Annotated in this window: 54 protein-coding genes and 5 tRNA genes (1 of these 59 cut by a window edge); 46 read left to right on the top strand and 13 right to left on the bottom strand. The window is 61.3% G+C overall.

Annotated features, from left to right (window positions below):
* The 3 genes in view from astB to astE are tightly spaced (at most 14 nt apart) and all read left to right on the top strand, a layout consistent with a single transcriptional unit that may run on beyond the window.
* Positions 1-27: the 3' portion of an N-succinylarginine dihydrolase gene (gene astB, locus LVS58_RS13375; RefSeq protein WP_233691496.1), read on the top strand. 1,323 nt of this gene lie to the left of the window's left edge; 27 of the gene's 1,350 nt are visible here — the last part of the coding sequence; its start codon lies off the left edge, out of view; it ends in the stop codon at positions 25-27.
* A gap of 14 nt (positions 28-41) precedes the next feature.
* Entirely contained in the window at positions 42-332 is a 291-nt protein-coding gene (locus LVS58_RS13370) for a topoisomerase II (RefSeq protein ID WP_233691495.1), read from the top strand.
* A 10-nt stretch (positions 333-342) separates the two neighbouring features.
* Positions 343-1,350, top strand: coding sequence for a succinylglutamate desuccinylase (gene astE / locus LVS58_RS13365; protein ID WP_233691494.1), 1,008 nt, complete (start codon positions 343-345; stop codon positions 1,348-1,350).
* Between the two features lie 41 nt (positions 1,351-1,391).
* Here the strand turns inward: astE and LVS58_RS13360 are convergent, their stop codons facing one another.
* Positions 1,392-2,585 carry a M91 family zinc metallopeptidase gene (locus tag LVS58_RS13360; RefSeq protein WP_233691493.1) on the bottom strand — a complete coding sequence of 398 codons (1,194 nt, stop codon included), beginning with the start codon at positions 2,583-2,585 and terminating at the stop codon, positions 1,392-1,394.
* Between the two features lie 307 nt (positions 2,586-2,892).
* Here LVS58_RS13360 and alaS point away from each other — a divergent pair, with 307 nt between their 5' ends.
* The 8 genes from alaS to mgtE all read left to right on the top strand — a co-directional run bounded on the left by alaS (position 2,893) and on the right by mgtE (position 9,691).
* A complete protein-coding gene (gene alaS / locus LVS58_RS13355; RefSeq protein WP_233691492.1) occupies positions 2,893-5,517 on the top strand; it encodes an alanine--tRNA ligase in 2,625 nt (874 codons plus the stop codon).
* A 102-nt stretch (positions 5,518-5,619) separates the two neighbouring features.
* Positions 5,620-6,855, top strand: a complete 1,236-nt coding sequence (locus LVS58_RS13350; RefSeq protein WP_233691491.1) for an aspartate kinase — start codon at positions 5,620-5,622, stop codon at positions 6,853-6,855.
* A 165-nt stretch (positions 6,856-7,020) separates the two neighbouring features.
* Positions 7,021-7,209, top strand: coding sequence for a carbon storage regulator CsrA (gene csrA / locus LVS58_RS13345; RefSeq protein WP_003254503.1), 189 nt, complete (start codon positions 7,021-7,023; stop codon positions 7,207-7,209).
* A 72-nt stretch (positions 7,210-7,281) separates the two neighbouring features.
* Positions 7,282-7,372 (top strand) — tRNA-Ser (locus LVS58_RS13340).
* A gap of 106 nt (positions 7,373-7,478) precedes the next feature.
* Positions 7,479-7,555, top strand: a tRNA-Arg gene (locus tag LVS58_RS13335).
* Between the two features lie 71 nt (positions 7,556-7,626).
* Positions 7,627-7,703, top strand: a tRNA-Arg gene (locus LVS58_RS13330).
* 72 nt (positions 7,704-7,775) lie between these two features.
* Positions 7,776-7,852: transfer RNA gene (locus tag LVS58_RS13325), tRNA-Arg, on the top strand.
* Between the two features lie 396 nt (positions 7,853-8,248).
* The gene (gene mgtE / locus LVS58_RS13320) at positions 8,249-9,691 is read left to right on the top strand and encodes a magnesium transporter (RefSeq protein ID WP_003254500.1); all 1,443 of its coding nucleotides are present in this window, start codon (positions 8,249-8,251) and stop codon (positions 9,689-9,691) included.
* Positions 9,692-9,798: 107 nt separating this feature from the next.
* Here mgtE and LVS58_RS13315 read toward each other — a convergent pair whose 3' ends face one another.
* On the bottom strand, positions 9,799-10,125 hold the full coding sequence (locus tag LVS58_RS13315; RefSeq protein WP_003254499.1) for an Arc family DNA-binding protein: 327 nt from the start codon (positions 10,123-10,125) through the stop codon (positions 9,799-9,801).
* Between the two features lie 344 nt (positions 10,126-10,469).
* Between LVS58_RS13315 and phnN the strand changes: the two genes are divergently transcribed.
* Both phnN and LVS58_RS13305 read left to right on the top strand, forming a co-directional pair.
* The gene (phnN, locus tag LVS58_RS13310) at positions 10,470-11,063 is read left to right on the top strand and encodes a phosphonate metabolism protein/1,5-bisphosphokinase (PRPP-forming) PhnN (protein WP_233691490.1); all 594 of its coding nucleotides are present in this window, start codon (positions 10,470-10,472) and stop codon (positions 11,061-11,063) included.
* Positions 11,064-11,174: 111 nt separating this feature from the next.
* Positions 11,175-11,251, top strand: a tRNA-Arg gene (locus LVS58_RS13305).
* Between the two features lie 83 nt (positions 11,252-11,334).
* Here the strand turns inward: LVS58_RS13305 and LVS58_RS13300 are convergent.
* Both LVS58_RS13300 and LVS58_RS13295 read right to left on the bottom strand, forming a co-directional pair.
* A complete protein-coding gene (locus tag LVS58_RS13300; RefSeq protein WP_233691489.1) occupies positions 11,335-12,717 on the bottom strand; it encodes an amino acid permease in 1,383 nt (460 codons plus the stop codon).
* Positions 12,718-12,960: 243 nt separating this feature from the next.
* Positions 12,961-13,488: a hypothetical protein gene (locus LVS58_RS13295; RefSeq protein ID WP_233691488.1), complete on the bottom strand. Its 528-nt coding sequence runs from the start codon at positions 13,486-13,488 to the stop codon at positions 12,961-12,963.
* A gap of 215 nt (positions 13,489-13,703) precedes the next feature.
* Here LVS58_RS13295 and LVS58_RS13290 point away from each other — a divergent pair, with 215 nt between their 5' ends.
* Entirely contained in the window at positions 13,704-14,702 is a 999-nt protein-coding gene (locus LVS58_RS13290) for a sensor domain-containing diguanylate cyclase (RefSeq protein ID WP_233691487.1), read from the top strand.
* Positions 14,703-14,813: 111 nt separating this feature from the next.
* On the opposite strand, the gene lpdA is transcribed toward LVS58_RS13290, so the two are convergent.
* From lpdA to LVS58_RS13270, 4 genes are read right to left on the bottom strand one after another with little or no spacing between them, the layout of a single operon-like run.
* Complete coding sequence (gene lpdA, locus LVS58_RS13285; protein WP_233691486.1) at positions 14,814-16,193, bottom strand: dihydrolipoyl dehydrogenase; 1,380 nt, start codon at positions 16,191-16,193, stop codon at positions 14,814-14,816.
* Between the two features lie 2 nt (positions 16,194-16,195).
* Positions 16,196-17,467, bottom strand: a complete 1,272-nt coding sequence (locus LVS58_RS13280; RefSeq protein WP_233691485.1) for a dihydrolipoamide acetyltransferase family protein — start codon at positions 17,465-17,467, stop codon at positions 16,196-16,198.
* Complete coding sequence (locus tag LVS58_RS13275) at positions 17,468-18,526, bottom strand: alpha-ketoacid dehydrogenase subunit beta (RefSeq protein ID WP_233691484.1); 1,059 nt, start codon at positions 18,524-18,526, stop codon at positions 17,468-17,470.
* 1 nt (position 18,527) lies between these two features.
* The gene (locus LVS58_RS13270; RefSeq protein ID WP_233691483.1) at positions 18,528-19,760 is read right to left on the bottom strand and encodes a 3-methyl-2-oxobutanoate dehydrogenase (2-methylpropanoyl-transferring) subunit alpha; all 1,233 of its coding nucleotides are present in this window, start codon (positions 19,758-19,760) and stop codon (positions 18,528-18,530) included.
* 198 nt (positions 19,761-19,958) lie between these two features.
* Here LVS58_RS13270 and bkdR point away from each other — a divergent pair, with 198 nt between their 5' ends.
* From bkdR to LVS58_RS13255, 3 genes are all read left to right on the top strand, one after another.
* Positions 19,959-20,444, top strand: coding sequence for a Bkd operon transcriptional regulator BkdR (bkdR, locus tag LVS58_RS13265; protein ID WP_012273540.1), 486 nt, complete (start codon positions 19,959-19,961; stop codon positions 20,442-20,444).
* Between the two features lie 168 nt (positions 20,445-20,612).
* The gene (locus LVS58_RS13260) at positions 20,613-21,854 is read left to right on the top strand and encodes a glutamine synthetase family protein (protein ID WP_233691664.1); all 1,242 of its coding nucleotides are present in this window, start codon (positions 20,613-20,615) and stop codon (positions 21,852-21,854) included.
* Between the two features lie 131 nt (positions 21,855-21,985).
* Positions 21,986-23,326, top strand: a complete 1,341-nt coding sequence (locus LVS58_RS13255) for an MFS transporter (RefSeq protein ID WP_233691482.1) — start codon at positions 21,986-21,988, stop codon at positions 23,324-23,326.
* Positions 23,327-23,363: 37 nt separating this feature from the next.
* Here the strand turns inward: LVS58_RS13255 and LVS58_RS13250 are convergent, their stop codons facing one another.
* The 5 genes from LVS58_RS13250 to flgA form a co-directional block, all read right to left on the bottom strand.
* Positions 23,364-23,933, bottom strand: coding sequence for a hypothetical protein (locus LVS58_RS13250; RefSeq protein WP_233691481.1), 570 nt, complete (start codon positions 23,931-23,933; stop codon positions 23,364-23,366).
* Positions 23,934-24,104: 171 nt separating this feature from the next.
* Positions 24,105-24,848, bottom strand: a complete 744-nt coding sequence (locus tag LVS58_RS13245) for a flagellar brake protein (RefSeq protein WP_233691480.1) — start codon at positions 24,846-24,848, stop codon at positions 24,105-24,107.
* Positions 24,849-24,927: 79 nt separating this feature from the next.
* Complete coding sequence (locus tag LVS58_RS13240; protein ID WP_010955106.1) at positions 24,928-25,395, bottom strand: flagella synthesis protein FlgN; 468 nt, start codon at positions 25,393-25,395, stop codon at positions 24,928-24,930.
* Positions 25,396-25,444: 49 nt separating this feature from the next.
* Positions 25,445-25,759, bottom strand: a complete 315-nt coding sequence (gene flgM / locus LVS58_RS13235) for a flagellar biosynthesis anti-sigma factor FlgM (protein ID WP_003254479.1) — start codon at positions 25,757-25,759, stop codon at positions 25,445-25,447.
* A gap of 164 nt (positions 25,760-25,923) precedes the next feature.
* Complete coding sequence (flgA, locus tag LVS58_RS13230; protein ID WP_012051593.1) at positions 25,924-26,676, bottom strand: flagellar basal body P-ring formation chaperone FlgA; 753 nt, start codon at positions 26,674-26,676, stop codon at positions 25,924-25,926.
* A 77-nt stretch (positions 26,677-26,753) separates the two neighbouring features.
* On the opposite strand from flgA, the gene LVS58_RS13225 reads away from it, so the two are divergent.
* The 29 genes from LVS58_RS13225 to fliJ all read left to right on the top strand — a co-directional run bounded on the left by LVS58_RS13225 (position 26,754) and on the right by fliJ (position 56,741).
* A complete protein-coding gene (locus LVS58_RS13225; RefSeq protein WP_233691479.1) occupies positions 26,754-27,683 on the top strand; it encodes a chemotaxis protein CheV in 930 nt (309 codons plus the stop codon).
* 52 nt (positions 27,684-27,735) lie between these two features.
* Positions 27,736-28,563 carry a protein-glutamate O-methyltransferase CheR gene (gene cheR / locus LVS58_RS13220; RefSeq protein ID WP_004575768.1) on the top strand — a complete coding sequence of 276 codons (828 nt, stop codon included), beginning with the start codon at positions 27,736-27,738 and terminating at the stop codon, positions 28,561-28,563.
* Positions 28,564-28,851: 288 nt separating this feature from the next.
* Positions 28,852-29,262, top strand: coding sequence for a flagellar basal body rod protein FlgB (gene flgB / locus LVS58_RS13215; protein WP_233691478.1), 411 nt, complete (start codon positions 28,852-28,854; stop codon positions 29,260-29,262).
* A gap of 2 nt (positions 29,263-29,264) precedes the next feature.
* A complete protein-coding gene (flgC, locus tag LVS58_RS13210) occupies positions 29,265-29,708 on the top strand; it encodes a flagellar basal body rod protein FlgC (RefSeq protein ID WP_179052797.1) in 444 nt (147 codons plus the stop codon).
* 12 nt (positions 29,709-29,720) lie between these two features.
* Positions 29,721-30,422, top strand: coding sequence for a flagellar hook assembly protein FlgD (gene flgD / locus LVS58_RS13205; RefSeq protein ID WP_233691477.1), 702 nt, complete (start codon positions 29,721-29,723; stop codon positions 30,420-30,422).
* A gap of 28 nt (positions 30,423-30,450) precedes the next feature.
* Entirely contained in the window at positions 30,451-31,773 is a 1,323-nt protein-coding gene (gene flgE, locus LVS58_RS13200; RefSeq protein ID WP_233691476.1) for a flagellar hook protein FlgE, read from the top strand.
* Positions 31,774-31,843: 70 nt separating this feature from the next.
* Positions 31,844-32,035, top strand: a complete 192-nt coding sequence (locus tag LVS58_RS13195; RefSeq protein WP_233691475.1) for a hypothetical protein — start codon at positions 31,844-31,846, stop codon at positions 32,033-32,035.
* A 160-nt stretch (positions 32,036-32,195) separates the two neighbouring features.
* A complete protein-coding gene (gene flgF / locus LVS58_RS13190) occupies positions 32,196-32,936 on the top strand; it encodes a flagellar basal-body rod protein FlgF (RefSeq protein ID WP_233691474.1) in 741 nt (246 codons plus the stop codon).
* Positions 32,937-32,983: 47 nt separating this feature from the next.
* Positions 32,984-33,769 (top strand): flagellar basal-body rod protein FlgG, encoded by a 786-nt coding sequence (gene flgG / locus LVS58_RS13185; protein WP_233691473.1) that lies wholly within the window; start codon positions 32,984-32,986, stop codon positions 33,767-33,769.
* A 36-nt stretch (positions 33,770-33,805) separates the two neighbouring features.
* Positions 33,806-34,501 (top strand): flagellar basal body L-ring protein FlgH, encoded by a 696-nt coding sequence (gene flgH / locus LVS58_RS13180; protein ID WP_233691472.1) that lies wholly within the window; start codon positions 33,806-33,808, stop codon positions 34,499-34,501.
* A gap of 12 nt (positions 34,502-34,513) precedes the next feature.
* Positions 34,514-35,623 (top strand): flagellar basal body P-ring protein FlgI, encoded by a 1,110-nt coding sequence (locus tag LVS58_RS13175; RefSeq protein ID WP_004575771.1) that lies wholly within the window; start codon positions 34,514-34,516, stop codon positions 35,621-35,623.
* Between the two features lie 11 nt (positions 35,624-35,634).
* Positions 35,635-36,789 (top strand): flagellar assembly peptidoglycan hydrolase FlgJ, encoded by a 1,155-nt coding sequence (gene flgJ / locus LVS58_RS13170; RefSeq protein ID WP_233691471.1) that lies wholly within the window; start codon positions 35,635-35,637, stop codon positions 36,787-36,789.
* A 12-nt stretch (positions 36,790-36,801) separates the two neighbouring features.
* On the top strand, positions 36,802-38,844 hold the full coding sequence (flgK, locus tag LVS58_RS13165; protein WP_233691470.1) for a flagellar hook-associated protein FlgK: 2,043 nt from the start codon (positions 36,802-36,804) through the stop codon (positions 38,842-38,844).
* 13 nt (positions 38,845-38,857) lie between these two features.
* The gene (locus tag LVS58_RS13160; protein ID WP_233691469.1) at positions 38,858-40,420 is read left to right on the top strand and encodes a flagellar hook-associated protein 3; all 1,563 of its coding nucleotides are present in this window, start codon (positions 38,858-38,860) and stop codon (positions 40,418-40,420) included.
* Positions 40,421-40,740: 320 nt separating this feature from the next.
* Positions 40,741-41,670 (top strand): ketoacyl-ACP synthase III, encoded by a 930-nt coding sequence (locus LVS58_RS13155; protein ID WP_233691468.1) that lies wholly within the window; start codon positions 40,741-40,743, stop codon positions 41,668-41,670.
* Positions 41,671-42,071: 401 nt separating this feature from the next.
* Complete coding sequence (locus LVS58_RS13150) at positions 42,072-43,517, top strand: flagellin N-terminal helical domain-containing protein (protein ID WP_233691467.1); 1,446 nt, start codon at positions 42,072-42,074, stop codon at positions 43,515-43,517.
* 76 nt (positions 43,518-43,593) lie between these two features.
* A complete protein-coding gene (locus LVS58_RS13145) occupies positions 43,594-43,950 on the top strand; it encodes a flagellar protein FlaG (RefSeq protein ID WP_233691466.1) in 357 nt (118 codons plus the stop codon).
* Positions 43,951-44,033: 83 nt separating this feature from the next.
* Positions 44,034-45,422 carry a flagellar filament capping protein FliD gene (gene fliD / locus LVS58_RS13140; RefSeq protein WP_233691465.1) on the top strand — a complete coding sequence of 463 codons (1,389 nt, stop codon included), beginning with the start codon at positions 44,034-44,036 and terminating at the stop codon, positions 45,420-45,422.
* 127 nt (positions 45,423-45,549) lie between these two features.
* Positions 45,550-45,951: a flagellar export chaperone FliS gene (fliS, locus tag LVS58_RS13135; RefSeq protein WP_233691464.1), complete on the top strand. Its 402-nt coding sequence runs from the start codon at positions 45,550-45,552 to the stop codon at positions 45,949-45,951.
* A 16-nt stretch (positions 45,952-45,967) separates the two neighbouring features.
* A complete protein-coding gene (locus LVS58_RS13130; RefSeq protein WP_233691463.1) occupies positions 45,968-46,261 on the top strand; it encodes a flagellar protein FliT in 294 nt (97 codons plus the stop codon).
* A 168-nt stretch (positions 46,262-46,429) separates the two neighbouring features.
* On the top strand, positions 46,430-47,905 hold the full coding sequence (gene fleQ, locus LVS58_RS13125) for a transcriptional regulator FleQ (protein ID WP_233691462.1): 1,476 nt from the start codon (positions 46,430-46,432) through the stop codon (positions 47,903-47,905).
* Positions 47,906-48,125: 220 nt separating this feature from the next.
* The gene (locus LVS58_RS13120; protein ID WP_233691461.1) at positions 48,126-49,343 is read left to right on the top strand and encodes a sensor histidine kinase; all 1,218 of its coding nucleotides are present in this window, start codon (positions 48,126-48,128) and stop codon (positions 49,341-49,343) included.
* On the top strand, positions 49,343-50,698 hold the full coding sequence (locus LVS58_RS13115) for a sigma-54-dependent transcriptional regulator (RefSeq protein WP_233691460.1): 1,356 nt from the start codon (positions 49,343-49,345) through the stop codon (positions 50,696-50,698). The genes LVS58_RS13120 and LVS58_RS13115 overlap by 1 nt, the downstream gene beginning before the upstream one ends.
* 146 nt (positions 50,699-50,844) lie before the next feature.
* A complete protein-coding gene (gene fliE / locus LVS58_RS13110) occupies positions 50,845-51,177 on the top strand; it encodes a flagellar hook-basal body complex protein FliE (RefSeq protein WP_003254438.1) in 333 nt (110 codons plus the stop codon).
* Between the two features lie 15 nt (positions 51,178-51,192).
* Positions 51,193-52,971 (top strand): flagellar basal-body MS-ring/collar protein FliF, encoded by a 1,779-nt coding sequence (gene fliF / locus LVS58_RS13105; protein ID WP_233691459.1) that lies wholly within the window; start codon positions 51,193-51,195, stop codon positions 52,969-52,971.
* Positions 52,964-53,983, top strand: coding sequence for a flagellar motor switch protein FliG (fliG, locus tag LVS58_RS13100; RefSeq protein WP_003254434.1), 1,020 nt, complete (start codon positions 52,964-52,966; stop codon positions 53,981-53,983). The genes fliF and fliG overlap by 8 nt, the downstream gene beginning before the upstream one ends.
* A 162-nt stretch (positions 53,984-54,145) precedes the next feature.
* Complete coding sequence (fliH, locus tag LVS58_RS13095; RefSeq protein WP_233691458.1) at positions 54,146-54,937, top strand: flagellar assembly protein FliH; 792 nt, start codon at positions 54,146-54,148, stop codon at positions 54,935-54,937.
* A complete protein-coding gene (gene fliI, locus LVS58_RS13090) occupies positions 54,927-56,282 on the top strand; it encodes a flagellar protein export ATPase FliI (RefSeq protein ID WP_233691457.1) in 1,356 nt (451 codons plus the stop codon). Before fliH ends, fliI begins: the two co-directional genes overlap by 11 nt.
* A 6-nt stretch (positions 56,283-56,288) precedes the next feature.
* Positions 56,289-56,741 carry a flagellar export protein FliJ gene (gene fliJ, locus LVS58_RS13085; protein WP_143494357.1) on the top strand — a complete coding sequence of 151 codons (453 nt, stop codon included), beginning with the start codon at positions 56,289-56,291 and terminating at the stop codon, positions 56,739-56,741.
* Positions 56,742-56,773 lie beyond the last annotated feature (32 nt).

The raw sequence follows: 56,773 nt of genomic DNA, 5'->3' as shown, positions 1-56,773 counted from the left end.
GTGTATCCGTTCCAACGCCAACCTTGAAGAGAGACTCTGTAATGACCGACGCCTTGCGCCTGATCCTCGAAGATGAAGACGGCACCCAGCTGGAAACTTCCTGCACCCGCTTTGCTGTGGTTTGGCAAGGCAAGGAAGTGTGGATTCAGCAGGATGGCCGTGGCCAGTTGCTGATCGGCGTGGATGTCGAGGAAGACGACACCGAGTATGCCAATTTGCTGCTGCGGCCGATGGCCACCAATCTGGTCAGCCTGCAGCTGGAAATGGAACCGGCAGAACCTGGCGAAGACGACGATCACGTTCATGGCCCTGACTGCGGTCACCACCACTAAGGAAGCACCTATGCTCGCCCTTGGCAAATTGCTTGAGCTGACCCTCACCGATCACGAACCGGCCGAGAAGACCCAAGTGACAACCAATGGCGCGCGTTTGCGATGGCTGGGCGAGGGCGCGCTCGAAGTGCGTCCGGCTGAAAGCGAAGATTGCGGGCTGGACTTGCTGTTGTCCGCCGGCATTCACGGCAACGAAACAGCGCCGATCGAACTGCTCGAGCGGCTGCTGCATGGCGTGGCCAACGGCGAGATCATACCCAGGGCACGGGTGCTGTTCCTGTTCGGCAACCCGGCGGCGATCCGCAAGGGCGAGCGCTTTATCGAACAGGACATCAACCGCTTGTTCAATGGCCGCCATGAGCTGTCCAGCGGTTTCGAAGCATTGCGTGCTGCCGAGCTGGAACAGTTCGCCCGGGTGTTTTTCAGCAAGCCGGGGCGCAACCGCCTGCATTACGACCTGCATACTGCCATCCGTGGTTCGAAGATCGAGCAATTCGCCTTGTACCCTTATAAAGAGGGGCGCAAGCATTCCCGTCGCGAACTGGCGCGCCTGGCGGCGGCAGGTATGGAAGCGGTGCTGCTGCAAAGCAAGTCATCCATCACCTTCAGCGCGTTCACCTACGAACAGCTTGAGGCTGAAGCCTTCACCCTGGAGTTGGGCAAGGCCCGTCCGTTCGGGCAGAACGAGCAGGTGAACCTCGACAAGCTCGAAGAGCGGCTGATCCGCATCATCAAGGCCACCGAGCCAGAGGACGAAAGTTCGCTGGATGGCCTGCAGCTGTTCAGTGTGTCCCGCGAAATCATCAAGCACAGCGACAGCTTCCACCTGCACCTGCCGGCGGACATCGAAAACTTCTCCGAGCTGAGCAAGGGTTACCTGCTGGCTGAAGACCTGGCCGAGATGCGCTGGGTGGTTGAAGAGGAGGGCGCACGCATCATCTTCCCCAACCCCAAGGTGAAGAACGGCTTGCGCGCGGGGATTCTCATTGTGCCGGATTCGGGGCAGCGACTGGGCTGATGGGGAGGTGGCGCGCGTTCCGGCGCGCCACATGGGCTCGCTCAGTAGTAAGTGCGCACTGGCAGGCCCAGCTCCATTCGCAGCGCGTTTTCGTTGAAGGGTGATGGGTTGGTGTCGGTTGGCGCCGTGTCGGGGTTATTGTCGAAATCGTACAGAAGGCCGCTCGGCAGGCCAATGGCTTGCAGGTGTGCATTGTCGACCTGGATCTGCCTGCGATCGAGGGTACTGATTGAAGTATGGCCAGGTACCGTCGTACCGTTGAAGGCGCTATACGCCTCGCACAGGCAACGGTAGAAGTCGAGCAGCGGCAAATTGTCGCTGTCCGAGCGAGTCAGGTTGAGTGCCAGCTCCCCACCCTCGGCAGGCAAACCGGCCACCCACTCCAGTTTACTGTCTCGTCGCAGGTAATGGTCGTTGTCGGTCGGGTCTGAGGTGTACACGTCGAAACGGGTGGCTAGAGGTGTTTCGGTAACGCTTATCCACGACCGTTTTGCCAGCTGTGTCAGAAGTTGCTGGCCGCAATGTGTGTGGCAAAGAAAAACCAGGTGGTTGTGGACGGCCTGTTTGAAGGTATCGCTGCCTCGTATGTCGAGTGTATTGCTGGCGAGTGCGGTGAGCGGGGTGGAGAGTGGCTGCTCGAAGCGGGCGTCACCCGCCTGGTTGCGGGCATAGATGACTGATTCATGTGGGTCGTCGACCAGGATAAAACCGTCGATTCCCAGGATATGACCGCCGGTACCGCCGCTCGCCGAGCCGCGCTTGATGAATGTCAGCCCCTGGCCCACGTTGATCTGTGCATCGCCACTACCGGTGAAGACCTCGGTGATGCCGCCGCCGGTGGTGATGTGCGCACGGCCTTCTGCGGCCTGGATGATCACAGGTGTCTTCACTTCCTCCGCCACGCGGATGTTGGCTTCACCCTTTGCCGTTCTGATGATGAGGGTCTGTCTTGGCGTAGGTGCGAGGACGAACCTCTTGTTGCCGACTGTGGCTTTCAGGTGGCAATCGTAGAGGGAAATGTCGATATCGACAGCCGCGGCATGGCTCTGAATCACCATGTGGTGCTTGCCCGGGATCTGGCCCTGATCGAACCATACCTGTTCCAGAAGGACGTCTATTTTGTCGTCCCGGTAGTCGTAGAAACGATGAACGGCTTGGCCAGCGATAGACGTGTCTGCCCGCTGTTGAAAACCGCTGGTCCTGCCAGAAATGAAATAGACGGGGTTGGGGTGCATGAGAAGGCTCGCTTGCTGTGAATGGGAGGCGACAGGTGATGCCGCGGCCAAAGCTAAAGGGTTGTGCAGGCGAGGCGTGGTACTTATCTAGGGGCAAGGTGGATGAGAAGGGGGCGTTGTGACGAGGCGCTGAACCGTATAGCCTCCACTTTGATGCCCGAGATGACGATTTCATGCCGATTGATCGTTTTCGGGCGTATAAACACACTGCATCCGCCGTTCAGGCTGGATATAATGGCGCCCTTTGCCGTCGTTTCGTCGATTCGACGTATCAGCCCAAACGGCCGCCGTTTCCGTGGAAGAACCTATGAAAAGCGCAGAAATCCGTGAAGCCTTCCTTCGCTTCTTCGAAGAGCAGGGACATACCCGAGTCGCCTCCAGTTCGCTGATCCCGAACAACGACCCGACCCTGCTGTTCACCAACGCAGGCATGAACCAGTTCAAGGACTGCTTCCTCGGTGCGGAGAAGCGCGCCTACACGCGTGCTGTCAGCAGCCAGAAGTGCGTGCGTGCCGGTGGCAAGCACAACGACCTGGAAAACGTCGGTTACACCGCGCGCCACCATACCTTCTTCGAAATGCTGGGCAACTTCAGCTTCGGCGACTACTTCAAGCGCGACGCCATTACCTTCGCCTGGACCTTCCTGACGTCTGAAAAGTGGCTGAACCTGCCCAAGGAAAAACTCTGGGTCACCGTATACGCCACCGACGACGAAGCCTACGACATCTGGACCAAGGAAGTCGGCGTGCCGGCCGAGCGCATGGTGCGCATCGGTGATAACAAGGGCGCCCCCTACGCCTCCGACAACTTCTGGACCATGGGCGATACCGGCCCGTGCGGCCCGTGCACCGAGATTTTCTACGATCACGGCCCGGATATCTGGGGCGGCCCACCCGGCTCGCCAGAAGAAGACGGTGACCGCTACATCGAGATCTGGAACAACGTCTTCATGCAGTTCAACCGCACCGCCGACGGCGTGTTGCACCCCCTGCCAGCGCCGTCGGTGGATACCGGCATGGGCCTGGAGCGTGTCAGCGCCGTGCTGCAGCACGTGCATTCGAACTACGAGATCGACCTGTTCCAGAACCTGCTGGCTGCCGCAGCCAAGGCCATCGGTTGCAGCAATGACGGCCAGGCCTCGCTGAAAGTGGTCGCCGACCACATCCGTTCGTGCGGTTTCCTGATTGCCGACGGCGTGCTGCCGTCCAACGAAGGCCGTGGCTACGTGCTGCGCCGCATCATTCGCCGCGCTTGCCGTCATGGCAACAAGCTGGGCGCCAAGGGCAGCTTCTTCTACCAGATCGTGGCCGCACTGGCCGCTGAAATGGGCGAAGCCTTCCCGGAGCTGAAGAGCCAGCAAGCGCACATCGAGCGCGTGCTCAAGGCCGAAGAAGAGCAGTTCGCCAAGACCCTGGAGCAGGGCCTGCGCATCCTCGAGCAAGACCTGGCCCAGCTGAAAGGCGACGTGGTACCGGGCGACGTGGTGTTCAAACTGTACGACACCTATGGTTTCCCGATGGACCTGACTGCCGACATCGCGCGTGAGCGTGAGCTGACTATCGACGAAGCCGGCTTCGAGCGTGAAATGGACGCCCAGCGTGAGCGTGCCCGTTCCGCCAGCGCCTTCGGCATGGACTACAACAGCCTGGTCAAGGTCGACAGCGCTACCGAGTTCCTCGGTTACGACGCCACCGAGGGTCAGGGCAAGATCATCGCCCTGTACAAGGACGGCCAATCCGTTGACCAGTTGGGTGAAGGCGAGCAGGGCGTTGTGGTGCTCGACCGCACGCCGTTCTACGCCGAGTCCGGTGGTCAGGTGGGTGATTCCGGCTTCCTGCAGGCTGGCACTGCACGCTTTGACGTGCGCGACACCACCAAGACCGGTGGTGCCTTCCTGCACCACGGCGTGGTTGCCAGCGGCGCGCTGGTGATCGGTTCGCCAGTCGAGGCCAAGGTCGATGCAGAGGTGCAGCACGCCACCTCGCTGAACCACTCCGCCACCCACCTGCTGCACGAAGCACTGCGCCAGGTGCTGGGCGAGCATGTACAGCAGAAGGGCTCGCTGGTCGACAGCCAGCGCCTGCGTTTCGACTTCAGTCACTTCGAGGCGGTGAAGCCAGAGCAGATCAAGGCGCTGGAAGACATCGTCAACCGCGAAGTGCGCAAGAACACTGCTGTTGAAACCGAACTGACCGACATCGAAACTGCCAAGGCCAAAGGCGCAATGGCGCTGTTTGGCGAGAAATACGGCGACACCGTGCGCGTGCTGAGCATGGGCGGTGATTTTTCGGTGGAATTGTGCGGCGGTATCCACGCCAAGCGCACCGGTGACATCAGCCTGTTCAAGATCATCAGCGAAAGCGGCGTGGCCTCTGGCGTGCGCCGTATCGAAGCCGTAACCGGTGCCGCTGCGCTGGCTTACCTGAACGCTGCCGAAGAGCAGGTCAAGGAAGCTGCTCAACTGGTGAAAGGTAACCGCGACAACCTGATCGACAAGCTGTCGGCTGTGCTTGAGCGCAACCGCCAGCTGGAGAAGCAGCTGGAACAGCTGCAGGCCAAGGCCGCCAGCGCCGCCGGGGACGATCTCTCCAATGCGGCTGTTGAGGTCAAGGGTGCCAAGGTCCTCGCCGCCCGCCTGGATGGGCAGGATGGCAAGGCCCTGCTGGCCCTGGTCGATCAGCTGAAGAACAAGCTCGGCCACGCAGTGATCCTGCTGGGCAGCGAGCATGAGGGCAAGGTTGTGCTGGTGGCCGGCGTGACCAAGGACCTCTCCAGCCAACTCAAGGCTGGCGATCTGATGAAACAAGCCGCTGCGGCGGTGGGTGGCAAGGGCGGTGGCCGTCCGGACATGGCCCAGGGCGGTGGCGTCGACGTCGCTGCCCTGGACCAGGCCCTGGCGCTGGCCGTGCCATTCGCAGAGCAGGGACTTTGAGATGACGGGGTGGATGGTTTAGTCGCCATACAGGCCACTCCCGTCCACCCCTTCATGTTGGATTGTTTTTTGAGGCCCTGTATGGGCTGAGGCACCATTGAAATGGCGTTGATCGTACAGAAATTTGGCGGCACCTCTGTCGGTTCCATCGAGCGGATCGAGCAGGTAGCCGAAAAGGTCAAGAAACACCGTGAAGCGGGCGACGACCTGGTGGTTGTGCTGTCGGCCATGAGCGGTGAAACCAATCGCCTGATCGACTTGGCCAAGCAGATCACCGATCAGCCGGTTCCTCGTGAACTGGACGTGATCGTGTCGACGGGTGAGCAGGTCACCATTGCCCTGCTGACCATGGCCTTGATCAAGCGTGGTGTGCCAGCGGTGTCCTACACCGGCAACCAGGTGCGTATTCTCACCGACAGCTCGCACAACAAGGCGCGCATTCTGCAAATCGACGACCAGAAGATTCGTGCCGACCTGAAGGAAGGCCGCGTAGTCGTGGTTGCAGGCTTCCAGGGTGTCGACGAGCACGGCAACATCACTACCCTGGGCCGTGGTGGCTCTGATACCACCGGCGTGGCCCTGGCGGCGGCGCTGAAGGCTGATGAGTGCCAGATCTACACTGATGTTGATGGCGTCTACACCACCGACCCGCGCGTCGTGCCACAGGCTCGTCGCCTGGAGAAGATCACCTTCGAAGAGATGCTGGAAATGGCCAGCCTCGGTTCCAAGGTGCTACAGATCCGTTCGGTGGAGTTCGCCGGCAAGTACAACGTTCCGCTGCGCGTGCTGCACAGCTTCAAGGAGGGTCCGGGTACCCTCATTACCATTGATGAAGAGGAATCCATGGAACAGCCGATCATTTCCGGTATCGCCTTCAACCGTGATGAAGCAAAGCTGACCATTCGCGGCGTGCCTGATACCCCGGGCGTGGCCTTCAAGATCCTCGGCCCGATCAGCGCTTCGAACATCGAAGTCGACATGATCGTGCAGAACGTTGCGCACGATAACACCACCGACTTCACCTTCACCGTGCACCGCAACGAGTACGAGAAGGCGCAGAGCGTGCTGGAAAACACAGCACGCGAAATCGGTGCCCGTGAAGTGATTGGCGACACCAAGATTGCCAAGGTCTCGATCGTTGGCGTCGGCATGCGTTCGCACGCCGGTGTTGCCAGCTGCATGTTCGAAGCCCTGGCCAAGGAGAGCATCAACATCCAGATGATCTCCACGTCCGAGATCAAGGTGTCGGTAGTGCTCGAAGAGAAGTACCTGGAGCTGGCCGTACGCGCGCTGCATACCGCGTTCGATCTGGATGCTCCTGCCCGACAGGGCGAGTAAGGCGCTGCCTGGAGGGGCGCGGCTTGCCGCGCCCTTCGCGTTTCTGCTCGCCGCGCAGGTCCTGTCCTGCCTTGTGCGGCGAGTACCCGGGGCCATGGTCGTCGTCCGCGACCCGGCCCGATATCCAAGACTGTTACCCCTGAATGTTTGCGTAAGGAGAAAGCTATGTTGATTCTGACTCGTCGGTGCGCCGAGAGCCTGATCATTGGGGACGGCGAGATCACCGTGACGGTGCTTGGCGTCAAAGGCAACCAGGTGCGTATTGGCGTGAGTGCCCCGAAAGAAGTGGCAGTTCACCGCGAGGAAATCTACCTGCGGATCAAGAAGGAGAAGGATGAAGAGCCAAGCCTTTAATTTTTTTGAAGTTTTTTTCAAAAAAAGGGTTGCAAAGGTGAAAGAGGTTCTTTAATATTCGCCTCGTGTTGCGGTGAGGTGGCCGAGTGGCCGAAGGCGCTCCCCTGCTAAGGGAGTATACCTCATAAGGGTATCGGGGGTTCGAATCCCCCCTTCACCGCCATTATTCGCTTAGGGCGCTGCAAACAGTAAGAACGCTAAGTAGTTGATTTTAAACGAAAAAGTTCTTGCAAAAATGTTTCAGCGACCTATAATGCGCGGCAAGACACGGACTCATAGCTCAGCTGGATAGAGTACTCGGCTACGAACCGAGCGGTCGGAGGTTCGAATCCTCCTGAGTCCGCCACTTTTGAAGTGGCTTTGCTTAAAAGCTGCTTCAAACAACCAGTGGTAACCTGGTCTAAAAATACCAATTGCGGACTCATAGCTCAGCTGGATAGAGTACTCGGCTACGAACCGAGCGGTCGCAGGTTCGAATCCTGCTGAGTCCGCCACTTTTTGAAGTGGTTCTGCTTGCAAAGCTACTTCAGTCAACCAGTGGTAATCTGGTCTAAAACTACCACCACGGACTCATAGCTCAGCTGGATAGAGTACTCGGCTACGAACCGAGCGGTCGCAGGTTCGAATCCTGCTGAGTCCGCCACACCCCATCAGAAAGCCCGCTCAATAGAGCGGGCTTTTTGTTTGTGCGTCAATGAATTCTTGAACATGTCGATCTACGCTTTTCTGTAATGATTGCGGTGTAGTTTGGCGCCGCTGAGCGGCCTCAAAAATCGAATGTGCTTTCCCATCCATAACAACCGTCGCACTGATAGCTTCGAGCGTTGTCCCAGCTTTATCACGCAAACGATTGTTCTGGCCAAAAATTTAAGCGATCTGACAGCTTTAGCAGTGTATGATTGCGCCCGTCAGCCCCGCCGGGGCTTGTGGAAAACCACCATGGACTTACCCAGTAGTTACTCGCTAACACGATTCATACAGAAAGATCTGACCGATTGATTCCCTCGGCGTGCTCCGCTGCTGGGAGTGGAGTTCGCCTATGACCGAAGTAGAAGTTAAAAAAGCGCAAGAAAGCCTGCAGGATCGCCTGGCCCAGGTGGTCGAACTGTTGCAGCGCCAGCGCATGGTCGAAGACCTGACCCATCGCCAGGAAGGCGCGCACAACGACCTGGTAGAAAACCTGGTCCACCGCCAGAACCTCGTCGAGCTGCAGCGCAAGCTCGACGACCTGCACCCCGCCGACATCGCCTACATCCTCGAAGCCTTGCCCCTGGAAGATCGCCTGACGGTCTGGCAGCTGGTGCGCTCGGAGCGCGATGGCGACATCCTGCTGGAAGTTTCCGATTCGGTTCGCCAATCGTTGATCGCCGACATGGACGATCATGAGCTGCTGGCTGCCGCCAAGGAGATGGACGCCGACGAACTGGCCGACCTTGCCCCAGAGCTGCCGCGTGACGTTGTTCACGAGCTGATGGAAACCCTCGATGCCCAGCAACGCGAGCGGGTGCGTTCGGCGCTGAGCTACGACGAGGAGCAGGTCGGTGCGCTGATGGACTTCGAGATGGTCACCATTCGCGAAGATGTCAGCCTGGAGGTGGTGCTGCGCTATCTGCGCCGCCTGAAAGAATTGCCGAACCACACCGACAAATTGTTCGTGGTCGATTACGACGGCATCCTCAAGGGTGTATTGCCGATCAAGCGCCTGCTGGTCAACGACCCGGAGAAGAAGGTGGCAGAGGTCATGGCGACCGATCCTGTCTCCTTCCAGCCCGAGGAAGATGCCTACGATGCAGCGCAGGCTTTCGAGCGTTATGACCTGGTATCCGCCCCGGTGGTGGACAAGAGCGAACGCCTGATCGGCCGTCTGACCATCGACGAAATGGTCGACCTGATCCGTGAGGAAAGCGAGAGCGAAGTCCTCAACATGGCGGGTCTGCGTGAAGAGGAGGATATTTTCGCCTCGGTCTGGCGTTCGTTCCGCAACCGTTGGGCGTGGCTGGCAATCAACCTGATTACCGCCTTTGTTGCTTCGCGCGTGATCGGGTTGTTCGAAGGCTCGATTGAAAAGCTGGTGGCGTTGGCTGCGTTGATGCCGATCGTTGCGGGTATTGGTGGCAACTCGGGTAACCAGACCATCACCATGATCGTCCGCGCCATGGCCCTGGACCAAGTGTCGCCAGGCAATACCAGCCGCTTGATGCGCAAGGAGTTGGCGGTGTCGCTGATCAACGGCCTGGTTTGGGGGGGCGTGATTGGTGCGGTAGCTTTCTGGCTGTATGGCAGCTGGTCGCTGGGGGTGGTGATGACCGCCGCGATGACCTTGAACCTGTTGCTGGCGGCGCTGATGGGCGTGCTGATCCCGATGACATTGGCCCGCTTGGGGCGCGACCCTGCGATGGGGGCGAGCGTGATGATCACCGCTGTGACCGACAGCGGTGGTTTCTTCATCTTCCTTGGACTGGCCACGCTGTTCCTGTTGTAAGCCGATCTTCCCTGTGGGAGCAATCTCGCAGGGAAATGGCCTTGCTGCCATTCAGATGCCCACAAAAAAGCCAGCTTGCGCTGGCTTTTTTGTGTTCGCTGCAGGCCTCAGGAGGCGTCTGCGGCCATTTCCACATCGTGAGCGATGAGGGCGACCAGGGCGTTCTGCTGGCGGTGTGACAGTTGGCGGAAACGCTGCAGCAACTCGCGCTCATGCAGGGACAGCTCAGGGCTGTCCAGGCGCATGCTCAGCTCGTCACCCAACGCACCTTCCTGGATAAGGCTCTGTTCCAGGCGTGCAATGATCTCGGAGTTCATGCTGCGGTGGTGGTTGCGCGCTACCTCGGCAATGCGCTCACGCATTCCGTCTGGCAGGCGGACGACGAACTTGTCAGCGGTGCGGCTCGAATAAATAGCCTGTTTCATTGGGCGCATATAAATTGACCAGAGTTTGGTTCAGGGGAAGCGGTTCTCAAATTGGCCGCACGGGATGGAAGTACGACCGTGGCGACGACAAAATGTTCAACCGCCAGTGAAAAATGGATGCTCATCTTGCCTCATGGTCGCCGTTTGCTTGGCGTCAATTATGTGACAAATAGTGAGCCGGATAAAGGCTTTATGCCAGTACCAATTATCAGAAATGAGCACTGGTTTGAAAAGTTTTACATGCCCTGGCTAGCCTGGCCGTCAGTCTTTTGCCGTCAATAATGGGTAAAACGCAGAAAAATGCCCAGAAAAGCCCTAGAATGCGCCGGTTCTCTCCATAGAGCATAGTGGCTATGCAACATGACGCAAGCGACCGCCGATCAGCTACGGGGCGGTTGATATTTCTGGTCGGGCCGTCCGGTTCCGGGAAAGATTCCCTGATCGACGCTTCGCGTGAGCAACTGGCCGTCGCCGGGGTAGAAGTAGCCCGCCGGGTCATCACCCGTTCGGCCGAAGCCAAAGGTGAAGCTGCCCAGGGTGTCACGCCCGAGCAGTTTGACGCGTTGCGTGCGCAGGGAGCGTTTGCCATGCACTGGCGGGCCAATGGCCTGGACTATGGCATACCCCGGCAGGTGGACCAGTGGTTGGCGTCCGGGAGGTCAGTGCTGGTGAATGGCTCGCGGGCTTATTTGGCAGAAGCCCGTCAGTGCTACCCGGATTTATTGGCCGTGTTGGTCGAGGTCAAGCCTGAGGTGCTGCGCCAGCGCTTGCTCGCCCGAGGCCGGGAAACCGCAGAAGAAGTGGAGCAGCGCCTGGCGCGCAGCGCACGCTTGCAAGCTGCAGCCGACCCGTCGGTGCATGTGCTGGATAATTCTTCCACACTGGAGGCGGCGGTCGCTGCATTCTTTTCGCTGCTTCGCCATCAGGGCGTGCTACCGCGGCGATAGCAGCCGCAGAAAAGGATTACGCGAAAAAGCCCAGTTCAGGCATGACAAACGCCAGCATGCTGGTTAACATGCTGGCCATCCCGCTGTGCAGCGCTCGCTGCCGGTCGTAGCGTCTCAGTAGCTCAATTGGATAGAGCATCCCCCTCCTAAGGGGAAGGTTGCAGGTTCAATTCCTGCCTGGGACGCCATTCTTGTCATTCCCATCATTGTCTCCGTCGCCTTTGTTGCCACCGCGCTGCTGTTTACAGCACTTGCGCTTGGCTAGGCGCTGTCATGCATCACGTTCGCGGCATAACGCCGCGCTTGAGGCCAGCCGCTGGCGCATCAGGAAGTACCCCGCCACTACCAGCAGTACCGTCAGCACCGTGAACCAGAACTGGAAACGCGATGCCGGATCGAACGCCTGGGTGCCGATGACTGCCAGCAAGGCGAACAGCGCAATGATATTGGTATAGGGGAACAGCCAGGCACGGAAGGCGTTTGGGGCGACCGCTTCGTGGCGGGTTTTCCTGCGCATGGCCACGTGGGCGATGATGATGAAGATCCATACGACCATGACCAGGCTGCCGGTACTCTTGGCCAAGGTCATGAACAGGTCGCCGCCACTGACAAAGTGTACGGTCAGGATCACCGTGCAGATCGACAGGCTCAGCAGCAGTGCATTGATCGGTACGCCCTTGGCACTGGTGCGTGAGAAGAGCTTGGGCGCATGACCGCGCTGGCTCAGTGAGAACAGCATGCGCGAGTTGGAGAACATGAACGAGTTCATTACCGACATGAACGAGACGAACAGCACCAGTTTCATGGCCACTGCAGCACCCCCGAACCCGGCCAGGCTGAACAGCGAAACATAGGGCGAGGCCAGGTTGGCCTTGTCGGTCCAGGGTAGGCAAAGGATCAGGATCGAAACAGACCCTACGTAGAACAGCATCACCCGCAGGATCACGCTTTTGATCGCGCGGATCACGTTCTGTCGCGGATTCTCTGACTCACCTGCGGCCACGGCGGCAATTTCACTGCCGCCCAGTGAGAAGATCACCACGATAACGCCGGCCATCACCGGTGATAGGCCGTTGGGCATGAAGCCGTCATGGGCGGTGAGGTTGACCAGACCGGGGGCGGGTATCTCGCTGTGCAGGCCGAGCAGGATCGAGACGCCCAGCAGCATGAAGATCAGGATGGTGGCGACCTTCATCGCGGCCAGCCAGTACTCGACTTCGGCAAATGAACGCACCGAGTAGGCGTTGCTGGCCATCAGTGTCACCAGCATCAGGAAGGCGCCTGCCCAGATCGGCAGCCACGGCAGGAAGTCATGCAGGATGGCGCCCAGCAGTACCGCTTCCAGGGTGATGGTCATCATCGACTTGAACCAGTACAGCCAGCCGACCGCAAACCCTGCCCAGTCGCCGAGGTAGGTGTTGGCGTAGGTCGAAAACGACCCTGCATCCGGGTTGCGGCAGGCCATTTCGCCCAGCATGAACATGACCAGGGTGACCACCAGGCCACCAATGAAATACGACAGTATGGCCGCGGGCCCTGCCGATGCGATCAGTGAGCCCGAGCCCATGAACAGCCCTGCACCGATCACCCCACCCAGCGCGATCATGGTGATATGCCGCTGCTTGAGGCTTTGCTTCAAACCGTGTGATTGCATTTCCTTGTCCTCTCTTATTTTAGGGGGGATCCGACATCGTCCCCCTACGCAGGCATCGTCATGCGCCTGCGTCCACGCGTGGCAAATAGCTACCAGCCTGCCACCCTGGACAATAAGGCCAAGGACCTCAAACGAATTCTCTGCACAACATCCTGCCGATTTTTCCTGAGACCGAAGATGGCGTCGGTAGCGTTGCCGTTGATGAAGCCATGCACCACCTGAACATCGACGCCACCGAACGCTTCAAACCGGGCTTGCCGCTTGTTGCTCTTCATCCAGGCTGCCGCCCACCTTGGCGAGCTGCTCTTGCGCTTTCTCCTCGCTCTTGCGCTCGATGTCTTCTTTCATGCGCTGTGCGATCAACTCGTCGACCTTTGCTTTCATCTCGGGCGGCAGGGCGTCGTACTCTTCTTCGGTCAGGCCTATTTCACGCAGCAGTTTTTCCTTGATCATCTCGCCGGGCGACTTGGACATGAAGTCGTGAAATTCCTGCCGGGCAGTTTTGGGCGGCAGTGGTTCTCCGATGACCGGCTCGGTGGTCGCAGAACCCAGGTTTTGCAACATCACCTTGAATTTGGCAAAGGCTTCTGCACGAGCATCCTCAGCGTTTTGCTGAGCGGTACTGCCCCCGCTCTGTTGCTGGTTCGCCGTGTTGGCGGTGGTTATTGGCGTGCGGACCGGTGCAATCTGGGCCACTGTCTGCTCATCGTTGGTGTACCGGGGCTGATGGAGCGTGGGCTGCCAGCTGACGCCGTTATGGGCGATTATCATGTTTCCTCCTTGGAAATCTCGTTGGCAGGTACGCAACGCAAAAGCCATGCCAGCGCTGTGCCGTTCGAAATCAGGGCTTTGGCACTATTTCGGTTGCACACGGGCGGGCATATGCTTGCCCGTGATAGGCATCATCTTGCCGCTCGCGGCAATCAACACCACTGTCGGCAGCCCCTTGATCGGAGCGCAGTTGCTGGGCATCAGGGAGAGCGTCCATGAATCAAGACACCAGGCCGGTTCCTGCCGGCTTCAGTGAACAGCAGTTGCACACCTTGTTCGATTTGATCAGCGATGGCATCTGGGACTGGAATGCCAATACTGGCTACGTTTATCGCAATCCGGGCTGGTACAGCATGCTGGGTTATGCCAGCCACTCCATGGCCAACTCGGTATTTACCTGGGAAAGCGTGATCCATCCCGAAGACTACCCACGGGTAATGGCCCATTTCGAGGCCTATATCAATCAGCGCAACGAACGCTACCGCATTGAATACCGTTGCCGTTGTGAGGACGGCAGCTACATCTGGATCGAAGACAGCGGCTACGTCATCGCGCATAACGAGGACGGTTCCGTGGCACGCATGCTAGGCGCGCATCGCAATATCGACGCTGGCAAGCGCTTGGTGACTCAACTGGAGCAAAAGAACCAGTCGCTGGAGTGCCAGGTGGCCGAGCGTACCCGCGAGTTGTCCTGGGTGAACCAGCAGCTACAGCGGCAACTGGACGAAAACCGTGAATTGGCCCAACGCGATGCGTTGACCCGTGTCGCCAACCGTTACCGGCTGGAGAGTGTGTTGCAGCTGGAGTGCCAGCGCGCCCAGCGCTTCCGCCAGCCGTTGTCGCTGATCGCCATGGACATGGATGATTTCAAGCCGATCAATGACCGCTACGGTCACGCCCGTGGCGATGCGGCGCTGGTCCGGGTGGCCGAAAGCCTGCGCACCTGCTTGCGCGAACTGGACCTGCTGGCGCGCTGGGGCGGCGACGAGTTCGTCATCGTGCTGCCGCAGACCACGTTGGGGGAGGCGCTTGATGTGGCGGCGCGCCTGCGCCAGGTGCTGGAGCAGGTGGAGCCGGTGGGTGATTGCCGGCTGACCATGAGCTATGGCGTGGTGCAGTGGCTGGAAGGGGAGGACCAGCACGCGCTGCTGGCGCGTGCCGACAAGGCGCTATACCGGGCCAAGGGGACAGGCAAGAACGCAATTGCCGGGTAGCAAGCCCCTCAGCGCGCACGCTGTTTTCTGGAGGCTTAGATGGCCTGAATGAAAAAAGACCCGCAGCGCCTCTCGGCGCAGCGGGCCAAATCGGCCTTGGCCGCTTCAGTGTCAGATATGCAAGGCGTGGCCCAGGGCACGCAGTGCGGCTTCCTGCACGGCTTCACCCAACGTGGGGTGGGCATGAATGGTGCCGGCCACATCTTCCAGGCATGCGCCCATCTCCAGCGATTGGGCAAACGCTGTGGACAGTTCGGAAACCGCCACGCCAACCGCCTGCCAGCCCAGGATCAAGTGGTTGTCGCGCCGCGCCACCACGCGTACGAAGCCGCTTTTCGATTCCAGGCTCATGGCCCGGCCGTTGGCGGCAAACGGGAACTGCGCGACGATGCAGTCCAGGCCCTGCTGGCTGGCTTGTTCCGGGGTCTTGCCGACCACCACCACTTCCGGGTCGGTGAAGCACACGGCGGCAATCGCAGTGGGCTCGAAGCGGCGGGCCTTGCCGGCGATGATTTCGGCGACCATCTCGCCCTGGGCCATGGCCCGGTGCGCCAGCATCGGTTCGCCAGCCACGTCGCCGATCGCCCAGACGTTGTGCATGCTGGTGTGACAGCGTTCGTCGATGGCAATGGCGGCGCCGTTCATCTTCAGGTCCAGGCATTCCAGGTTGAAGCCCTTGGTGCGTGGCCGACGGCCCACGGCCACCAGCACCTGGTCAGCCTCCAGGCGCAGTTGCCCACCCTTGCCGTCGTTGGCCAACAGGCAGCCATTTTCGTAACCTTCGACGCTGTGGCCCAGGTGCAGGGCGATACCCAGCTTCTTCAGCGAATCGGCCACCGGGGCGGTCAATTCGCTGTCGTAGGTCGGCAGAATGCGTTCGCGCGCTTCCACCACACTCACCTGTGCCCCCAGCTTGCGATAGGCAATGCCCAGCTCCAGGCCGATATAGCCACCGCCTACCACCACCAGGTGTTGCGGCAGGGCTTTCGGTGCCAGGGCTTCGGTCGAGGAAATCACCGGGCCACCCAGCGGCAGCATAGGCAGTTCGACACTGCTGGAACCGGTCGCCAGCAACAGATGCTCGCACTGGATACGCTGGCCATCGACCTCGACCTGCTTGCCGTCCAGTACCTTGGCCCAGCCATGCACCACTTTCACGCCGTGCTTTTTCAGCAGGGCGGCAACACCGGTGGTCAGGCGGTCGACAATGCCGTCCTTCCAGGTGACGCTCTGGCCGATGTCAAGGCGCGGCGAAGCCACGCTGATGCCCAGCGGCGAGGGTTGGGTAAAGCGCGAGGCCTGGTGAAACTGCTCGGCCACGTGGATCAGTGCCTTGGACGGGATGCAGCCGATGTTCAGGCAGGTGCCGCCCAGTGCCTGGCCTTCCACCAGTACGGTAGGAATGCCCAGTTGCCCGGCGCGGATGGCGGCTACATAGCCGCCAGGGCCGCCGCCGATGATCAGCAGGGTAGTCTGGATAATCTGTTGCATGCTCACTCCACGAACAGGCAGGCGGGTTGTTCGAGCAGGCCACGCACGGCCTGGATGAACAGGGCGGCGTCCATGCCATCGACCACGCGGTGGTCGAACGAGCTGGACAGGTTCATCATCTTGCGCACGACGATCTGGCCATCGATCACCACCGGCCGTTCGACCATGCGGTTGACCCCGACGATTGCCACTTCCGGGGTGTTGACCACCGGCGTGCTGACAATGCCACCCAAGGCGCCGAGGCTGGTCAGGGTGATGGTCGAGCCGGACAGCTCCTCGCGGCTTGCCTTGTTGTTACGTGCAGCGTTGGCCAGGCGCGAAATCTCGCCGGCATTGGCCCACAGGCTGCCCGCTTCGGCGTGGCGCAGCACGGGGACCATCAGGCCGTTGTCACCTTGGGTGGCAATGCCCACATGCACCGCACCGTGGCGGGTGATGATCTGCGCTTCGTCGTCGTAGGTCGCGTTGATCTGCGGGAAATCACGCAGTGCCACGACCAGGGCGCGCACCAGGAATGGCAGCAAGGTCAGCTTGCCGCGGCTGTCGCCGTGCTTGCTGTTGAGTTGCTGGCGCAGGGCTTCCAGTGCGGTGACGTCGATTTCCTCCACATAACTGAAGTGCGCGACCCGGCGTTTGGCATCCTGCATGCGCTGGGCGATCTTGCGGCGCAGGCCAATCACCGGCACCTGCTCGCTGTCGGTGCGCTTGGCATAGCCATTCGGTGCCTGGCCGGCACTGCTTTGCGGCTTGCTCATGAAGGCGTCGAGGTCTTCGTGCAGGATGCGCCCGGCCGGGCCGCTACCCTGCACATAACGCAGTTCGATACCGGCATCCAGGGCGCGCTTGCGCACAGCCGGCGAGGCCAGCGGCTTGTCGCCCGGCTGGCGCGGCACGATGGGTGCAGCTTCGTGGTTGGCGGGCGCTTGGTAGGCGGCGGGTTTTACGTCGTTCTGCGGTTCCGGCGTGGTTGCAATCGGGGCGGCCGGGGCCTCTATCGGCTTTGGCTGAGGCACATCCACATGGTTGCCGCTGCCTTGCACTTCAATGCGGATCAGTTCGCTACCGACCGCCATCACTTCACCGGGCTGGCCACCCAGGGCCAGCACTGTACCGCTGACCGGCGAAGGGATTTCGACGGTGGCCTTGTCGGTCATGACGTCGGCCACCACCTGGTCCTCGGCGATGATGTCGCCGACCTTGACGAACCATTCCACCAACTCGACCTGCGCGATGCCTTCGCCAATGTCCGGCATCTTGATGACGTGCGTGCCCATTCAGACCTCCATGACCTTTTTCAATGCCGCACCTACCCGCGAAGGACCTGGGAAATAAGCCCATTCCTGTGCGTGAGGGTAGGGGGTGTCCCAGCCAGTGACGCGCTCGATTGGCGCCTCCAGGTGATGGAAGCAGTGCTCCTGGACCAGCGCCACCAGTTCGGCACCGAAGCCGCAGGTGCGGGTTGCCTCGTGCACCACCACGCAACGACCGGTCTTTTTCACCGACTCGACGATGGTGTCCAGGTCCAGCGGCCACAGGCTGCGCAGGTCGATCACTTCGGCATCCACGCCGGTTTCTTCGGCGGCCACCTGGGCCACGTACACCGTGGTGCCGTAAGTCAGTACGGTCACGTCATTGCCAGGGCGGGTAATGGCGGCCTTGTCCAGCGGTACTGTGTAATAGCCGTCGGGCACGGCGCTGTGCGGGTGCTTCGACCACGGTGTTACTGGGCGGTCGTGGTGGCCATCGAACGGGCCGTTGTACAGGCGTTTGGGCTCGAGGAAGATGACCGGGTCGTCGCATTCGATCGAGGCGATCAGCAGGCCTTTGGCGTCATAAGGGTTGGACGGCATCACGGTACGCAGGCCGCAGACCTGGGTGAACATCGCTTCCGGGCTCTGGCTATGAGTCTGGCCGCCATAGATGCCGCCGCCGCAAGGCATGCGCAGGGTCAGCGGGGCAATGAACTCGCCGGCCGACCGGTAACGCAGGCGTGCCAGTTCGGAGACGATCTGGTCGGAGGCCGGGTAGAAATAGTCGGCGAACTGGATCTCCACCACCGGGCGCAGGCCATAGGCACCCATGCCCACGGCGGTACCGACGATGCCGCTCTCGGAGATGGGCGCGTCGAACACGCGCGATTTGCCGAACTTGTTCTGCAGGCCTTCGGTGCAGCGGAACACGCCGCCGAAGTAACCGACGTCCTGGCCGTACACCACCACATTGTCGTCGCGCTCAAGCATGATATCCATGGCCGAGCGCAGGGCCTGGATCATGGTCATGGTAGTGGTGGCCATGGCGGTTTCCGGGTTGATGCTGTTGTTGTGGTCGTTCATCTCAAACCCCCAGTTCCTGGCGTTGACGGCGCAGGTGTTCGGGCATCTCCTTGTACACATCCTCGAACATCGAGGCGGCGCTCGGGATGTGCCCGTTGGCCAGGGTGCCGTACTGCTCGGCCTCTTTCTGTGCGGCAATCACCGCAGCTTCAAGCTCGGCTGTGACGGCCTGGTGTTCTTCCTCGGACCAGTGGCCGATCTTGATCAGGTGCTGCTTCAGGCGGGTGATCGGGTCACCCAGCGGGAAGTGGCTCCAGTCATCGGCAGGGCGGTACTTGGAGGGGTCGTCCGACGTCGAGTGCGGGCCGGCCCGGTAGGTGACCCACTCGATCAGGCTTGGGCCGAGGCCGCGGCGGGCGCGCTCGGCAGCCCAGCGCGAGGCGGCGTACACGGCGACGAAGTCGTTGCCGTCAACCCGCAGCGAAGCGATACCGCAACCTACGCCACGGCCGGCAAAGGTGGTCGACTCGCCACCAGCGATGGCCTGGAAGGTGGAAATGGCCCACTGGTTGTTGACCACGTTGAGGATGACCGGGGCGCGGTATACATGGGCAAAGGTGAGGGCGGTGTGGAAGTCCGATTCGGCAGTAGCGCCGTCACCGATCCACGCCGAGGCGATCTTGGTATCGCCCTTGATCGCCGATGCCATCGCCCAGCCGACCGCCTGCACGAACTGGGTCGCCAGGTTGCCGCTGATGGTGAAGAAGCCGGCTTCGCGCACCGAGTACATGATCGGCAACTGGCGGCCCTTGAGGGGGTCGCGTTCGTTGGACAGCAGTTGGCAGATCATCTCGACCAGCGACACGTCGCGGGCCATCAGGATGCTTTGCTGGCGGTAGGTCGGGAAGCACATGTCGGTGCGGTTCAGCGCCAGCGCCTGGCCGCTGCCGATGGCTTCTTCGCCTAGGCTTTGCATGTAGAAGGACATCTTCTTCTGGCGCTGGGCAACCACCATGCGGCTATCGAAGATCCGCGTCTTGAGCATGGCGCGCATGCCTTGACGAAGGACCTGCGGGTCGATGTCTTCGGCCCAGGGGCCTTGCGCGTCGCCTTGCTCGTCGAGCACGCGGACCAGGCTGTAGGACAGGTCGGCAGTGTCGGCAGCGTCGACATCGATAGCGGGTTTACGGGCTTGACCTGCATCGTTGAGGCGCAGGTAGGAAAAATCGGTCTGGCAGCCTGGCCGGCCGGTGGGCTCGGGCACATGCAAACGCAGGGGGGCGTACTCGTTCATGCTTTTTACGCTCGCTCGGGTATTTGTTTTTGTGAGCTCTGAAGCGGCCGCCGCTGAATACCGGCTTGTGACTGGTAAGTCAGCGTCACCTACATCTTAGTGGCCCGGCAGGAGAATTTTTCTCTCAAGTTGATTGCCTTTGCCGAGCGGGGCAGATAAACATTCCGCATAAACACAAAAAACCGGTGATTTTGTCTTATGCGCAAACTCGATCGAACTGATATCGGCATTCTCAACAGCCTGCAAGAGAACGCCCGCATCACCAATGCCGAGCTGGCACGCTCGGTGAACCTGTCGCCCACGCCTTGTTTCAACCGGGTGCGGGCCATGGAAGAGCTGGGGGTGATCCGCCAGCAGGTGACCTTGCTGTCGCCTGAGGCGCTTGGGCTGGACGTGAATGTGTTCATCCATGTCAGCCTGGAAAAACAGGTGGAGCAGTCGTTGCATCGCTTCGAAGAAGAGATCGCCGAGCGGCCCGAGGTGATGGAGTGCTACCTGATGACCGGGGACCCGGATTACCTGCTGCGGGTGCTGCTGCCGAGCATCCAGGCGCTGGAGCGGTTTCTCGATTACCTGACGCGCTTGCCGGGGGTGGCCAATATCCGTTCGAGTTTTGCCTTGAAGCAGGTGCGCTACAAGACGGCGTTGCCGTTGCCGGCCAATGGCATGACCTTGCGGGAGTAGGGGGCCGTGCCGGCCAACAGGCTGCTTGATATTTTAAACACCCGCAGCCTATGTTGTTGTCAGCCTAAAACAACAAGGACAAGCGTCATGAGCACTGCTCAGCTTCAGGGCATCGATGAAATCGAATGCGTCACCCCCGACCTCAACGGCGTCCCGCGCGGCAAGGTGATGACCGCCGAAGGCTTCCTCGAAGGCCGTCGTCTGCAGATGGCCCGGGGAGTGCTGCTGCAGTGCATCATGGGCGGCTACCCAGCGGCGAAATTCTACGGCAGTGACGACGGCGACCTGGCACTGGTGGCCGAACCCGGTCAGGTCCACCGCCTGCCCTGGAGCAATGACGGCCGTGCCTTGGCCATCTGCGATGCCAACGAGCTGGATGGCCGGCCCTCGGCACTGTCCACACGGGGTCAGCTAAAAGCCGTGATAGCCCGCTATGCGGCACTGGGCCTGGCGCCGGTAGTGGCAACCGAGCTGGAGTTTTTCGTCTTTGCCCCCAACACCGACCCGCAGCAACCGTTCCTGCCGCCTGTAGGCAGCGATGGCCGCCGCGAGCTGGGCCATTCGGCGTTCAGTGTCAGTTCCAACAACGGCCTGCGCCCGTTCTTCAAGGAGGTGTACCACTGCATGGCGGCGCTGGGCCTGCCACGTGACACCTTCATGCACGAAATGGGTGTCAGCCAGTTCGAGATCAACCTGCTGCACGGCGACCCGCTGCTGTTGGCCGACCAGACCTTCCTGTTCAAGCACCTGCTCAAGGAAGTGGCGCTCAAGCACGGGCTGACGGTGGTCTGCATGGCCAAGCCGCTGGCGCGCACGCCTGGCAGCTCCATGCACATTCACCAGAGCCTGGTCGAGGCCGGCAGCGGGCGTAACGTATTCAGTGATGAGCAGGGCCTGCCGACAGACACCTTCCACCACTTCATCGGCGGGTTGCAGGCGTGCATGGCCGACTTCACCGCGCTGTTCGCGCCCAACGTCAATTCCTACCAGCGCCTGTGCCACCCCTATGCCTCGCCGAACAATGCGTGCTGGTCGCAGGACAATCGCGCCGCTGGCCTGCGCATTCCGGCCAGTGCGCCGATAGCGCGACGGGTGGAAAACCGCCTGCCCGGCGCCGATGCCAACCCGTACCTGGCCATTGCCGCCAGCCTGGCCGCTGGGCTGCATGGTATCGAGCAACGCTTGCAGCCATCGCCGGCCATCCAGGGCGAATTCGAAGTGCCTGAACACCTGAAACTGCCGTGCACGCTGCATGCGGCCCTGGAAAGGCTCAAGCGCAGCACGCTGGCGCGGGAACTGTTCGGCAGCGAATTCATCGAAGGCTACATTGCCAGCAAGACCCTTGAGCTGAGCGATTTCTTCGACGAGATCACGCCGTGGGAGCGCCGGGTCCTGGCGGCACAGGCCTGAGCGCGACACAACCTGCACCGGGCACGCCCCCGCAGTGCCAAATAGCTGTCGGGGGCCTGCGCCAGGCAGTTTTTGCCTTTATGCTGCTAGCACCCAAAACTGCCACCTGACCAGGGAGCTCCACGGGACGTATGCGAAATGTATGGAAGCCGTTTCAGTCGTTGTATTTCGCCGCGCTGATGATGTTGATCGGCTCGGGCCTGCTCAGTACCTACCTGGCCCTGCGCCTGGCTGCCGACCACGTCGACAGCCTGTGGGTGGGTGCGTTAATGGCGGCCAACTACTTTGGTCTGGCGGTTGGCGGCAAGGTTGGCCACCGGCTGATCGGACGGGTAGGGCACATACGCGCCTATGCCACCTGTGCCGGTATCGTCGGCGCTGCGGTGCTCGGTCATGGCCTGACCAGCTGGCTGCCGGCCTGGGTCGGGCTGCGCGTGATCGTCGGCCTGGGGATGATGTGCCAATACATGGTCATCGAGAGCTGGCTCAATGAGCAGGCCGATGTGAAACACCGGGGCGCGGTGTTCAGCGGCTACATGATCGCCTCGTACCTGGGGCTGGTGCTTGGCCAGTTGATTCTGGTGGTGCACCCGCAGCTCGGCCCGGAGCTGCTGATGCTGGTGGCGATGTGCTTTGCCCTGTGCCTGGTGCCCGTGGCGATGACCCGGCGTATTCACCCCGCGCCGTTGCGCCCGGCACCGATGGAGCCGAAGTTCTTCATCAAGCGCGTGCCGCAGTCGCTCAGTACGGTTTTAGGCTCGGGGCTGATTGTCGGCTCGTTCTACGGTCTGGCGCCTTTATATGCGTCAAGCCAGGGGATGAGTACCGAGCAGATCGGTCTGTTCATGGGTAGCTGCATTTTTGCCGGCCTGCTGGTGCAGTGGCCGCTGGGCTGGTTGTCTGACCGTTATGACCGCGCAGTGCTGATTCGTAGCGTAGCGGTAGGGTTGGCGCTGGCTGCTGCGCCGTTGGCAATACTGCCCAGTGTGCCGCTGGAGTTGCTGTTCGGTATCGGCTTCCTGATCTCGCTGCTGCAGTTCTGCCTGTACCCGCTGGCGGTTGCCTTTTCCAATGACCACGTGGAAAGCGAGCGCCGGGTATCGCTGACGGCGATGTTATTGGTGACCTACGGTGTAGGTGCCTGCATCGGCCCGTTGGCGGCTGGTGTGCTGATGAAGGTACTGGGCGCGCAGATGCTGTACGCCTTCTTTGTATTCTTCGCCCTGGTGCTGGTCTGGCGCATTCGGCCGAAAGCGGTTACCGGCCTGCATCAGGTGCAGGATGCACCGCTGGGCCACGTGGCGATGCCGGCAGCCGGTTCGCCGCTGTCGGCGGCGCTGGACCCACGGGTAGATGAACAAACGGTGCAAGATGTCATGCAAACGCCGGTGGCTGCCGAGGATACAGAAGAAGACTTGCCGCAGAGGCAGGGGACGAGCAGCCCAGAGACCGAGGCCAACTCGTCGGTTTGAATGTAGCCCGCCGCAAGCGGCGGGCACCCCCGGTCCATCAGGTGAGCTTGATGTTCTTGAGTGTGAACACCAGCAACTCACCGGCTTTGTCGCCCGCGTTCAGGAACCAGTGGTGAAGCTTCACCCTGTCCCTGGTATAGACCTCCTTGGCCAGTGCAACCCGGTGCCCTTCGCTATCGCGAATGTAAAAACGGATCTGCTCGGCGTCTTCGAGGTTGCCGTCCCACTCGTCAAGGATCTGGATTTTCCACTCCTGCCCGCCGAATACTTCTCTGTACAGCAATGGGGTGGAGTATGAGAGGACCCTTCCTACAACGTGACTGGCATAAAGTCCCAGCCACCCATGGGAGTTCTTCCTCAGCTTGGAGCCAAAGTATTGCCAGGTATCCTCACCACTGATGGTGTAGTACAGCCGATCGCCGCTCAGCTTGATGAATCGGAAGTGAAAGGTCACGGGTTTGAAACTCGCCGAATCTCGCTGATCCTCGGTGCACAACCAGCCATCCTGATCGAGTGAGAACAAGGGATGAACGTAAACAGGGGTTTCGACAACCCCGACACGTCCATATTGACAATGCAATTCGGCGGTGAATGAGGAATGGAACATATAGGCTCAGCTCCTGGTGTTGGCTGTAGTAGGTGCTGGAACCCTAAGCGGTCGACAAGCCGAGGATAACCCGGCAAGCATTCCTGGGCTTGCTGAGGCTGACGGGGGCTGAAATGCAAACGGGGCTGCATCAAGCAGCCCCGTTCGTCAGCATGTGCAACTGACGTTGCTTCAGTAATCGTCCTTGTCGAACCGCCGCGCCTCACGCTGCAGCTGATACACAAAACTCTCGATCTTGCGTTGAGCCTGCCCGCTCAGGTTGTGGAAGCGTACGCCGGCAAAGGTGGTGTTGATGCGCTCTTCATAGTGCAGATGACGCAGTTCGACCATGGTGTCCACCAGGCCCAGTGGGTTGCCCGCCTTGAAGCGCTCATACACCTGGCCCAGTTGCAAACGGTCTTCGACATTGCCCTCGAAGCGCAGTTTGCAGCCAGTGGCCGAGATATCAAGCAGCTTGCCTCGCATGGCGCCGTTGCCCTTGAGGTGAGCACCGTCGAGGATGATATCGACCAGCTGCGATAGCTTCAGCGCGGCGCGGAAGGCGTTGCGGCGCTGGTGATAGGTCATCTCTTGCGGCAGGGCGCCGCTGTAGCAGCGGTGGCCGTTGACTTCACTGATTTTCAGCGCGTGATCGCATTCCCAGGCGATGCGTACACCATCGTGGAAGCCTTCGACACGGAAGTGCTCGCCGTTCTCGATGTATTTCTCGCCGTCACGGGGGATCATCTCATCCAGTGCCAGGGTGTTGCTTTCGCGGTCCACGTGCACCACATAGCTCTGGAAACGCTGGCTGCGGTCGTGGAAGGTGATGATCAGCGGGTCGTGGCTTTCCTGCAGCTGCCGCAAGTTGGCCGCAATCTCCAAGGGGGTGCTCAACACCTTGGGTGGTTGCGGGGCATCGGATTCATTGAACACAGCTTATCGTTCTCCAGGCAAAAGCGACACACGCAAGTAACGGCATTTTGCCACTATGTTCCGTGCCTTGACAGAAAAATCACACTTGGCTGAGGGCCCGTGGCTTGGCCAGCGGCGAGGTGCTGCCGCGGCTGTCGTAGAGCGAAGGCGAATCGCCGCCCTGAAGGATGCGGATCTGGTTGTTGGTGACGTGCTGCTGCACCTGGATGATCCGGCCATTGGTCTGGTTGACCTGCTGGCAGTCGTCCATCAGTTGCGACAACATGTCGAGCCGTTGCAGCATCACATCACCATGGGGTGACTGCGCAGCTACAGCCTGCACACCGGTGCGGTCGGCACTCAGGCCCAGGCTGCCGAGCAATTGGCTGCGGCGCTGGCCGTGCTGCTCGAGCAGGATGATCAACGACTGCTTGCGCGCCAGGATTTGCTCCAGCAGCGGCATGTCGCGGCCATGCAGGGCAATTGCTTCCTTGTGCAGAAGGTCGAGCAGTTCCTGCATCGGGGCAATGTCATCTTCGATCAGTTGCAGCAAGGTGGTGTCGTGCATGGCTAACTCTTGGCTTTTTTGGCGTCCGTGAAGTCAGCGCGCCGTACGGTCAGCGCTGGGCTTCGAAATCAAGCAGTTTGCTGGCGACGCGGCCGGCATCGACCTGGTAGCTGCCGTCGGCGATTGCCTGCTTCAACTGGGCCACACGGGCGCTGTTGACCACTGGCTCGTCGCGCAGCTTGTCGCTGATTTTCTGCAACTGCTGTGCCTCCTGGCTGAGGTGAACCGCCTCTCCGCTGGCGCTGGTGTCTTTCACCGCTTCCTGGCTGGCTGCCGGTTTTTCGGCGCTGCCGGACGCGGTGTTGCCGCGCACGCCGCCCGTGACGGACGGAGAATTATTCAAACGACTGAAGTCGATGACCATGATCAGAAACCTCTGGGTATTTGGACGCTTGCCTTGTTTTCGGCCAACCCGATATAAACTTTAGGCACAAATGCATAGCCGCCTGTCGGCAAGCCCGCGAACCCGTGTTCTGACACAGTTTAGGAAAAGCGGTTCCTCACTGCCAGTGCAATCTGGTAGCAGGCCTACATACTGACCTCGACCTGTCCGGGGCCAGTCACCCTGGCCTTGACCACCCGTTTGGAATTGAGGTTGCGTACCCGGATCTGCTCGCTCAGCCCGCCCTTGCTCAGGGCTTCGCCCGGCATGCGCACGCTCAGGCTGCCACTGCGGGCAATGATCACCACCTGATCACCCTTGCGCACCACCTCCGCCTGTTCCAGGTGCTGCGGGGTGAGCACCTGGTCGATCACCGTCGGGCGTAGCATCTTCATGCCCACCGCCTGGTCCAGCTCGGTCAGAAAACCCTGGCCCAGGGTGCCGACATCCCGCTCGCGCAGGGCCACGTCACCTTCGCCGACCGTGTTGTCGCGCTTGAGTGGGCGGGTCACCACCACCACGTCGCGGAAAAGCCGCACGGTGGCCGGCACAAATACCGTCCACGGTGCTGCGCCGTTGCAGCGTATCCGTACCGTCACCCGGCCCAGCGGCTGGGCCGGGCTTTCCAGTGAGGCGTCCAGCTGCTGGCTGCACAACGGCATGCGCAAGCGTGGGTCCAGCGGGTTGACCTGGATCTCGTAGCGGCCGGCAGTCTGGGTCGTGGACAGATAATCTTCAACGGTGAATTCAAGAAACCCTTGGGTGACACCGATAAGCTGTTCAGGCAAGGTGAACGCGTTCGCCACCGTGCGAACGCCGGGCATCAGCAGGCACAGCGTGGCCAGCGGGCCAGTCAGCAAGCGTGTCAATCGTCGGGAAAATGTCGTTTTCGTGTGCATGACACTCAAAAAAGCAAAGCCCGTGCCGACTCGCTACCTGAGTTGCAACGAAAGGCTGAAACGTTAAGGAGTCTGGCATGGCGGGTGTTATGGATTCGGTCAACCAGCGCACGCAGCTGGTGGGGCAGAATCGCCTGGAATTGCTGCTGTTCCGCCTAAATGGCGAACAGCTTTACGGCATCAATGTGTTCAAGGTCAGGGAAGTACTGCAATGCCCTGCGCTGACCCTGCTGCCCAAGGCGCACCCTGTGGTGCGTGGCGTTGCCAATATTCGTGGGGCGACCATCCCGATCCTCGACTTGTCGATGGCCACCGGGTTGCGACCGCTGCAGGAAGACACACGCAACAGTTTCGTGATCATCACCGAGTACAACACCAAGACCCAAGGCTTCCTGGTGCATTCGGTGGAGCGCATCGTCAACATGAACTGGGAAGAGATCCATCCGCCACCCAAGGGGACCGGCCGTGATCACTACCTGACTGCGGTCACCCGAGTGGACAACCGCATGGTCGAGATCATCGACGTGGAGAAGGTGCTGGCCGAAGTGTCGCCGTCGTCCGAGTCGGTGTCGGCCGGTGTGATCGATGCCGACGTGCAGGACAAGGCGGTGTTGATGCGGGTACTGACCGTCGACGACTCGTCGGTGGCGCGCAAGCAGGTCAGCCGTTGCCTGCAGACCGTTGGGGTCGAGGTGGTGGCGCTCAATGATGGCCGTCAGGCGCTCAACTACCTGCGTCAGCTGGTGGATGAGGGCAAAAAGCCGGAAGAAGAGTTCCTGATGATGATCTCGGACATTGAAATGCCGGAAATGGACGGTTATACGCTGACCGCAGAGATTCGCAGCGATCCGCGCATGCAAAAATTGCACATCTGCCTGCATACTTCGCTTTCCGGGGTGTTCAACCAGGCAATGGTCAAGAAGGTCGGCGCCGATGACTTCCTGGCCAAGTTCAAGCCGGACGACCTGGCCCAACGGGTGGTCGACCGGATCAAGGCAGCGCATTGAAGCAGCCGGGGGGCATGCCCCCGGCATCAGTGATTGAAAAGAGGCGGCAGTAGTGTCTACGGGTAATTTGGATTTCGAACAGTTCCGGGTCTTCCTGGAGAAAGCCTGTGGCATCCTGCTGGGCGAGAATAAGCAGTACCTGGTTTCCAGCCGTCTCAACAAGCTGATGGAGCAACAGGGCATCAAGAGTCTGGGTGAGCTGGTGCAGCGCATTCAGGCCCAGCCGCGCGGCGGTTTGCGCGAGCAGGTGGTCGATGCCATGACCACCAACGAGACCCTGTGGTTTCGCGATACCTACCCCTTCGAGGTGCTGAAGAACAAGGTGATCCCCGAGTTCATCCGCAACAACCCCGGCCAGCGCCTGCGCATGTGGTCGGCGGCCTGTTCGTCGGGGCAGGAGCCGTATTCCATTTCGATGGCGATTGACGAGTTCGAGCGCAGCAACCTCGGCCAGTTGAAGATGGGGGCGCAGATCGTCGCCACCGACCTTTCCGGCACCATGCTGACCAACTGCAAGACCGGCGAATACGACAGCCTGGCGATTGCCCGCGGCCTGTCCCAGGAGCGCCTGCAGCGCTACTTCGACCCCAAGGGGCCGGGGCGCTGGGCGGTCAAGCCAGCGATTCGCAGCCGTGTCGAGTTCCGCTCGTTCAACCTGCTCGACAGCTATGCCAGTCTGGGCAAGTTCGACATCGTGTTCTGCCGCAATGTGCTGATCTATTTTTCGGCGCAGGTGAAGAAGGACATCCTGCTGCGCATTCACAGTACCCTCAAGCCAGGTGGCTACCTGTTCCTCGGCGCCTCGGAAGCGCTGAACGGTTTGCCGGACCATTACCAGATGGTGCAGTGCAGCCCGGGGATTATCTACCAGGCCAAGTAAGGTATGCCTTGAAGGGGGTGGCGTTTGTGAGATCGAGCGCTGCCCGATCGTCCAGGCAACACACTTCTATCGCCAAACAACGACGTCAATTTTTTGTTTTGCCGCTTTTGCCGCCCATCAATTGCCGCTTTTGTCACCGCAGGCGGAAGGCCTTTGCCGCTTTTCTGCCATCAATCTGACAGTGCTGCCCCGCAAAACCCCATAAACACGGGCTTTGCAGTGGTTGGCACAGCCCTTGCTATACCTTGCTCAACGAAATTCCGGTCAACCTCTGAAGGTTTCCCTGACATGAGCATCAGCTTCGACAAGGCGCTTGGTATCCACGAAAAGGCGCTGGGCTTCCGCGCCCAGCGCGCTGAAGTGCTGGCCAACAACATCGCCAACGCCGACACGCCCAACTACAAGGCGCGTGACATGGACTTTGCCTCGGTGCTTGCAGCCGAAAGCGCCAAGCAGCAGAGCGGCGGCCGCTTCAACCTTGACCGGACCAATAGCCGGCACATCGAAGCTGAGGGCCTGGCCATGGCCGATGAAACCCTCAAGTACCGCACGCCGCTGCAGCCGTCGATCGACCAGAACACCGTGGATGCGCAGATCGAGCAATCGAACTACACGGAAAACGCGATTGGCTTCCAGGCCAGTTTCACCTTGCTCAACAGTAAATTCAAAGGGCTGGTTTCCGCCCTGCGGGGAGAATGACCATGTCCCTTTCCAGTGTCTTCAACATTGCCGGTAGCGGCATGAGCGCACAGAACACGCGTCTGAACACCGTGGCGTCCAACATCGCCAACGCCGAGACCGTGTCTTCGAGCATCGACCAGACGTACCGCGCTCGCCACCCCGTGTTTGCCACCACCTTCCAGAATGCGCAGGCCGGCAGCAGCCAGTCGCTGTTCGAGGACCAGGGTGAGGCAGGGCAGGGCGTGCAGGTAAAAGGCATCGTCGAAGACCAGAGCACGCTGGAAGCACGCTACGAGCCGAGCCACCCAGCGGCGAACAAGGACGGCTACGTCTACTACCCGAACGTCAATGTGGTCGAGGAGATGGCTGACATGATCTCCGCCAGTCGCGCGTTTCAGACCAACGCCGAACTGATGAACACGGCCAAGAACATGATGCAGAAAGTGCTGACCCTGGGGCAGTGATAGGAAGCCGACATGACCACCACCAATTCCACTACAGACGTCGGCAGCGCATACCTGAGCTCGCTGCAGAAGCAAACGTCCAAGACTGACAGCTCTACCGGTGCCGCCGGCAGCGCGCTGGGCAAGGACGCTTTCCTGCAGTTGCTGGTTACCCAGATGCAGAACCAGAACCCGCTCGACCCGCAGGAAAACGGCGAGTTCGTGGCCCAGTTGGCGCAGTTCAGCAGCCTGGAAAGCATGCAGTCGCTGAACGACGCAGTGACCTACATCGCGGCCGGGCTGCAATCTTCCCAGGCCTTGCAGGCGTCGTCGCTGGTCGGGCGCAATGTCATTGTCCAAACCGACAAGGCCGTGGTCGATACCAGCAAGGACATGAAGGGCTCGGTCAACCTGACGTCGTCCAGTACCTCCACCTCGGTGGGGATCTACGACAAGGACGACAAGCTGGTGCGCACCATCGAGCTGGGTACCCAGAAGTCTGGCAGCATCGACTTTACCTGGGATGGCCTGAACGATGACGGTGAAGTTGCGGCCGCCGGGACCTACACCTTCAAGGCTACCGCCTCGATCGATGGCAAGGCCACGGCCATGACCACCAACCTGCCGGCCTCGGTAACCAGCGTGACCATGGGTAGCAACGGTTCGGAGATGACACTCAACCTGGCCGGGCTGGGCAGTGTTGCGCTTTCCAAAATCCAAAGCATCGGCATCTAGGGCCTGAGCAAAACGACAGGAGTTACACATGTCTTTCAATATCGGCCTTAGCGGCCTCTATGCAGCAAACAAGGCCCTGAACGTTACCGGCAACAACATTGCCAACGTTGCCACCACCGGCTTCAAGTCTTCGCGTGCCGAGTTTGCCGACCAGTACTCCAACTCCATCCGCGGCACCAGCGCGGGCAAGACCGTGATCGGCACCGGGGTAAAGACCGCTGCGGTTTCGCAGTTGTTCACGCCAGGCAATATCAATGCTACCGGCCAGGCACTGGACATGGCCATTGATGGCAACGGCTTCTTTGCCCTGAACGACAACGGGTCGAAGATCTACACCCGTGCTGGCGCGTTCTACAGCGACAAGGCCGGTTATGTGGTGAATGCTTCGGGTGCCAACCTGCAGGGTTATGCGGTCGGCGAGGACGGCAAGATCATCCAGGGTATCCTGACCAACCTGCAGATCGATACGTCCAACCTGACGCCGAAGCCGACCAGCCTCATCACTGAGAAGATCAACCTGAACTCGGGTGCGACCTCTCCTTCGGTGACGCCCTTCGATCCTGCCAACGCCAGTTCCTACAATTTCACGTTCAATACCCCGGTGTACGACAGCCAGGGTAACGAACACCAGATGAATCAGTATTTCATCAAGGACGACACGACCAATACCTGGTCGATGCACACCACTATCGATGGGCGCAACCCGGCCAATCCGGCTTCCACCACGCCGTTGGTCAACGCCGTACCGTTCAAGTCCGATGGTACGCTGGACAAGGATGCAATGACTGCGGGTGATGTCGTGGGCGGCCTGAGCATTGGCGAAGACAAGATCTTCCAGCTCAACAACTGGATCCCGGCGCAGAAAAATGCCGCCGGAGAGTGGTCGGCCAATGGCGCCATCGCCAACGCGGACGGTGTGAAGCTGGACATGCTGGGTGCTACCCAATACAACGCATCGTCGGCAGAAATCGCCAAAACCCAGGATGGCTTCGCCACCGGTGAGTTGTCGGGGCTGAGCATCGATCAGAGCGGCTACCTGTTTGCCAGCTTCACCAACGGCAAGGACAAGGTCATCGGCCAGGTGGCGATTGCCAGCTTCGCCAACCTGCAGGGCCTGACGCCGATTGGCGGCACCAACTGGAAAGAGTCCTTCGCCTCGGGCGTGCCGGTGGTCGGCGCCCCGGACACCGGGACCCTCGGCCAGATTTCCGGTGGTGCACTGGAAGACTCCAACGTCGACCTGACCGGCGAGCTGGTCAACCTGATCAAGGCGCAGAGCAACTACCAGGCCAACGCCAAGACCATTTCCACTGAAAGCACCATCATGCAGACCATCATTCAGATGACCTGATGATTGTTTTGGCTGTGGTGTTTGTAATTGGGGCCGCAAAGCGGCCCCAAGAATGTGAAGGTTCACGCTCATGAAGCGGCTGACGTTACTGGCCTTGTTCCCCTTGCTGGTGCTGGTTCTGCCGGCTCCCGCCGCCCCCGCCCCGTTCTATCAATGGCAAAGCCTGGTCACCGGCCGCTACCTGTGCTCGGCCCACAACCCGGGCAAAGGCTGGGTGCGCCACTCCGGCCCCTACAACAACGCCGCCTGCCGCGCCCATTGAGCAAGCCCTTGCCGCAGGCGGCAAACATCCGCCGACAAACTGACGGTTATTGCCCCTTGCCACGCTGAAAGCCCCGTAAACCGGGTGTTTCAGACTTGGTTCAATTATTGCTTGGAACCTGCCCAGTGACAGCGCGGCAGCGACGCGCAGAGGAGAAACTGTGGACAAGTTGCTTTATGTGGCCATGACCGGCGCCAGCCAGAACGCGCTGGCGCAGAAGGCCCACGCCAACAACCTGGCGAACATTTCCACCAACGGTTTTCAGCGCGACCTGGAGCAGGCCCGCTCGATGCCGGTGTTCGGTGACAGCTTTCCGGCGCGCGCATTCGCCATGACCGAGCGCCCGGCCACCGACTTCAGTGAAGGCCCGTTGGTCGAAACTGGCCGCGACCTTGACGTGGCGGTGACCGGCAAAGGCTTTATCGCCGTGCAGGCGCCGGACGGCAGCGAAGCCTATGTGCGTACCGGTAGCCTGAACATCGATGCCCTCGGCGTGCTGCGTGCCGGCAATGGCATGCCGGTGATCGGCAACGGTGGCCCGATCGCCATCCCGCCGGAGCAGAAAGTGGAAGTGGGTGCCGACGGCACCATCAGCATCCGCTCCATGGGTGAAGACCCGCGGGTGATGGCCGAGGTCGACCGCATCAAACTGGTCAACCCGGACACCAAAGGCCTGACAAAGGGCCTGGACGGCTTGATCCATACCAGTTCCGGCCAGCCGGCCGATGCCGACGTCAACGTGCGCGTGGTGTCTGGCTTCCTGGAAGGCAGCAATGTCAATGCTGTCGAGGAGATGACCTCGGTGCTGGCGCTGTCCCGCCAGTTCGAACTGCACGTCAAGATGATGAATGCGGCCAAGGAAGGCGACGAAGCCATGGCTCGGGTTTTGCAAATCGGCTAATCACTTTTGAACGGGTGCCGTAAAACAGGCGCACGAGGAGAACTTACATGCTTCCGGCTCTTTGGGTCGCTAAAACCGGCCTGTCCGCCCAGGACACCAACCTGACGGTCATTTCCAACAACCTGGCCAACGTCTCGACCACCGGCTTCAAGCGTGATCGCGCCGAATTCGCCGACCTGCTGTATCAGATCAAGCGCCAGCCTGGCGCCCAGTCGACCCAGGACAGCGAGCTGCCCTCGGGCCTGCAGGTCGGTACCGGTGTGCGTATTGTGGGCACGCAGAAAAGCTTCGTTGCCGGCAGCCTGCAAACCACCGACAACCCGCTGGACATGGCAGTCAATGGCCGCGGTTTCTTCCAGATCCTGCAGCCGGACGGCACCGTGTCGTATACCCGTGACGGTACCTTCCACCTGAACTCCGACGGCCAGATCGTCACTGGCAACGGCTACGCCCTGGAACCTGCCATTGTCGTGCCTAACGACGCGCAGACCTTCACCGTTGGCCAGGATGGCACCGTGTCGATCACCACCGCCGGCAACCCGGCTGCACAGGTGATCGGCAACATCCAGACCGCCGACTTCATCAACCCGGCCGGCCTGCAGGCGATCGGCGACAACCTGTTCCTCGAGACCGCCGCCAGTGGCGCGCCTCAGGTGGGCACCCCAGGCCTGAACGGTTTTGGCACCACCCTGCAGCAGACGCTGGAAAACTCCAACGTCAGCACCGTGGAAGAGCTGGTGAACATGATCACCACCCAGCGTGCCTATGAGATGAACTCCAAAGTCATTTCCACGGCCGACCAGATGCTGTCGTTCGTTACTCAGCAGCTCTAAGCCCTGTCGCTTTGTTACACCCGTGAGGTATGCATCATGAATCGTCTGTTGTCCGTGTTCGCCCTGGGGGGGGCGGTGTTGCTGGCAGGTTGCGTCGGCCCGACGCCCAAGCCCAACGACCCGTACTATGCGCCGGTGTTGCCGCGCACCCCGTTGCCGGCAGCGGCCAACAACGGTTCGATCTACCAGGCCGGTTTCGAGCAGAACCTGTACAGCGACCGCAAGGCGTTCCGGGTGGGTGACATCATCACCATCACGCTCAACGAGCGCACGTCCGCCAGCAAGAACGCGGGCTCGCAGATCGCCAAGACCAGCAAGACCGACATCGGCCTGACTTCGCTGTTTGGTAGCACGCCCAACACCAATAATCCGTTCGGTGGCGGCGACCTTTCGCTGGAGGCCGGTTATAGCGGCGATCGCGCGACCAAGGGCGACAGCAAGGCCACTCAGGGCAACACGCTGACCGGTTCGATCACCGTCACCGTGGCCGAGGTGCTGCCCAACGGCATCATCGCCGTGCGCGGCGAGAAGTGGCTGACCCTGAACACCGGCGAAGAGTTGGTGCGCATTGCCGGCATGGTTCGCGCTGACGATATCGCCACTGACAACACCGTGCCGTCCACCCGTGTGGCCGACGCGCGCATCACCTACTCCGGCACCGGTTCGTTCGCCGATGCCAGCCAGCCCGGGTGGCTGGACCGCTTCTTCATCAGCCCGCTTTGGCCTTTCTGAGTACGGATGACCATGTTCAACGTGAGGCAGCTGATTGCCACAACCCTGCTTTTGTCCTGCGCCTTCGCTGCCCAGGCCGAGCGCCTGAAGGACATTGCCAGCATCTCTGGCGTACGTTCCAACCAGTTGATTGGTTACGGCCTGGTGGTGGGCCTCAATGGCACTGGTGACCAGACCACTCAAACGCCGTTCACCCTGCAAACCTTCAATAACATGCTGTCGCAGTTCGGCATCAAGGTGCCGGCCGGTTCCGGCAACGTGCAGCTGAAGAACGTCGCGGCGGTGTCGGTGCATGCCGACCTGCCGCCGTTCGCCAAGCCGGGCCAGGTGGTGGACATTACCGTGTCGTCGATCGGTAACTCGAAGAGCCTGCGCGGCGGCAGCCTGTTGATGACCCCGCTCAAGGGTATCGACGGCAATGTCTACGCCATTGCCCAGGGCAACCTGGTCGTGGGCGGCTTCGATGCCGAGGGCCGTGACGGCTCGAAGATCACCGTCAACGTTCCGTCGGCCGGTCGTATTCCAGGGGGTGCCAGTGTCGAGCGTGCGGTGCCAAGCGGCTTCAACCAGGGCAATACCCTGACCCTGAACCTCAATCGCCCCGACTTCACGACTGCCAAGCGCATCGTGGACAAGGTCAACGACCTGCTCGGCCCCGGCGTGGCCCAGGCGGTGGATGGTGGTTCGGTGCGGGTCAGTGCACCGATGGACCCAAGCCAGCGCGTTGATTATCTGTCGATTCTCGAAAACCTCGAAATCGACCCGGGCCAGGCGGTGGCCAAGGTCATCATCAACTCGCGTACCGGCACCATCGTCATCGGCCAGAACGTCAAGGTGTCGCCGGCGGCGGTCACCCACGGCAGCCTGACCGTGACCATCACCGAAGACCCGATCGTCAGCCAGCCGGGGGCCTTCTCCAATGGCCAGACTGCCGTGGTGCCACGCTCGCGGGTAAACGCCGAGCAGGAAGCCAAGCCGATGTTCAAGTTCGGCCCGGGCACCACGCTGGATGAAATCGTCCGCGCGGTGAACCAGGTGGGCGCAGCGCCCGGCGACCTGATGGCGATCCTCGAAGCCTTGAAACAGGCCGGCGCCTTGCAGGCCGACCTGATCGTGATCTGAGGACGGCGCCGATGAACAGCAAAAGCCTGGTTTCCGGCGGTGCCGACAGCGGTGCGTACACCGACCTCAATCGCCTGAGTTCGCTCAAGCATGGCGACCGCGACAGCGATGCCAACGTGCGCAAGGTAGCCCAGGAGTTCGAATCGCTGTTCATCAGCGAAATGCTCAAGGCCTCGCGCAAGGCCAGTGACGTGCTGGCCGACGACAACCCGATGAACACCGAGACGGTCAAGCAGTACCGTGACATGTATGACCAGCAACTGGCGGTGAGCATGTCACGCGAAGGTGGCGGTATCGGGCTGCAGGACGTGCTGGTGCGCCAACTGACCAAGGGCCGCAGTGCGTCGATCAACACCAGCCCGTTCCCCCGCGTCGATGGCAGTGGCCCGGCGCTGTGGGGCAACAAGGTGGCAGAGCCGGTGCATGCCATGGCCTCGTCCGCTACCCGCAATGACGTTGCTGCACTCAACGCGCGGCGTCTGGCCTTGCCCAGCAAACTCACCGACCGCCTGCTGGCCGGTATCGTGCCGTCGGCGCAAACCACCAATAACGCCGCCGTGCCTGCCCGTGACGGTCAGCAAGTAGCCAAGGCCTTCGCCGTGCCGGACAACGGCCTGCGCATTGTCGGCCGCGCCGTGGCCCAGCCACCGCTGGCACCGAACAAGGCGTTCACCGACAGCGACGCCTTCGTCGCCACCATGCTGCCAATGGCCGAGCAGGCCGCCAGACGCATTGGTATCGACCCACGCTACCTGGTGGCCCAGGCCGCGCTGGAAACCGGTTGGGGCAAGTCGGTGATGCGCAACAGCGACGGCAGCAGCAGCCACAACCTGTTCGGTATCAAAGCGACCGGCAGCTGGCAAGGCGGGCAGGCGCGGGCGATCACCAGCGAATTCCGCGATGGCCAGTTCGTCAAGGAAACGGCGGCGTTCCGCAGCTACGACTCGTACCAGGACAGCTTCCACGACCTCGTTACCTTGCTGCAGAGCAACACTCGCTATCAAGGTGCGCTGGATGCGGCCGATAACCCTGAGCAGTTTGCAAGAGAGCTGCAAAAAGCAGGTTATGCGACCGACCCGGGCTATGCGAAGAAGATCATCAGCATCGCCCAGCAAATGCAGTCAACCCCGCAATACGCCATGGCTGGCAGAACCACGAACTTATAAAAGGACTAAATCATGTCGAGCCTGATTTCCATCGGCCTGAGTGGCCTAAGTGCCAGCCAGGCGGCCTTGTCGGTAACCAGTAACAACATCGCCAACGCCGCGACCAGTGGCTACTCGCGCCAGCAGACGGTTCAGGCAGCGGGGCCTTCGCACAACATCGGCGCAGGTTTCCTGGGTACCGGGACCACGCTGGCGGATGTGCGTCGCATCTACAGTTCCTACCTGGACAACCAGCTGCAGACGGCCACCTCGTTGCAGGCAGACTCGCTGACGTTCCAGGATCAGATCACCAGCGTCGACAAACTGCTGGCCGACCGTGACACCGGCATCAGCTCGGTCCTTACCGCCTTCTTCTCGGCCCTGCAGACGGCGGCGGCGAAGCCGGGTGACGTTGCCTCGCGCCAGCTGCTGCTGACCCAGGCGCAAACCCTGAGCAACCGTTTCAACGCGGTGAGCACCCAGCTGACCCAGCAGAACGCCACGATCAACTCCCAGCTCGATACGATGGCCGGTCAGGTGAACAAGCTCACCGCCAACATTGCCGAGTACAACAAGCAGATCACCGCGGCCAGCGCCTCGGGCAACACCCCCAACAGCCTGCTGGATGCGCGCAGCGAAGCCGTGCGCCAGCTCAACGAGCTGGTAGGGGTGACGGTGCAGGAGCGTGATGGCAACTACGACGTGTACCTGGGCAGTGGCCAGTCGCTGGTCACCGGTACCAAGGCCAACACCTTGTCGGTGGAGCCGGGTGTGGCCGACAAGAGCCAGGTTGGCCTGCGCATCAACTATGACTCGTTCAGCTCGGACGTGACCTCGGTGGTGTCTGGTGGCGCCATTGGTGGCCTGTTGCGTTATCGCCAGGACGTGCTGACGCCGTCGATGAACGAGCTCGGTCGCGTTGCCCTGGTGGTCGCCGACAGCATCAACAGCCAGCTGGGGCAGGGCCTGGATGCCAACGGCCAGTTCGGCAGCTCGCTGTTCTCCAGCATCAACAGCGCCACCGCCATTGCCCAGCGCAGCCTGGCCTCGTCGAACAACAGTGCCGGCTCCGGCAATCTGAATGTCACCATCGCCAACAGCGGTGCGCTGACCACTTACGACTACGAGGTGAAGTTCACCAGCGCCAACCAGTACAGTGTGCGCCGCTCCGATGGCACCGACATGGGCAGCTTCGACCTGAATGCCGACCCGGCACCGGTGATCGATGGTTTCAGCCTGGCGTTGAAAGGCGGCGGCCTGGCAGCCGGCGACAGCTTCAAGGTCATCCCCACCCGTGCAGCTGCCGGGAGCATTACCACGACCCTGACCGATGCCAACAAGCTGGCCTTCGCCGGGCCCGTCAGCGCTACCTCCGGCAGTGGCAACAGCGGGACTGGCACCATCACCCAGCCGACCCTGAGCGAGTCGCTGGACATCTACGGCGGCGCCGATACTGCGCTGATCCAGCAGTCGATTCGCGATTCGATGCCGGTGCGCGTGGTGTTCGATGCTGCCAGTGGCGGCTCCCAGGGCTACAAGCTGTTCGATGCCAAGGGCACCCAGATTGGTACCGGCAGCGTTGTACCAGGTACCGACAACAAACTGTCGGTGACCGTGCCGATGCTCGATGCGGCCGGCGACCCGATTCTGGATGCCAGCGGCAACCCGCGCACGTTCGCCGTCGAGACCACCATCGGCGGCAGCCCTGCGGCCAATGACAGTTTTACGCTGGCGTTCAATGCTGACGGCAAGGCCGACAACCGCAACGCCACGGCACTGCTCGACCTGCAGACCAAGTCGACGGTGAATGTCGGCTCCGGCGGCGGTACCAGCTTCACTTCGGCCTACGCCTCGCTGGTCGAGCGTGTGGGTGCCAAGGCGAACCAGGCATCCATCGACAGCACCGCGACCGAGGCGGTGCTCAAGTCTGCCAGCGAAAGCCGCAGCGCGGTGTCGGGGGTCAACCTGGATGACGAAGCGGCCAGCCTGGTGAAGTTCCAGCATTACTACACGGCGTCATCGCAGATCATCAAGGCGGCGCAAGAAACCTTCAGCACCCTGATCAACGCTTTGTAAGGAGTAGACTATCGTGCGTATTTCCACTGCTCAGTTCTATGAGGCCAGCGCCAGTAGCTACTCCAAGAACTTCTCCAGCATGAACAAGACCAACGACCAGGTGACGTCGGGTATCCGTATCCAGACCGCTGCCGATGACCCGGTCGGTGCTGCGCGCCTGCTGCTGCTGCAACAGCAGCAATCGTTGCTGGACCAGTACAGCGGCAACATCAACACCGTGAGCAATTCGCTGCTGCAGGAAGAGAGCGTGCTCTCTACCATCAACGATGCCATGCAGCGCGCCAGCGAGTTGGCGATCCGTGCCGGTGGCGCCGGGGTGACCGATTCTGACCGCGTGGCCATCGGCACCGAGCTGAAAGAGATCGAGGCCAACATCTTTGGCCTGCTCAACTCACGCGATGCCAACGGCGACTACATGTTCGGCGGCTCCAAGAGCACCACGCCGCCCTATGTGCGTAACTCCGACGGCACCTATAGCTACCACGGCGACCAGACCCAGCTGAGCCTGCAGGTATCCGATACCCTGAGCCTGGCCACCAACGACACCGGTTTCAGCATCTTCGACTCGGCCAGCAACAAGAGCCGCACCCAGTCGACCCTGCTGGTGCCGGCGACTGACGATAGCGTGGTCGGGGTGTCGTCCGGTCTACTGACCTCAAGCACCACCTACAACAACAGTTTCGCGGCAGGCCAGCCCTACAAGCTGACCTTCACCAGCGCGACGCAGTACACCATCACTGACGCCAACGGTAATGACATCACCTCGGAAACGCCCACCAACGGTACCTTCGACAGCAATACCGAAGGTGCCAACAAGATTGCCCTGCGTGGGGTGGAATTCGAAATAACCGTTACCTTGGAGGAGGGGGCCGATGCCGACGCCGCCGTGGGCGGGCGCGAGTTTTCGCTGGAAGCACGCCCGGACTCGTTCAATACCACCCGTAACGGCAGCAACACCTCCAGCGCTCAGGTCACCAGCAGCAGCGTGACCGACGAGGCCGCCTATCGCAGCACGTTCCCCAGTAATGGGGCGGTGATCAAGTTCACGGGGCCGGGCGCTTACGAGTTTTATGCCCAGCCGCTGACGGCCGACAGCAAGCCGGTCGCCAAAGGTACTTTTACGGCACCGTCGTTGACGGTGGCCGGGGTGACCTACCAGGTGTCCGGTTCGCCGGAGGCAGGCGACCAGTTTGCGGTCACGGCCAATACCCACCAGAACCAGAATGTGCTGGAAACCCTCAGCCAACTGCGGGCGGCACTGGAAACGCCGGTGACCGGCGCTGGCGCGGCGAATGCGCTGAAAGATGCCGCGGCCTCGGCCATTGCAAACCTGGCCAGTGCCCGTGAGCAGGTCGATATCACCCGTGGTTCGATCGGTGCTCGCGGCAACTCGCTTGAGATTCAGCGCCAGGAGAACACCAGCCTGGGTCTGGCCAACAAGACCACCCAGAACGCCATCGGCAACACCGACATGTCGCAGGCGGCCATCACCCTGACCTTGCAGCAGGCCATGCTGGAGGCCTCGCAGCTGGCCTTCTCGCGTATTTCCCAGCTGAGCCTGTTCAACAAGCTCTGATCTGCCTGCCTGATCCGGGGGCTGCGCAGCAGCCCCCATCGATATTCGCTGCGAAGCTGATTATTCGGGGGCCAGTGCCCGCCCGGTCATTCCGCAAATTCCCCAGTCCCCACCCCCTCGCCACGGCTTTCGTAGCATTTCAATGTGACCAATGAGTCAAAACGCTCATCTTCCCTGTATTCTATGCAGCAGCTGTTGCAGCATTTTGTTACCGGTGCGCAGGCGAGCCCTGCCTACAACCCTGGCGGTGACCGCTCCGGTATTTGGCGCCCTCAATTCATCGAGTGGTGGTCTTTGGCTGTTTTCATTGGGAAGCCAGAATGATTGGCATCAAAAGCATTGCGAGTTACGTGCCCTCCGCTGGCCTGGACAACTACGTTCAGGGTGCGAAATTCGGCAAGGACGAAGAGTTCATGTTCGGCAAGATCGGTGCGTCGTTCCTGCCGCGCAAGGCCGAAGAGCAAGAAACCTCCGACTTGTGCGTAGAAGCCGCGCAGGCGCTGTTCGCCAGCAACCCCGACCTTGATCCGCAATCGATCGATGCGTTGATCGTGGTCACCCAGAACGGCGATGAAGAAGGCCTGCCGCACACCGCTGCCATCGTCCAGAGCAAACTTGGCCTGTCTACCCGCGTGGCGGCGTTCGACGTGTCGCTGGGCTGCTCCGGCTATGTGTATGGCCTGTATGCGATCAAAGGCTTCATGGAAGCGGCAGGCCTGAAGAACGGCCTGCTGATCACCGCCGACCCGTATTCGAAGATTGTCGACCCGGAAGACCGCAACACCACCATGCTGTTCGGCGACGCCGCCACGGCTACCTGGATGGGTGAAAACGCGGTATGGAACCTGGGCCAGGCGCGTTTCGGCACTGACGGTTCCGGTGCCGAGCACCTGAAAGTCAGCGATGGCAAGTTCTTCATGAACGGCCGCCAGGTGTTCAACTTCGCCCTGGTCAAAGTGCCCGCGCACCTGCACGAGCTGCTGGACGCCAGCGGCCTGAAGTCGTCGGATATCGACGCCTTCTGCATCCACCAGGGCAGTGCGGCGATTGTCGACGCCGTGGCGCGACGCTTTGAAGAGCAACACCCGGAGAAGTTCGTCAAGGACATGCTGGAAACCGGCAATACGGTGTCTTCCAGCGTTCCGCTGCTGCTGCAGAAGCACATGCTCGATGGCAACTGGAAGCGCGTGGCGATCAGCGGCTTCGGCGTGGGCCTGTCGTGGGGCTCGGCCATCCTGTACCGCGACTGATCCCAGTCAGCCCACAAAAGCGCCCGGCGGCCACCGCCCGGCGCTTTTTTCTTGCCAAAAATAAATCCCTGCCTGACGCGGCCCGTTGTAGGAGCGGGTTCACCCGCGAACACCGGCAAAGCCGGTGCCATAGACCGAGCGGCCTGCTTCGCGGGTGAACCCGCTCCTAGGAGAATGGCGGCAGTGCGGTGCTGGTCGGCCCGTTCTGAAAGGTTTTTGACGCCAATAAACCGCCCTTAACCCCTTGATTTCTCGGGGCTGGCCCCATGCCAGTATTTTTTTTTTGAAAAAACCCTCAAGCAACCCGCGCACCCGACGATAACCATTACGAAGGTTCTCTAGGCCAATCCGGCGGTTGCCAAGGCCGGAAGCCGCAGTACCCATCCAACGAGGATTTCGTCATGGCTTTAACTGTAAACACCAACATTGCGTCGATCACCACCCAGGGCAACCTGACCAAGGCGAGCAACGCCCAGACCACTTCGATGCAGCGTCTGTCCTCGGGTCTGCGCATCAACAGCGCTAAAGACGACGCTGCCGGCCTGCAGATCGCCAACCGTCTGACCAGCCAGATCAATGGCCTGGGCCAGGCTGTGAAGAACGCCAACGACGGTATCTCGATCGCCCAGACCGCTGAAGGTGCAATGCAGGCCTCGACCGACATCCTGCAGAAAATGCGTACCCTGGCCCTGTCCTCGGCTACTGGCTCGCTGAGCGCCGACGACCGTAAGTCGAACAACGACGAATACCAGGCTCTGACCGCTGAGCTGAACCGTATTTCCGACACCACCACCTTCGGTGGCCAGAAGCTGCTGGACGGCTCGTACGGCACCAAGGCCATCCAGGTCGGCGCCAACGCCAACGAAACCATCAACCTGACTCTGGACAACGTTTCGGCCAAGAGCATTGGTTCGCAGCAAGTCAAGAGCGTCGGCATCACCCCGGGCGCAACCGGTATTGCTGGCGGCGCTGTCACCGTCACTGGTAACGGCCAGAGCACTGACGTGACCCTGGCTGCAGGTGCTTCCGCCAAGGAAATCGCCAAGACCCTGAACGGCGCAGTAGGTGGCCTGACCGCTACCGCAAGCACCGAAGTCGAATTCACCATCGACGCAGCTGCTATCGCCGCTGCCACCCCGGCATCCGCCAACTTCAAACTCGAAGTCGGCGGCCAGACTGTCGACTTCGTGGGTGTGACCGACACCGCCGGTCTTGCTGACCAGCTGAAGTCCAACGCTGCCAAGCTGGGTATCAGCGTCAACTATGACGAGACCAAGGGCACTCTGTCGGTCAAGTCCGATACCGGTGAAAACCTCAAGTTCACTGCTGCCGACGCCGGTGCCGTTGCAGGTATCGAAGTTGCTGCCAAAGACGGTTCGGGCGCACTTGGTACTGCCGCCGCGTTGGATGCGGCCACTCTGATCGTCACCGGCGCGGTGAACCTGGACTCCGCCAAGGGTTACTCGCTGACCGGCCCTGGCGTTGAAGAGCTGTTCGCGGGTACTGGTGTTACCGCTGTGACTTCGGCCAAGACGTCCATCGCCGAAACCGACGTTACCGACGCCACCAACGCCCAGAACGCTCTGGCTGTTATCGACAAAGCGATCGGCTCCATCGACAGCGTCCGTTCGGGCCTGGGTGCTACCCAGAACCGTCTGCAGACCACCGTCGACAACCTGCAGAACATCCAGAAGAACTCCACCGCTGCCCGCTCCACCGTGCAGGACGTGGACTTCGCTTCGGAAACTGCCGAGCTGACCAAGCAGCAGACTCTGCAGCAGGCTTCGACTGCGATCCTGTCGCAGGCTAACCAGCTGCCATCGTCGGTCCTGAAACTGCTTCAGTAATTCAGGCGCTTGAGTGAAGGGTGAAAGGGTGCGTTTACGTGCCCTTTCACCCTTTTTGACATGAGGAGTTCGAAACATGGACATGAGTGTCAAGCTGAACCAGGTGTATCCGACGGTATTGCCCCTGGCGCCAGGAGCTGATCGCGAGCGAGAGCCGGCCATGCCTGCCAAGGTGCAGGAAGCCGCTGCCTCCGATAATCAGCCGCACTCGCGCGAGGACCTGGAAAAAGCGGTTGGCGAAATTCGTGATTTCGTCCAGTCGAGCCAGCGCCAGCTGGACTTTTCCATTGATGATTCCACGGGCCGGGTTGTAGTCAAAGTGATTGCTACCCAGTCCGGTGAGGTGATCCGGCAACTTCCGTCGGAAGCTGCGCTGAAATTGGCGCAGAGCCTCAGTGAAGCCAGCAGCCTGCTGTTCGACGGTCAGGCATAGGCTGGCATGATTTTTGTTGTTGTCGACTATTTGATGGATTTATCCGCCAAGGATCCGGCAGCTACTGAACAAGGAGAGCAATGATGGCAGGTACAACAGTCAGCGGTATTGGCTCGGGCATCGATACCCAGGCGATCGTCGAATCCCTGGTGGCCGCGCAGAAGGCGCCAAAACAGGCGCAGATCAATACCCAAACACTGAAGGCAACCACCACGTTGTCCTCTATTGGCAAGATCCAGGCGGCCTTGGATGCCTTCCGTGGCGCGCTGACCACCATGACCGACAGCAATAGTTTTGGTGGCCTGAGCCTGAAATCTTCGGATGAGAAAGTCGCGACCGTCACCATGGGAACCGGGGCTGCCAATGGTTCGTTCAAGTTGATTGTCGACAAGCTGGCGACTGCGTCAAAAGTTTCCACCAAAGTTTATGCAGGTGGCGCGGGGTCGGTAGTCAATAGCGGCAGTACGCCGACTACGCTGACCATCAGTCAGGGCGGCAAGGACTTCGATCTTAATGTTCCCGCTGGCGCCACATTGCAGCAGGTGCGCGACAGCATCAATAGCCAGTTCGGTGTAGCGGGCCTTAGCGCCAACGTGCTGACGGATGCCAATGGTTCTCGCCTGATCGTCACCTCGACCAAAATGGGTGAAGGCTCTGACATTACCCTTTCGGGTAATTCGGGCATCGATACCGGCTATACCATTGTTGATGAGCCGACGGACGCCGAGTACACCCTGGACGGCATTGCCATGAAGTCCAAGACCAATGACATCACCGATGCTGTCAGTGGTCTCAACATTAAGCTGGTGGGTGTTTCACCGATAAACGCAACCAGTGGCGAGCCTACGGCGACCATCCTCTCGCTGACTACCAGCTCCACAACTTTGAAATCGGGCCTCAAGGGTTTCATCGATACCTACAACGCGTTGTTGACGGTGATGAACGCCGAAACCAAGGTGACCAAAAACGCCAATGGCACCATGACGGCTGCGGCGCTGACGGGTGATGCCACAATGCGCACGCTGATGACCTCCATTCGCGAGGAGCTCAATGCGGTATCGGGCAATGGTACGTTGAAGTCGCTCGCTGCCTTTGGTGTCACTTCGGCCCAGGATGGCGGTGCGCTGAGCCTGGACGACAAGAAGTGGGACAAGGTTGCTTCCACCAATGCGGCGGACCTGACCAGTATTTTCAATGGCAAGGATGGCCTGCTGGCGCGCCTGCAAAAAGTCACAGAGCCATTCGCCAAGGCAGCAACCGGCACCCTCGCCGAGCGCTCCAAGGTCCTCAGCGAAAGCCTGACCAAGCTCACGGCCGAGCAGGAAACCCTTGATGCCCGTATGGAAGCCCTGCAAAAGAGCCTGCAGGACAAGTACAACAACATGGACACCCTGGTCACCCAGCTGCGTCAGCAGCAGAACTCGGTGCTGAGTACCCTCAACGCACTGAACAAGGCGAACAGTGACGATTAATCCGTGAACATTGCATGAAGTCCGTGCAAGATGCCGGGCTTCATGTGATCGGTGGGTAAAGTTTTTCGCCGCCTGCCCGATACAAGGAATATCTCCCCCTTAAGCCTGCCCGTCACGAGGTCGCAAGATGAATCCCATGAGAGCCCTTCGTCAGTACCAGAAGGTCAATTCCCATGCCCAGATTTCCGAAGCCACGCCCCATCGCCTGGTACAGATGCTGATGGAAGGCGGTCTCGATCGCATGGCGCAGGCCAAGGGTGCGATGGCGCGTGGCGACGTTGCGGAAAAGGGCCTGATGCTGGGCAAGGCGATCGACATCATCATCGGCCTGCGCGATGGCTTGTCGCCTGAAAAGAGCGAAAACCCGGAGTATGTCGAAAAGCTCGACGCCCTCTACGTCTACATGACCAACCGACTGATGCAGGCCAACGTGGACAACGATGCCAGCATTATCGACGAAGTTGCACAGCTGCTGATTACCGTGAAAAGTGGTTGGGACGGCATTGCCGACGCCCAGCCTGCCAGCTGATGGCAAGGAGATTACCGTGACCGCACTGCAACGCCTCGATGACACCTGCGATGCCCTGATTGGGGCCTTGGGTGAGCGTGACTGGGAAGCCATCGCCAAGCTGGATGTGGCCTGCCGCGCGTGCATCGACGAGGTGCTGGAAACCCACGCGATGGACCAGGCGTTGCTGCGCGAGAAGCTGGAAGGGGTGTTGCAGCTCTACCGCAACCTGATCGATGTGACAACCGGTGAACGCCAGGCAATTGCCGAAGAGATGATGCAGATCAATCAAGCGAAAAATGCATCGAAGGTATACCATCTCTTCAGTTAAGATGCGCACAACTTAACAAAAGGCGCCATAAATTTGACTGTGTGGGCCTTTTTGACTTTACTAGTGGCTGTTTTCGAATTTCAGACGTCCGAACACTGACCATTCAGTCGGAATGATGTCGAGCACGCCCCTGCAGGGCGCCGATATGACTAGGGAAGTTGCTATTGCATGTGGCGTGAAACCAAGATTCTGCTGATCGATGACGACAGCGCGCGCCGCCGCGACCTTGCGGTGGTGCTGAACTTCCTCGGCGAAGAAAACCTCGCGTGTGCCAGCCATGACTGGCAGCAGGCGGTCGAGCCATTGTCCTCGAGCCGCGAAGTATTGTGCGTGCTCATCGGCACCGTAAATGCTCCGGGCAATCTGCTTGGGCTGCTTAAGACAGTGGCTACCTGGGATGAGTTCCTTCCGGTTTTGCTTTTAGGTGAAATTTCTTCTGCCGAACTGCCGGAGGACCTTCGCCGCCGGGTGCTTTCCAACCTGGAAATGCCGCCAAGCTACAGCCAACTGCTGGACTCGCTGCACCGTGCCCAGGTTTATCGCGAAATGTATGACCAGGCGCGCGAGCGCGGTCGTCAGCGCGAGCCCAATCTGTTCCGCAGCCTGGTCGGCACCAGTCGGGCCATTCAGCACGTACGGCAGATGATGCAGCAAGTGGCGGATACCGACGCCAGCGTGCTGATCCTGGGGGAGTCGGGCACCGGCAAGGAAGTGGTGGCGCGCAACCTGCATTACCATTCCAAACGCCGCGAAGCGCCGTTCGTACCCGTCAACTGTGGTGCGATCCCGGCCGAGCTGCTGGAAAGCGAACTGTTCGGCCATGAGAAGGGCGCCTTTACCGGGGCCATCACCAGCCGTGCCGGGCGTTTCGAGCTGGCCAACGGCGGTACCCTGTTCCTCGACGAAATCGGCGATATGCCGTTGCCGATGCAGGTCAAGCTGCTGCGCGTGTTGCAGGAGCGTACCTTCGAGCGCGTGGGCAGCAACAAGACCCAGAGCATCGACGTGCGCATCATCGCTGCGACGCACAAGAACCTCGAAACCATGATCGAGAGCGGCACTTTCCGCGAAGACCTGTACTACCGCCTGAACGTGTTCCCTATCGAAATGGCGCCGCTGCGTGAGCGGGTCGAAGACATCCCGTTGCTGATGAACGAGCTGATTTCGCGCATGGAGCACGAGAAGCGCGGGTCCATTCGCTTTAATTCCGCCTCGATCATGTCGCTGTGTCGTCACGGCTGGCCGGGTAACGTGCGCGAGCTGGCCAACCTGGTCGAGCGCATGGCGATCATGCACCCGTACGGGGTCATTGGTGTGTCGGAACTGCCGAAGAAATTCCGCTATGTCGATGACGAAGACGAGCAGATGGTCGACAGCTTGCGCAGCGATCTGGAAGAGCGCGTGGCGATCAATGGCCACACACCAAACTTCAGCAACAATGCCATGCTGCCGCCCGAAGGCCTGGACCTCAAGGACTACCTGGGTAGCCTGGAGCAGGGGCTGATCCAGCAGGCGCTGGACGATGCCAATGGTATCGTTGCGCGCGCGGCTGAGCGTTTGCGTATTCGCCGTACCACCTTGGTGGAGAAAATGCGCAAGTACGGCATGAGCCGCCAGGGCGGTGAGGAGCAGGCGGAGGATTGATGTTTGGGCGGGGGTGTTCGCCTTGGGGGTTGCGTTTGGGCGGATATCGAGCGCCGCCCGCGCGGCGCTCGATATCCCAGGCACAACAAAACTCACGGCGAACCCTTCTCGGTCTTAACGCAATCCTACGTCAAACCCAAACCCCCATCTCCGGCACGGCTATTGCTACACCGCTGGCAACACACCGTTTTTATGACGGTCAGCCACGCGAGAGAGCACGATGCCCCAGGCCGCCCACGTATCCCGAGCCCCCGATCAGCAGGGGCAAACCCCGGTCGCGCAGGACAGCGGCCAGGGTATCGCGCAGGCGTTCGCCCTGTTCAATCAGGTGTCCAGCCAGCTAAGCCAGTCCTACAGCCTGCTCGAGGCTCGGGTCAGTGAACTCAAAGGTGAGCTGGCGGTAGTCAGCGCCCAGCGCATCGACGAACTGAGCGAAAAGGAACGCCTGGCCAACCGCCTGCAGAACCTGCTGGACTTGTTGCCCGGCGGGGTGATCGTGATCGATGGCCAGGGCCTGGTCCGCGAAGCCAACCCGGCTGCCTGCGAGTTGCTTGGCGAGCCTCTGATCGGCCAATTGTGGCGCCAGGTGATCGCCCGTAGCTTTGCACCGCGCAAGGACGACGGTCACGAAGTCTCGCTGCGCGACGGCCGCCGCCTGTCGATCGCCACCCGCTCGCTGGACGCCGAGCCTGGCCAGTTGGTGCTGCTCAACGACCTGACTGAAACCCGTCGCCTCCAGGACCAGCTGGCTCGCCACGAGCGCCTGTCGTCGTTGGGGCGCATGGTGGCCTCGCTGGCCCACCAGATCCGCACACCGCTGTCGGCAGCCATGCTCTATGCCGGCCACCTGGCCGACAACGAGCAAGCGCTGAGCGCAGAAACCCGTCAGCGCTTCGCCGCGACCTTGAAGGAGCGCCTGCACGAGCTGGAACACCAGGTGCGCGACATGCTGGTGTTTGCCCGTGGCGAGCTGCCGCTGGGGGATCGGGTGACCCCGAAAGCGCTGTTCCAGGCCCTGCAGCAGGCGGCCCAGGCGCATGTGCAGGGGCACGCCGTGCGCTGGCAGTGCGACAGTCATCTGGGTGAGCTGCTGTGCAACCGCGACACCCTGGTCGGCGCCTTGCTCAACCTGATTGAAAATGCCCTGCAGGCCAGCGATGGCCCGGCACGGCTGAAGGTGCACCTGTACCGCCGTGAGCGTAGCTTGCATCTGTGCGTCAGCGATGCCGGCAGCGGCATCGATGCAGGCTTGCTCGGCCGTTTGGGCGAGCCGTTCCTCACCACCAAGGCCACCGGTACCGGCCTGGGCCTGGCCGTGGTCAAGGCGGTGGTGCGTGCGCATCAGGGCACGATCAACCTGCGCTCGAAGGTCGGCCGTGGTACTTGCGTGCGGGTAGAGCTGCCGTTGATCGACGGGCAGTTGGCGGAGGGGGTGTAATGGCAATCAAGGTGCTGCTGGTCGAGGATGACCGCGTATTGCGCCAGGCGTTGGGCGATACTTTGGAAATCGGCGGTTTCGCCTACCAGGCAGTGGGCAGTGCCGAAGAGGCGCTGGAGGCCGTACTGGATGACGCGTTCAGCCTGGTGGTCAGTGACGTCAACATGCCCGGTATGGACGGCCATCAGTTGCTCAGCCAGCTGCGCCGCCAGCAGCCACAGTTGCCGGTGCTGTTGATGACGGCGCACGCCGCCGTCGAGCGTGCGGTCGAGGCTATGCGCCAAGGCGCCGTAGATTACCTGGTCAAACCGTTCGAGCCCAAGGCGCTGCTCAGCCTCGTGGAGCGGCATGCCGCCGGGCGTGTCACCGGCGAAGAAGGGCCGGTGGCCTGCGAGCCGGCCAGCCGTCAGTTGCTGGAGCTGGCTGCCCGAGTGGCGCGCAGTGACTCGACTGTGCTGATTTCCGGCGAGTCCGGTACTGGCAAGGAAGTGCTGGCGCGCTACATTCACCAGCAGTCGCCGCGTGCGGCGCAGCCCTTCGTGGCGATCAACTGCGCGGCGATTCCTGACAACATGCTCGAAGCCACTCTGTTCGGTCACGAGAAGGGCGCCTTCACTGGTGCTATCGCGGCTCAGGCTGGCAAGTTTGAACAGGCCGAAGGCGGCACCCTGCTGCTGGACGAAATCTCGGAAATGCCCATGGCCTTGCAGGCCAAGCTGCTACGCGTACTGCAGGAGCGCGAGGTGGAGCGGGTAGGCGGGCGCAAGCCGATCAGCCTGGACATTCGGGTGCTGGCCACCACCAACCGCGACCTGGCCGGCGAAGTGGCGGCCGGGCGCTTCCGCGAAGACCTGTACTACCGCCTGTCAGTGTTCCCGCTGGCCTGGCGCCCCCTGCGTGAGCGGCCGGGCGATATCCTGCAGCTGGCTGAGCGCCTGCTGGCGCGCCATGTGAACAAGATGAAGCATGCCCCGGTGCGCCTCTCACCTGCCGCTCGGGCCTGCCTGCAGGCATATGCCTGGCCAGGCAACGTGCGCGAGCTGGACAACGCCCTGCAGCGGGCGTTGATTTTGCAGCAGGGGGGCGTGATCGAGGCGGCGGATTTTTGTCTGGCAGGCGCCATTCCATTGTCGGCTGGCACAGAGCCATCACTGGAAGTGGTTGCTGATGCCGGCGGCCTGGGGGATGACATGCGCCGCCACGAGTACCAGATGATCATCGACACCCTGCGCGCCGAGCGCGGTCGCCGCAAAGAGGCGGCCGAACGCCTGGGGATCAGCCCGCGTACGTTGCGCTACAAGCTGGCGCAGATGCGCGATGCCGGGTTTGACGTCGAGGCCAGTCTGTTCGGCTGACAGGCCAATCATCTGCAACTGGCGCTCCCACAGGAATTGTGTGATTCCTGGGAAATGAGTCACGAAGGCTGGCACCTTTGTTGCTTTAGGTAGGTCATTCGCCGCATGACTGTCAAAAAAATGCGGCCGCAGGAGAGAGAAGGGTCATGAGCCAAGGTGTTGAATTCAATCGTCTGATGTTGGACATGCGGGCCATGCAGGCCGATGCCATGTCGCTGCCCAAGGTCACTGCCGCCCCCGAGCTGGCGCCAGGGCAAAGCACCTTCGCCGACATGCTCGGCCAGGCCATCGGCAAGGTGCATGAGACGCAGCAGGCCTCGACCCAACTGGCCAACGCGTTCGAAATCGGCAAAAGCGGCGTCGACCTGACTGACGTGATGATCGCTTCGCAAAAGGCCAGCGTGTCGATGCAAGCCATGACCCAGGTACGCAACAAGCTGGTCCAGGCGTACCAGGACATCATGCAGATGCCGGTTTGAGGACGGATGTAACCCATGGCTGAAGCAGTCGTCGAAAACGCCCCCGCCAAAGCTGGCTCGCCAGCGGCCAAGCCGCCGCTGTTTGGCATGGCGTTTCTGGAAAACATCTCGCAGATGCCCATGCTGCGCCAGGTCGGCCTCATGGTCGGCCTGGCGGCCAGCGTGGCCATCGGCTTTGCCGTGGTGCTGTGGTCGCAACAACCCGATTACCGTCCGTTGTACGGCAGCCTGTCGGGCATGGACACCAAGCAGGTCATGGACACCCTGGCCGCTGCTGACATCCCCTATAACGTGGAGCCCAACTCGGGCGCCCTGCTGGTCAAGGCCGACGACCTCTCCCGTGCGCGCCTGAAACTGGCAGCCGCCGGCGTGGCGCCGAGCGACGGCAATGTGGGCTTCGAGCTGCTCGACAAGGAGCAGGGCCTGGGCACCAGCCAGTTCATGGAAGCCACCCGCTACCGCCGCAGCCTGGAAGGCGAACTGGCACGTACCGTTTCCAGCCTCAACAACGTCAAGGCCGCGCGCGTGCACCTGGCCATCCCGAAAAGTTCGGTGTTCGTGCGTGATGAACGCAAGCCCAGCGCCTCGGTACTGGTCGAGCTGTACCCAGGCCGTGCACTGGAAGCCGGGCAGGTGATGGCCATCGTCAACCTGGTGGCCACCAGCGTGCCGGAACTGGACAAATCCCAGGTCACCGTCGTCGACCAGAAAGGCAACCTGCTGTCCGAGCAGATTCAGGATTCCGCGCTGACCCAGGCTGGCAAGCAGTTCGACTACAGCCGCCGGGTGGAAAGCATGCTCACCCAGCGTGTGCACAACATTCTGCAGCCGGTGCTGGGCAACGACCGCTACAAGGCCGAAGTGTCCGCCGACCTCGACTTCAGCGCGGTCGAGTCCACCTCCGAACAGTTCAATCCCGACCAGCCGGCGTTGCGCAGCGAGCAGTCGGTCGACGAACAGCGTGCCAGCAGCCAAGGCCCGCAAGGCGTGCCTGGCGCGCTGAGCAACCAGCCGCCAGGCGCCGCTTCGGCACCGCAGACCACCGGTGGCGCGGCTACCCCGGCTGCTGCCATTCAGCCTGGCCAACCGCTGGTGGATGCCAACGGCCAGCAGATCATGGACCCGGCCACCGGTCAGCCGATGCTCGCGCCGTACCCAGCAGATAAACGTCAGCAAAGTACCAGAAACTTCGAGCTGGACCGTTCCATCAGCCACACTCGCCAGCAGCAGGGGCGCATGACCCGCCTGTCGGTAGCGGTGGTGGTGGACGACCAGATCAAGATCGACCCGGCCACTGGCGATACCACTCGGGTACCTTGGGGGGGCGAGGACCTGGCGCGCTTTACCCGGCTGGTGCAGGACGCCGTCGGCTTCGATGCCAGCCGTGGCGACAGCGTGACGGTGATCAACGTGCCGTTCGCGGCCGACCGTGGCGAGGAAATCGCCGACATCGCCTTCTACCAGCAGCCGTGGTTCTGGGACATCGTCAAGCAAGTGCTGGGCGTGGTGTTCATTCTGGTGCTGGTGTTCGGCGTGTTGCGGCCAGTGCTGAACAACATTACGGGGGGCGGCAAGCAGGCTGCCTCGGACAGCGACATGGAGCTGGGCGGCATGATGGGTCTGGATGGCGAACTGGCCAACGACCGCGTCAGTCTGGGTGGCCCGACAAGCATTCTGCTGCCTAGCCCGAGCGAGGGTTACGAGGCACAGCTCAACGCAATCAAAGGCCTGGTGGCCGAAGACCCGGGCCGTGTGGCTCAGGTCGTGAAAGACTGGATCAACGCCGATGAGTGATAACCGAGCCGTTACCGCCAAGCTGAGCCGCGTCGACAAGGCGGCGATCCTCCTGCTCTCGCTGGGCGAGACCGATGCGGCCCAGGTGCTGCGGCACATGGGCCCGAAGGAAGTGCAGCGGGTGGGTGTGGCCATGGCGCAGATGGGCAATGTGCACCGTGACCAGGTCGAACAGGTGATGAGCGAGTTCGTCGATATCGTCGGCGACCAGACCAGCCTGGGCGTCGGTTCTGATGCGTACATCCGCAAGATGCTCAACCAGGCCCTGGGTGAGGACAAGGCCAACGGCCTGGTCGACCGCATCCTGCTGGGCGGCAATACCAGCGGCCTGGACAGCCTCAAGTGGATGGAGCCGCGTGCCGTGGCCGACGTGATCCGCTACGAGCACCCCCAGATCCAGGCCATCGTGGTTGCCTACCTCGACCCGGACCAGGCCGGTGAAGTGCTGAGCAACTTCGACCACAAGGTGCGCCTGGACATCGTCTTGCGCGTGTCATCGCTGAACACCGTGCAACCCGCGGCGCTGAAGGAGCTGAACCAGATTCTCGAGAAGCAGTTCTCGGGCAACTCCAACGCCGCGCGCACCACCCTGGGTGGTATCAAGCGTGCTGCCGACATCATGAACTTCCTCGACAGCTCGGTGGAAGGCGCCCTGATGGACGCGATCCGCGAAATCGACAGCGACCTGTCGGAGCAGATCGAAGACTTGATGTTCGTCTTCAACAACCTGGCCGACGTCGACGACCGGGGCATCCAGGCGCTGTTGCGCGAAGTGTCCTCGGACGTGTTGGTGGTGTCGCTCAAGGGCGCCGACGAGCGGGTCAAGGACAAGATCTTCAAGAACATGTCCAAACGTGCTTCGGAGCTGCTGCGCGACGATCTGGAGGCCAAAGGGCCGGTACGGGTCAGCGACGTGGAAACCGCGCAGAAGGAAATCCTCACCATTGCCCGGCGCATGGCCGAGGCCGGCGAGATCGTGCTCGGCGGCAAGGGCGCCGAGGAAATGATCTAAGGTATTCGCGATCCCATAGCCGACGCCGCCTGTTGTAGGAGCGGGTTTACCCGCGAAGGCGTCGGCCCTGGCAATCGAGGTTGTCGCTGCCGACGCATTCGCGGGTGAACCCGCTCCTACAAGGGACCGTGTCGGCCGAACATGGTTTGAGAACATGACAGCATGCCCACCAAAGAACACCACCCCAGCGACCTGATCCGCGCCCGCGACCTCGAGGGCGTGGACGTGTGGACGCTGCCAAGCTTCGACCCGGAACCGGCGCCTGCGCCCGAGCCAGAGTCGGAACCCGAGGTCATCGAAGAAGTCGAGGAAGTGCCGCTGGAAGAAGTCCAGCCACTGACCCTGGAAGAGCTCGAAGCCATCCGTCAGGAGGCCTACAACGAGGGCTTCGCCACCGGTGAGCGCGAGGGCTTCCACAGCACCCAGCTCAAGGTCCGCCAGGAGGCCGAAGAGGCCCTGAAGGCCAAGCTGGACAGCCTCGAGCGGCTGATGGCCAACCTGATGGAGCCGATCGCCGAGCAGGACACGCAGATCGAGAAAAGCCTGGTGCACCTGATCGCGCACATGAGCCGCCAGGTGATTGGCCGCGAGCTGCGCAACGATTCCAGCCAGATCACTCAGGTGCTGCGCGAAGCGCTCAAGCTGCTGCCCATGGGCGCGGACAATATCCGCATCCACCTCAACCCGCAGGATTTCGAGCTGGCCAAGGCCCTGCGCGAGCGCCATGAGGAGAACTGGCGGCTGCTGGAAGACAGCGCGCTGCTACCGGGTGGTTGCCGCATCGAGACGGCCCACAGCCGTATCGATGCCACCATGGAAACGCGTATAGAAAAAGCGGTGGCGCAGCTGTTCGACCAGTTGCACGACCATTCCCTGCACCCGGCGGCGCCGGACCTTTCGATAGACCTGGCCGCGCCGGCCGAGCGTGCCGTGGACAGCCCAGATGCGCCTTGAACGTACCAGTTTCGGCAAGCGCCTCGGCTCCTACGCGGAGGCCATCGAGCTGCCGGCCCAGCCCATCGTCGAAGGCCGCCTGCTGCGTATGGTCGGCCTCACCCTGGAGGCTGAAGGCCTGCGTGCTGCAGTGGGCAGCCGCTGCCTGGTGATCAACGACGACAGTTATCACCCGGTGCAGGTCGAGGCCGAAGTCATGGGCTTTGCCGGGCCCAAGGTGTTTCTGATGCCGGTGGGCAGTATCGTCGGCATCGCTCCGGGGGCCCGGGTAGTGCCGCTGGATGACGGCGGCCGTCTGCCCATGGGCATGAGCATGCTGGGCCGGGTGCTCGACGGCGCCGGCCGTGCGCTGGATGGCAAGGGCGGGATGAAGGCCGAGGACTGGGTGCCGATGGACGGCCCGGTGATCAACCCGCTCAACCGCGACCCCATCAGCAAACCGTTGGATGTGGGCATTCGCAGTATCAACGGCCTGCTTACCGTCGGCCGTGGCCAGCGGCTAGGCCTGTTTGCCGGTACCGGGGTGGGTAAATCGGTGCTGCTGGGCATGATGACCCGCTTCACCGAAGCCGAAATCATCGTGGTCGGCCTGATCGGTGAGCGGGGGCGCGAGGTGAAGGAGTTCATCGAGCACATCCTCGGTGAGGAGGGTCTCAAGCGCTCGGTGGTGGTGGCCTCGCCAGCCGATGATGCGCCGCTGATGCGCCTGCGCGCAGCCATGTATTGCACACGCATTGCCGAGTACTTCCGCGACAAAGGCAAGAATGTGCTGTTGCTGATGGACTCGTTGACCCGTTTCGCCCAGGCCCAGCGGGAAATTGCCCTGGCCATCGGCGAGCCGCCGGCCACCCGGGGTTACCCGCCATCGGTGTTCGCCAAGCTGCCTAAACTGGTGGAGCGGGCAGGCAATGGCGAACCTGGCGGTGGTTCGATCACTGCGTTCTATACCGTGCTGTCTGAAGGCGACGATCAGCAAGACCCGATTGCCGACTCGGCGCGGGGCGTGCTTGACGGCCACTTTGTGCTGTCGCGTCGGCTGGCTGAGGAAGGCCATTACCCGGCCATCGACATCGAAGCGTCGATCAGCCGGGTCATGCCGCAAGTGGTCGATCCCGACCACTTGCGCCAGGCGCAGAAGTTCAAGCAGCTGTGGTCGCGTCTGTCGCAAAGCCGCGACCTGATCAGCGTGGGTGCCTATGTGGCCGGCGGTGATCCGGAGACTGACCTGGCCATTGCCTTGCAATCGAAGCTGGTTGAGTTTCTGCGCCAGGGCTTGCGCGAGAATGTGGGCATGGCGCAGAGCCGCGAACAGCTGGGGGCGATTTTCACGCCCCCGGCAGGTTGATAAGCCATGGCGCTGCCCGGACGTGCCGCGCGCCTGGCGCCGGTGGTGGACATGGCCGAAGAGGCCGAGCGCAAGGCGGCTCAACGCCTTGGCCATTTCCAGCAGCAGGTGGCCACGGCCCAGGCCAAGCTGGCCGAGCTGGAGCGCTTTCGCGAGGATTACCAGCTGCAGTGGATCAACCGCGGCGGGCAAGGGGTCAATGGCAGCTGGCTGGTCAATTACCAGCGCTTTCTGGGGCAGCTGGAAACGGCCATGACCCAGCAGCGGCAAAGCCTGGTCTGGCACCAGAACAACCTCAATAACGCCCGTGGTACCTGGCAGCAGGCCTATGCCCGGGTCGAAGGCTTGCGCAAGCTGGTGCAGCGCTACCTGGACGAAGCCCGGCGCGCTGAAGACAAGCGTGAGCAGCGGTTGCTGGATGAGCTGTCGCAGCGTCTGCCGCGGCAAAACCATCTATAGGTGTTCGCCTCAGGCCTTGCGGTGTCCGTGAG

It is taken from the genome of Pseudomonas sp. JR33AA (assembly GCF_021378985.1).
Lineage (GTDB): Bacteria > Pseudomonadota > Gammaproteobacteria > Pseudomonadales > Pseudomonadaceae > Aquipseudomonas > Aquipseudomonas alloputida.
The sequence above is the reverse complement of the archived record's forward strand: the minus strand, read 5'-3'. Positions and strand labels throughout refer to the sequence as shown.

Excerpts from the sequence above, each read along its gene's own strand:
- LVS58_RS13370 (WP_233691495.1), top strand. The coding sequence starts at position 42 with ATGACCGACGCCTTGCGCCTGATCCTCGAAGATGAAGACGGCACCCAG.
- astE (WP_233691494.1), top strand. The coding sequence starts at position 343 with ATGCTCGCCCTTGGCAAATTGCTTGAGCTGACCCTCACCGATCACGAA.
- LVS58_RS13360 (WP_233691493.1), bottom strand. The coding sequence starts at position 2,585 with ATGCACCCCAACCCCGTCTATTTCATTTCTGGCAGGACCAGCGGTTTT.
- alaS (WP_233691492.1), top strand. The coding sequence starts at position 2,893 with ATGAAAAGCGCAGAAATCCGTGAAGCCTTCCTTCGCTTCTTCGAAGAG.
- LVS58_RS13350 (WP_233691491.1), top strand. The coding sequence starts at position 5,620 with ATGGCGTTGATCGTACAGAAATTTGGCGGCACCTCTGTCGGTTCCATC.
- csrA (WP_003254503.1), top strand. The coding sequence starts at position 7,021 with ATGTTGATTCTGACTCGTCGGTGCGCCGAGAGCCTGATCATTGGGGAC.
- mgtE (WP_003254500.1), top strand. The coding sequence starts at position 8,249 with ATGACCGAAGTAGAAGTTAAAAAAGCGCAAGAAAGCCTGCAGGATCGC.
- LVS58_RS13315 (WP_003254499.1), bottom strand. The coding sequence starts at position 10,125 with ATGCGCCCAATGAAACAGGCTATTTATTCGAGCCGCACCGCTGACAAG.
- phnN (WP_233691490.1), top strand. The coding sequence starts at position 10,470 with ATGCAACATGACGCAAGCGACCGCCGATCAGCTACGGGGCGGTTGATA.
- LVS58_RS13300 (WP_233691489.1), bottom strand. The coding sequence starts at position 12,717 with ATGCAATCACACGGTTTGAAGCAAAGCCTCAAGCAGCGGCATATCACC.
- LVS58_RS13295 (WP_233691488.1), bottom strand. The coding sequence starts at position 13,488 with ATGATAATCGCCCATAACGGCGTCAGCTGGCAGCCCACGCTCCATCAG.
- LVS58_RS13290 (WP_233691487.1), top strand. The coding sequence starts at position 13,704 with ATGAATCAAGACACCAGGCCGGTTCCTGCCGGCTTCAGTGAACAGCAG.
- lpdA (WP_233691486.1), bottom strand. The coding sequence starts at position 16,193 with ATGCAACAGATTATCCAGACTACCCTGCTGATCATCGGCGGCGGCCCT.
- LVS58_RS13280 (WP_233691485.1), bottom strand. The coding sequence starts at position 17,467 with ATGGGCACGCACGTCATCAAGATGCCGGACATTGGCGAAGGCATCGCG.
- LVS58_RS13275 (WP_233691484.1), bottom strand. The coding sequence starts at position 18,526 with ATGAACGACCACAACAACAGCATCAACCCGGAAACCGCCATGGCCACC.
- LVS58_RS13270 (WP_233691483.1), bottom strand. The coding sequence starts at position 19,760 with ATGAACGAGTACGCCCCCCTGCGTTTGCATGTGCCCGAGCCCACCGGC.
- bkdR (WP_012273540.1), top strand. The coding sequence starts at position 19,959 with ATGCGCAAACTCGATCGAACTGATATCGGCATTCTCAACAGCCTGCAA.
- LVS58_RS13260 (WP_233691664.1), top strand. The coding sequence starts at position 20,613 with ATGACCGCCGAAGGCTTCCTCGAAGGCCGTCGTCTGCAGATGGCCCGG.
- LVS58_RS13255 (WP_233691482.1), top strand. The coding sequence starts at position 21,986 with ATGCGAAATGTATGGAAGCCGTTTCAGTCGTTGTATTTCGCCGCGCTG.
- LVS58_RS13250 (WP_233691481.1), bottom strand. The coding sequence starts at position 23,933 with ATGTTCCATTCCTCATTCACCGCCGAATTGCATTGTCAATATGGACGT.
- LVS58_RS13240 (WP_010955106.1), bottom strand. The coding sequence starts at position 25,395 with ATGCACGACACCACCTTGCTGCAACTGATCGAAGATGACATTGCCCCG.
- flgM (WP_003254479.1), bottom strand. The coding sequence starts at position 25,759 with ATGGTCATCGACTTCAGTCGTTTGAATAATTCTCCGTCCGTCACGGGC.
- flgA (WP_012051593.1), bottom strand. The coding sequence starts at position 26,676 with ATGCACACGAAAACGACATTTTCCCGACGATTGACACGCTTGCTGACT.
- LVS58_RS13225 (WP_233691479.1), top strand. The coding sequence starts at position 26,754 with ATGGCGGGTGTTATGGATTCGGTCAACCAGCGCACGCAGCTGGTGGGG.
- flgB (WP_233691478.1), top strand. The coding sequence starts at position 28,852 with ATGAGCATCAGCTTCGACAAGGCGCTTGGTATCCACGAAAAGGCGCTG.
- flgC (WP_179052797.1), top strand. The coding sequence starts at position 29,265 with ATGTCCCTTTCCAGTGTCTTCAACATTGCCGGTAGCGGCATGAGCGCA.
- flgD (WP_233691477.1), top strand. The coding sequence starts at position 29,721 with ATGACCACCACCAATTCCACTACAGACGTCGGCAGCGCATACCTGAGC.
- flgE (WP_233691476.1), top strand. The coding sequence starts at position 30,451 with ATGTCTTTCAATATCGGCCTTAGCGGCCTCTATGCAGCAAACAAGGCC.
- LVS58_RS13195 (WP_233691475.1), top strand. The coding sequence starts at position 31,844 with ATGAAGCGGCTGACGTTACTGGCCTTGTTCCCCTTGCTGGTGCTGGTT.
- flgG (WP_233691473.1), top strand. The coding sequence starts at position 32,984 with ATGCTTCCGGCTCTTTGGGTCGCTAAAACCGGCCTGTCCGCCCAGGAC.
- flgH (WP_233691472.1), top strand. The coding sequence starts at position 33,806 with ATGAATCGTCTGTTGTCCGTGTTCGCCCTGGGGGGGGCGGTGTTGCTG.
- LVS58_RS13175 (WP_004575771.1), top strand. The coding sequence starts at position 34,514 with ATGTTCAACGTGAGGCAGCTGATTGCCACAACCCTGCTTTTGTCCTGC.
- flgJ (WP_233691471.1), top strand. The coding sequence starts at position 35,635 with ATGAACAGCAAAAGCCTGGTTTCCGGCGGTGCCGACAGCGGTGCGTAC.
- flgK (WP_233691470.1), top strand. The coding sequence starts at position 36,802 with ATGTCGAGCCTGATTTCCATCGGCCTGAGTGGCCTAAGTGCCAGCCAG.
- LVS58_RS13155 (WP_233691468.1), top strand. The coding sequence starts at position 40,741 with ATGATTGGCATCAAAAGCATTGCGAGTTACGTGCCCTCCGCTGGCCTG.
- LVS58_RS13150 (WP_233691467.1), top strand. The coding sequence starts at position 42,072 with ATGGCTTTAACTGTAAACACCAACATTGCGTCGATCACCACCCAGGGC.
- LVS58_RS13145 (WP_233691466.1), top strand. The coding sequence starts at position 43,594 with ATGGACATGAGTGTCAAGCTGAACCAGGTGTATCCGACGGTATTGCCC.
- fliD (WP_233691465.1), top strand. The coding sequence starts at position 44,034 with ATGGCAGGTACAACAGTCAGCGGTATTGGCTCGGGCATCGATACCCAG.
- fliS (WP_233691464.1), top strand. The coding sequence starts at position 45,550 with ATGAATCCCATGAGAGCCCTTCGTCAGTACCAGAAGGTCAATTCCCAT.
- fleQ (WP_233691462.1), top strand. The coding sequence starts at position 46,430 with ATGTGGCGTGAAACCAAGATTCTGCTGATCGATGACGACAGCGCGCGC.
- LVS58_RS13120 (WP_233691461.1), top strand. The coding sequence starts at position 48,126 with ATGCCCCAGGCCGCCCACGTATCCCGAGCCCCCGATCAGCAGGGGCAA.
- LVS58_RS13115 (WP_233691460.1), top strand. The coding sequence starts at position 49,343 with ATGGCAATCAAGGTGCTGCTGGTCGAGGATGACCGCGTATTGCGCCAG.
- fliE (WP_003254438.1), top strand. The coding sequence starts at position 50,845 with ATGAGCCAAGGTGTTGAATTCAATCGTCTGATGTTGGACATGCGGGCC.
- fliF (WP_233691459.1), top strand. The coding sequence starts at position 51,193 with ATGGCTGAAGCAGTCGTCGAAAACGCCCCCGCCAAAGCTGGCTCGCCA.
- fliG (WP_003254434.1), top strand. The coding sequence starts at position 52,964 with ATGAGTGATAACCGAGCCGTTACCGCCAAGCTGAGCCGCGTCGACAAG.
- fliH (WP_233691458.1), top strand. The coding sequence starts at position 54,146 with ATGCCCACCAAAGAACACCACCCCAGCGACCTGATCCGCGCCCGCGAC.
- fliI (WP_233691457.1), top strand. The coding sequence starts at position 54,927 with ATGCGCCTTGAACGTACCAGTTTCGGCAAGCGCCTCGGCTCCTACGCG.
- fliJ (WP_143494357.1), top strand. The coding sequence starts at position 56,289 with ATGGCGCTGCCCGGACGTGCCGCGCGCCTGGCGCCGGTGGTGGACATG.